Annotated in this window: 22 protein-coding genes and 2 pseudogenes; 20 read left to right on the top strand and 4 right to left on the bottom strand. The window is 46.0% G+C overall.

Annotation, left to right across the window (positions count from 1 at the left end):
* Positions 1 to 692: 692 nt before the first annotated feature.
* The 6 genes and pseudogenes from QUA54_RS26285 (at position 693) to QUA54_RS26260 (ending at position 5,276) form a co-directional block, all read left to right on the top strand.
* Positions 693 to 2,315 carry an IS1634 family transposase gene (locus tag QUA54_RS26285; RefSeq protein WP_333417064.1) on the top strand — a complete coding sequence of 541 codons (1,623 nt, stop codon included), beginning with the start codon at positions 693 to 695 and terminating at the stop codon, positions 2,313 to 2,315.
* 69 nt (positions 2,316 to 2,384) lie between these two features.
* Positions 2,385 to 2,603 (top strand): hypothetical protein, encoded by a 219-nt coding sequence (locus tag QUA54_RS26280; RefSeq protein ID WP_333417063.1) that lies wholly within the window; start codon positions 2,385 to 2,387, stop codon positions 2,601 to 2,603.
* Between the two features lie 72 nt (positions 2,604 to 2,675).
* Positions 2,676 to 2,975, top strand: a complete 300-nt coding sequence (locus tag QUA54_RS26275; protein WP_333417061.1) for a hypothetical protein — start codon at positions 2,676 to 2,678, stop codon at positions 2,973 to 2,975.
* Positions 2,976 to 3,355: 380 nt separating this feature from the next.
* Positions 3,356 to 4,311: pseudogene (locus tag QUA54_RS26270) on the top strand (IS630 family transposase).
* Positions 4,312 to 4,320: 9 nt separating this feature from the next.
* Positions 4,321 to 4,476 (top strand): annotated as a pseudogene (locus tag QUA54_RS26265) (IS1 family transposase); the annotation flags it as partial.
* A 335-nt stretch (positions 4,477 to 4,811) separates the two neighbouring features.
* Positions 4,812 to 5,276 carry a hypothetical protein gene (locus tag QUA54_RS26260; protein WP_333417060.1) on the top strand — a complete coding sequence of 155 codons (465 nt, stop codon included), beginning with the start codon at positions 4,812 to 4,814 and terminating at the stop codon, positions 5,274 to 5,276.
* 129 nt (positions 5,277 to 5,405) lie between these two features.
* Here the strand turns inward: QUA54_RS26260 and sds are convergent, their stop codons facing one another.
* Positions 5,406 to 6,377 carry a solanesyl diphosphate synthase gene (sds, locus tag QUA54_RS26255; RefSeq protein ID WP_333194074.1) on the bottom strand — a complete coding sequence of 324 codons (972 nt, stop codon included), beginning with the start codon at positions 6,375 to 6,377 and terminating at the stop codon, positions 5,406 to 5,408.
* A gap of 1,080 nt (positions 6,378 to 7,457) precedes the next feature.
* On the opposite strand from sds, the gene QUA54_RS26250 reads away from it, so the two are divergent.
* The 10 genes from QUA54_RS26250 (at position 7,458) to QUA54_RS26205 (ending at position 21,649) form a co-directional block, all read left to right on the top strand.
* On the top strand, positions 7,458 to 7,754 hold the full coding sequence (locus tag QUA54_RS26250) for a hypothetical protein (RefSeq protein ID WP_333417058.1): 297 nt from the start codon (positions 7,458 to 7,460) through the stop codon (positions 7,752 to 7,754).
* 454 nt (positions 7,755 to 8,208) lie between these two features.
* Positions 8,209 to 8,472 (top strand): ATP-binding protein, encoded by a 264-nt coding sequence (locus QUA54_RS26245; protein ID WP_333417056.1) that lies wholly within the window; start codon positions 8,209 to 8,211, stop codon positions 8,470 to 8,472.
* 110 nt (positions 8,473 to 8,582) lie between these two features.
* Entirely contained in the window at positions 8,583 to 11,132 is a 2,550-nt protein-coding gene (locus QUA54_RS26240) for a CBS domain-containing protein (RefSeq protein ID WP_333417054.1), read from the top strand.
* 50 nt (positions 11,133 to 11,182) lie between these two features.
* Positions 11,183 to 11,581 (top strand): response regulator, encoded by a 399-nt coding sequence (locus QUA54_RS26235; RefSeq protein WP_333194066.1) that lies wholly within the window; start codon positions 11,183 to 11,185, stop codon positions 11,579 to 11,581.
* Complete coding sequence (locus QUA54_RS26230; RefSeq protein ID WP_333417052.1) at positions 11,578 to 14,736, top strand: PAS domain S-box protein; 3,159 nt, start codon at positions 11,578 to 11,580, stop codon at positions 14,734 to 14,736. Before QUA54_RS26235 ends, QUA54_RS26230 begins: the two co-directional genes overlap by 4 nt.
* A 334-nt stretch (positions 14,737 to 15,070) precedes the next feature.
* On the top strand, positions 15,071 to 17,008 hold the full coding sequence (locus QUA54_RS26225; RefSeq protein ID WP_333417050.1) for a response regulator: 1,938 nt from the start codon (positions 15,071 to 15,073) through the stop codon (positions 17,006 to 17,008).
* Positions 17,009 to 18,916: a PAS domain S-box protein gene (locus QUA54_RS26220; RefSeq protein ID WP_333417048.1), complete on the top strand. Its 1,908-nt coding sequence runs from the start codon at positions 17,009 to 17,011 to the stop codon at positions 18,914 to 18,916.
* A gap of 334 nt (positions 18,917 to 19,250) precedes the next feature.
* Positions 19,251 to 19,406: a hypothetical protein gene (locus QUA54_RS26215; RefSeq protein ID WP_333417046.1), complete on the top strand. Its 156-nt coding sequence runs from the start codon at positions 19,251 to 19,253 to the stop codon at positions 19,404 to 19,406.
* Complete coding sequence (locus QUA54_RS26210) at positions 19,403 to 19,855, top strand: response regulator (RefSeq protein WP_333196570.1); 453 nt, start codon at positions 19,403 to 19,405, stop codon at positions 19,853 to 19,855. The genes QUA54_RS26215 and QUA54_RS26210 overlap by 4 nt, the downstream gene beginning before the upstream one ends.
* 129 nt (positions 19,856 to 19,984) lie before the next feature.
* Complete coding sequence (locus QUA54_RS26205; RefSeq protein ID WP_333417044.1) at positions 19,985 to 21,649, top strand: diguanylate cyclase domain-containing protein; 1,665 nt, start codon at positions 19,985 to 19,987, stop codon at positions 21,647 to 21,649.
* A 249-nt stretch (positions 21,650 to 21,898) separates the two neighbouring features.
* Here the strand turns inward: QUA54_RS26205 and QUA54_RS26200 are convergent, their stop codons facing one another.
* The 3 genes from QUA54_RS26200 to QUA54_RS26190 all read right to left on the bottom strand — a co-directional run bounded on the left by QUA54_RS26200 (position 21,899) and on the right by QUA54_RS26190 (position 35,474).
* Positions 21,899 to 26,926, bottom strand: coding sequence for a PAS domain S-box protein (locus QUA54_RS26200; RefSeq protein WP_333417042.1), 5,028 nt, complete (start codon positions 26,924 to 26,926; stop codon positions 21,899 to 21,901).
* Positions 26,927 to 27,507: 581 nt separating this feature from the next.
* Positions 27,508 to 28,728 carry a hybrid sensor histidine kinase/response regulator gene (locus QUA54_RS26195; protein ID WP_246276997.1) on the bottom strand — a complete coding sequence of 407 codons (1,221 nt, stop codon included), beginning with the start codon at positions 28,726 to 28,728 and terminating at the stop codon, positions 27,508 to 27,510.
* Positions 28,729 to 28,979: 251 nt separating this feature from the next.
* Positions 28,980 to 35,474 carry a PAS domain S-box protein gene (locus QUA54_RS26190; protein WP_333417039.1) on the bottom strand — a complete coding sequence of 2,165 codons (6,495 nt, stop codon included), beginning with the start codon at positions 35,472 to 35,474 and terminating at the stop codon, positions 28,980 to 28,982.
* Positions 35,475 to 36,266: 792 nt separating this feature from the next.
* Between QUA54_RS26190 and ppsA the strand changes: the two genes are divergently transcribed.
* The 4 genes from ppsA to QUA54_RS26170 all read left to right on the top strand — a co-directional run.
* The gene (ppsA, locus tag QUA54_RS26185) at positions 36,267 to 38,744 is read left to right on the top strand and encodes a phosphoenolpyruvate synthase (protein ID WP_333417037.1); all 2,478 of its coding nucleotides are present in this window, start codon (positions 36,267 to 36,269) and stop codon (positions 38,742 to 38,744) included.
* A gap of 458 nt (positions 38,745 to 39,202) precedes the next feature.
* Complete coding sequence (locus QUA54_RS26180) at positions 39,203 to 39,523, top strand: DUF6464 family protein (protein ID WP_172191857.1); 321 nt, start codon at positions 39,203 to 39,205, stop codon at positions 39,521 to 39,523.
* Between the two features lie 1,359 nt (positions 39,524 to 40,882).
* Positions 40,883 to 47,884: a DUF4347 domain-containing protein gene (locus QUA54_RS26175; protein WP_333417035.1), complete on the top strand. Its 7,002-nt coding sequence runs from the start codon at positions 40,883 to 40,885 to the stop codon at positions 47,882 to 47,884.
* A 647-nt stretch (positions 47,885 to 48,531) separates the two neighbouring features.
* The coding region (locus QUA54_RS26170) for a DUF4347 domain-containing protein (RefSeq protein ID WP_333417033.1) at positions 48,532 to 52,267 on the top strand (3,736 nt) is incomplete at its 3' end.

Genomic DNA, 52,267 nt, shown 5'->3' with positions numbered 1-52,267 from the left:
AGTGAAAATAAGTTAGGAGTTGGGATTCAATCAACTCTCAGCAAAACTTTTCATTATATCATAAAATTATTTTGCAATAGGTCTATTGTTAAGAAGCCCCATCTATAAAAAATGCTACCTCCATTTTACCAAATTTGTTTCCAACGGCAGCTCAAAAACGCCGAATACTTGACTCTGACAATTTTAGTTTTTCTGCTCCAAATCCATAAACAAGTGAGTATTGAGTTATGGGCAACATTGATGCCATACCCCATCATGTTTGAGAGCCGACGACCTTCTATTCAACGATTTCTTAAGCTACCTATCCTCAATATTGAAAAGATTTGGTTTCCTCTGATTAAATATATCTTGAGAACTCAATTTAAAAAGACACAAGAGTTGAAGGTCGCCATTGATAGAACCGAGTGGCGATCTAAAAATGTGTTTATGATTAGCCTAATTTTGGACAAGAGAGCTTTACCGTTGTACTGGCAGATATTGCCGAAGCGAGGCTGTAGCAACCTCTGAGAACAACAAAGCTTAATCTCCCCCATTCTTGGTCTGCTAAAAAATTATAAATTTTTGCTTTTAGGAGATGCGTGAATTTGGGAGTGTTAAGCTGGCAAGTTGGCTGTGTGAAAAGAATATCAAGTTTGTTTTAAGAATAACCCACATTCCGCAGGTGCGCTCGCGCGCTCGAGTATTTTTAAAAGATGAGCAATATTGAAGCGTCTGATATTAGAGTACAAGATATTGACCACTGCGGACTAATTGCTGGCATCTGTGATGCGATCGGATTAGTCGAAGGGCTCGATCAACTCTTGGGGACTCACCCACAAGAAATCGTCACGCCCGGTCAAGCAGTCAAAGCCATGATTCTCAATGGATTGGGATTTGTCAGCGCCCCGCTGTACTTGTTGGAAAAATTTTTTGTCGGCAAGGCCACAGAGCATTTGTTAGGAGAAGGCATCAGACCAGAACACTTAAATGACGACAGATTGGGGCGCGTCCTGGACAAAATGTATGCAAAAGGACTCACAGAAATCTTCGTGACGGTGGCACTGTCGGCGGCACGACGCTATGGTGTAGACCTGCAGAGTCTGCACTTAGATTCGAGTTCGCTGCACGTTGATGGCGATTACCTGAGCGATCGAGACGATACGGAAGAATCAGGTACAATTCACATCACCCACGGCTATTCCAGAGACCACCGCCCGGATTTAAAGCAATTTATGGTAGACCTGATGTGCAGTGGGGATGGAGATATCCCTTTGTACCTGAGAGTGGGATCGGGCAATGAAACCGACTCGGCTGTATTTGCCCAACTGATTCTGGAATTCAAACAGCAATGGAATGTCGATGCACTGTTTGTGGCTGATGCAGCCCTCTACACTGCTGCTAACCTCCAACAGATGACCCAATTGAGATGGGTATCCAGAGTACCCGCTACCTTAACCAGTGCCAAAGACTTGTTGCAACAGATCCACCCCGACGCATTAGTACCCAGTTCCCTCAGAGGCTATCAGATAGCAGCTTGCGGGAACAACTACGCTCAAATTCCACAACGATGGCTGGTGGTCAAAAGTCAGGCACGGTTGGTATCTGACCTCAAACAATTGGAGAAACGCCTAGCAAAACAAGAAGCAAAAGCCGTTTGTGCACTCAAACAATTACAGAGTCAACAGTTTGCCTGTGAACCAGATGCCCTAGCTGCCGCGGCTGCATTGTCGCAACAGTTACCCTACCATCAATTACAGGACAAGCAAGCGATCGAAATTATAGAACACAAAAAACGTGGCAGACCCCGCAAGGATGCAGCCGGTCAGAAACATTATCAAATCTGTGCGTTACTTGTTCCTAAAGGTAGCGTCATTGATGCCGAACGGCAACGTGCAGGCTTGTTTTTGTTGGCAACCAATGTGTTAGACGAGAAGGTGTTAAGTGATGAACAAATTCTACAAGAATACAAGGCGCAGCAATCGGCGGAGCGAGGTTTTCGGTTTCTCAAAGATCCGTTATTTTTTACTTCGAGTGTCTTTCTCAAGACCCCTGAGCGAGTGGCTGCGCTGGCAATGTTAATGGGTTTGTGTTTGTTAGTTTATAGTTTGGGTCAACGCTCGCTGCGTCAAGCTCTCGAACGCGCGAAACAAACCATTGACAATCAAGTAAGTAAACCTACTGCCAAACCCACGCTGCGATGGGTGTTTCAATGTTTTATGTCGATTCATTTGTTAACGGTTAATGGCGTCAAACAAATTACCAATCTCAATCGAGAAAGATTGTGGATTATCCAATTCTTTGGTGCGCCTTGTCGCAAATATTACCTGCTTTCTTGAGAGTAACGCTAGTACATCGCTCAAGTCATTTTTTTTTGTTTTCAAGTCCTATATTTTGAAAAATCTTCGATGAGGCGATCGTACCTGCGGAATGTGGGAATAAAACAGGAACGGTATATTCAAGAACAAGGAAAGGAATTTAAGCGGTTGAGCGAATGTGGTTTAGTACCAGGTACGAGGTTTTATTTGCCGGGAGTTAAAGTCACAAAACAGAAAGGATTTGGCTTGTTTGATGTCGCTGGTTATTGGCAACGCAAATATCGAGATAGCGGTGAAGATGAAGGCTGATATTTACTCAAAAATATCGGCACATTGAAACAAGCTGTAACAGCGTTTAAATGTCGGAGTGGTATTGAAGCAATGTTTAAGGACTGTAAAACAGGAGGCTATAATTTTGAAAAAAGCTACGCTTGTGACGACAGCCTAAAAAGTTTAATTGTATTGATAGCTTTGGCTTACAGTTGCGCTATCTTACAGGGACGTAAGTTTAAGCAAATGGGAATTCAGAAATACATCGGTCGCCTGATTGAGTCGAAACGAGCGCAACGCCGTCATAGTAGTTTTTGGATTGGATTGTACGGTCAATTGTGGGCCGAGCGTTGCGGAGGGAGTAGGGATGGATTTTTGCCATCCAACTATTGCAGAATTGATGGAAATTAGACGCAATAAGCTCCTATTTTTTCAGAAGGGTTTGAGGGCTATGTCCTTGATTTTATCAAGCTTTTGACTCTTGTTGTCACCCCGTCAGTTTACAGACTTTTGGAACGCATACAAAAAAAATTTTCCATCCAAACGGCACAAAGCCGTAGGCAAAGATAGCCGCAAGATATCCTATAGCCTTTCTCGGAAAGATGAGGTATAATGTTACTGACACTCACTCAGGAGGATAAAGCAGAGAATATCAGATCAAACGAACTATAATTACATGGTTCAGTAAAGCCACGCGAAAGCGATAGCATAGATAATAGCATTTTTTTGACAGCACGAGCTGCTTGAATCACAAAAAGTAAATTTGTACTCCTCTTAATACATTGTTAAAAATGAAAGCTTATTCGATTGATTTTAGGCAAAAAATCCTTGATACTTATCATACTGAACCGATTTCACAAAAAGCAATAGCTAAGCGCTTTTCTGTAGCCCTGAGTTTTGTACAAAAATTGCTTAAACAATATCGTGAAACAAAAAACATTACTCCGCGAACTGACCGATGTGGAGTCAAAGGCAAACTGAATGCAGAGCAACTACTCATATTGACCCAATTGATTGAAGTAAACAATGATGCAACTCTTGAAGAACTTCGTTATTTACTTTATGAGAAAATTGGATTTTCCCTTAGTAGAGCAACAATAGCAAGAAGGATAAAACTCTTAGATATTACTGTCAAAAAAAAACTCTGTTCCCTTCAGGTAAAGGCACCGACCGAGTTCAGCTCCTACGGTGTGAGTTCTGGGAAAAAATTAAAGAGATTAGTTTTAAAGACTTAATATTCATTGACGAATCGGGAGTTAATTTGGCAATGGTTAGGTTATATGCCAGAGCTTTAAAAGGTCAAAGAGCCAAGGGGCCAAAACCAACTAAACGTGGCAAAAATGTCTCAATAATTGGAGCAATGTCAGTCAATGAAATTTTGACATCGGTTAATCTAATAGGCGGAACTGATGCAATTACATTTGAAGCTTTTATTATCAGGAAGCTGGTGCCAAAACTATGGAAAGGGGCTTGTGTAGTGATGGAGAATTGTCCCATTCACTTGGGAGAAGAAGTGAAAAAAGCGAGCGAAAAAAAAGGGGCAAGATTAATATACTTATCACCTTATTCACCAGATTTTTCACCAATTTAAAATCTGCGGTCAAAACTTAAAATCATTCTCCGTTCTATCAAGACTACTAATTATCAAGAATTAGCAAAAGCCATAGAGTTTGCGTTCGGTCAAGTTACATCGTCAAATATTTTTAACTGGTTTACACACTGCTGTTATTGTACCTCATCTTTCTGAGAAAGGCTATATATAGAAAGATTCAATAATACAATCAGGCAAAGAATAGCTAGATTAGAGAGAAAAGTCCTTTCATTTTCTAAAAAACTTTCTAATCATATTGGCGCTATTTGGTATTTTATCCATCATTATAACGTTTCTTTACAACAAGTCAGTAACGCTTAAAAACCTGACTGTGCAGCTCTACCGGAGAGACTAATGAACATTCTTTGAGATGTAATGTACTTTATTTCCATTTTTGTATATAATACGTAGTTTACTATGATTTAAGCCTTAACTAAACCGTATTGAACTATAGTGGAAATAGCTTGATGTGGCAAGTCTGTTTTTTAGATCGCGGGGAATCAACTCCGTCGTGCCGTTTGCCCGGCGGGCTCGCGATCGAGACGCTCGTTCCCCACATGGCGTACTATTTCTATGGGGCAGTGCTGGGTAATATATACTTGGACGCGCACCTGCTAACCTGAAACTTTTAATTGTAGATATCAAAGAACTGACTGATGGATTTAGACCAACAGATTCAAGCATTGATCGAAAAAGCTCCGCCCGACGGTGCGACGCCACAAATCTTACAGGCGATCGCCCCGGCCCTGGTGTTAATTGCCCAACAGCTACAGCATCTCGAATACTCGATCCTGCAAGCGGTAGACCAAAGTTGGGCGATCGTGGTTTTGAGCAATCTCAAGCAACCGGGACGGGAGAAGAGGGTGATTTATGCTTGGACCAGTCTTAAAGATGCGTCGCAGGCCGCGGCTGCTGCGGGCGATCGTCTCAGACCGGTGCTTTTGCCTGTCACTCACATATTATTTCAGATGATAGCTCTTGAAGGTCTTGACAGTATTGTTTTTTTTGAAAGTCCCGGCAATCAGGAAGTGGGAACCGAAATCCCTCGCGAGCAAGTGCAGAACTTAATTAACGTTTACTTGCAACAGTATCGAGCGGCTCCACCGCCAGATATTGCTTAAATAACTCAATTTCCTATTAATTGGTAATAGGGCATTAGACACTGGGCATCGGGCATTACTCATTACCAATTCCCTATTGCCAATTCCCCATTACCAATTCCTCGTAAAGTTTATGTAACTTTTTCACCTTTAATAAAGTCGGCTCAAAACGTAATCTGCCAAGTCAATCAAAGCTTGGCGGGACTCAGAATGCGGCAGCGGAGCTAAGTATTCGACGGCTTTCTGTGCGTGATGGGTGGCTAGTTCTCGCGATCGCTCTATGCCTTTAGAATCTTTTACCAATGCCAGAGCCTGCTCTATATCTCCTTCTTCGGCGAACTCGCGTTCTATGAGAACTTCCAAGTAAGGCTTTTCTTCTAGGCCAAATAGCGCTGGCGCTGTCAGATTCCCGCTTCTGAGATCCGAGCCTGCGGGTTTCCCCAGAGTTTCCGTTGAAGCAGTGAAATCTAATATATCATCTACTATTTGAAAGGCTAAACCAATATTGCGCCCGTAGTTGTACAAATCGTCTGCTATTTCCGCTGAAACCTCGCTCAGACAACCGGCTGCTTTGGAACTGTTGGCGATTAAAGATGCTGTTTTGTAGTAACTTTTTTCGAGGTACGCTTCGATCGACAAGCTGGTGTCAAATCCATTTAGTCCCTGTTGAATTTCCCCCTCAGCTAAATCCATAATCACTTCGGAAAGCAGTTTGACTACTGGCAGGTTGTCCAGATTTGCCAAATGCCAGGAAGATTGAGCAAACAGAAAATCTCCCGCCAATACTGCCACTCGGTTGTTAAACCGACTGTGTACCGTCGGTACTCCCCGCCGCAGATCTGACTCGTCTACCACGTCGTCGTGAACCAAACTTGCTGTGTGGATCATTTCCGTAATTTCAGCGAGGCGGCGGTGTTTTTCTGTGATTGGACGATCGGGCATAGTTGTCCGGGCTATTAACAGGACGATTGCGGGTCTCACCCGTTTTCCCTTTGTGCCGAATAAGTATTCTGCAGCCGCGTACAATATGGGATGACGGGCACCCACTAACTGTTTTAAGTTTTCTGTCAACAGTCGCAGGTCTTCTTCAACCGAGGAAAATAGGAGAGAGCTAGAGATCATGGATACGCCGACTCAAGCGGTAAAGTAACAAAATTTTACATATCATATCTTTATTTTAAGGTAATTCTCTGCAATAGGAAAGAATAATCTAGGCGATCGGCAGTTATTTGTCATCTGCAGCCCGAGCCGAGTCACGCGACAGCCAGAGGCGAGTAGCCCGCTGCCGCAGGGGTTGCCCCTATTGTATAGAATTGTTAAGGACATTGCCAAAAAATCTCTAAATCCCAGAAACCCTGTGTTATTATAGGAGTTAAGGATTTAAACAATTCTATACATTAAGTACAGCCAGACTGGCAGGTAGCTTCCAGGAGCCTGTAAGAGTTTCTTAGAGCCAGCCTTGTTAGTCGATCGCAGCGAAAATTTCTGGGACAGATTTTTAGTTCCTCGTGGCTAAAATTTTTCAGGATTTAAGACTAGCGCATCTTATGTGCACGGTAGCTCAAAGCAGCTAAAGTGGATGGTTTTAGGCTGTTTAAGCATCTGTAAAGCAGTAAATCATTATTGACCGGGAACGCCTAAATGTTCCCGCAGACTTGATATGGAAAAGCAGCCTTCAGAACCAAGGCATGGTCTTGCGTGCTGACTTAATGTAGTAGGTCTTGAACTTGTCCTCCTCCTCCTAGTCCTTGACTTTTGGTTCTAATTATGATTTATCGCGATATTCCTCTAATTATTCCCATTCTGGCCGCCGGCTATGTAATGACTATTTATGTACTGCTGATGTTGGCCGAACGCAGCGCTAAAATAACTCGATTGGGCGAGTAGTGTACTGCTCGGCAGCCGAATCCGGCAGTAGCGCGCTCGCTTCACCGTTGAGAATTCGGAATACTCAATAATAACCCTGCCTTGAATGCTTGTGCACAAAGGCAGGGTTATTATTTACAATTGCGGACACAGTGATTTTCTGGGGTAGGAGTTAGTGCAACACTTTAAACAGTTTCAGGGCTTAAGCATGGGGGCGCTTATTGCGGGTTTATACGAAAAATTTTGCGTCGAAGAACGATAAATACACGAATAAACCGGGTTGCTTCGGTCTGCGTGCGTAAGCGAACTAAGTTTTGAACTCGTCGTCTGAAACCCTTGATTTACCAGGAAGCCTATAGTGTACCTCGGCAAGCGAAGCCTTCGTACCGATCGCCATTAAACCCTTATTATACGGTTTGCCCTCAAAAACTGTCCGAAGTGTTGCACTATGGAAATTTACCGATTTCTGCTTGGCTCTGTGACAGCAAGTATCATGTCAGGGAAACCCTGCCAAGGTTTAGAGAAAGCTATGAAAGTGCGATCAAAAACGGAGCTTTTGAAGTAGTCGGTTATTGTGACAAACACAAATATAAATATTCCTATTTTGTCGGGCAAGAGCTTACAGACCTCTAAGATGAAATTGCCGAGTTTAGCAACCTGGTAGTTCAACTCAAACAATCAATAAACTTGCAGTGCAATCAAATATTTCATCAAGCGGTGCTTAAATGCCTTAGTCAGGCAGATATTCCCTGCACTTTATCCACGCCTTGCCAAGAAAAGCATCTGCTGCCAGTGCTACAGACAAAGCAGCAAAAGTAATTTTTGCTGTGTTTAAATATTTTCCCTATAGCTGTACGGAATAAAAGATACTTGCCAGTAGTAATGACGGTTTTAAAACTATATTAACTATTATAATAACTAACTTAAATACGGAAAATACATTGCTTTAAATTATCAAAATATACTCACTGAATAGCTGTGATGTTCAGGCGCACTAAATCAAATTTGTCCAAATTTGATTTACAATGTTATTCAGGCAATGAACAATTGCAAAGTTTAAACACTAGGGGTAATAGTAGAAAATTAGATGCTGCTCGTCAGCATCACTGATAGCCTCGATGGAATTTTCCCGGAGATTTTGCCGCGAATCGTGGAGCCGTTATTTACCACAAAAAAGACCAACGAAGGCAGCAGGTTGGGACTGGATATTGTTAAAAAGATTGTGGAAAAACATTCGGTTACAATAGAAGTAGCGTCAGTTATAGCTCAAAAGACCTTTATCGTGTCAATCCCGATCGCCGTTGAGCGCTATCCTACTAACAATCATACCGATGCGCAACTAAAAATATAACTCTAGACCGATGTCAAACCTCGATTCCGGTCAGCGTGCCGCCACTGTTCTGGAATCTAAAATGGTATTAATTATCGGTTCCGCTTACATCTATCCCCCTTGATTTGCCCATGTCAACCACAGCTTCTGATACTCAAAGCTTGCTAGAACAGGCGATCGACCCCAAACCGCCGGTGCTGCCTCCAGACACACCTGTGAAAGTCGCGATCGCTGCCATGACTCAGGCGAGCGCCAGTTGTATTTTAATCGCTCAGGGTCAGCAACTGCTCGGAATTTTTACAGAGCGCGATGTTGTGAAAATAACTGCTAGCGGTATTTCGGTGGCAGACGGGGTAATTTCTGAGGTAATGACTGAAAATCCGATCGCCATTTCCCTCGATAAAGCGGGGAATATCTTCAGGGTATTGAGCATATTGCGATCGAAAAGAATCCGTCACTTGCCCCTCACAGACGAACGCGGAAACTTGCTAGGCGCCATCACCTGCGAAAGCATCCGTCAAACCCTGAAACCGGGCGACTTGCTGAAAATGTGGCGCGCAGAAGAAATTATGACTACAGAAGTAATAGTTACTTCAACGAGCACCTCTGTTTTAGAAGTCGCAAAACAGATGACAACCCAGCGCCAAAGCTGCATAGTCATTTGCACTGACAGCGACAACAAACATCAGAAACCTGTGGGCATAATTACAGAAAGCGACATTGTTAAATTCCAAGTTTCTGGACTCGATTTCGCCGGCACTCCTGCCGCCGCCGCCATGAGTTTTCCCCTGATCCCGCTGCCGGTAAAAGCCACATTGTGGCAGGCTCACCAGTTCATGCAGCAGCACGGCATCCGGCGCTTGGTGGTGGTGGACGAGGGAGGATATTTAGCCGGAATCGTCAGCCAAAGTACCCTGCTGCACGCCTTAGATCCGGTAGAAATCCAAGCGAATGTCGAGCTTTTGCAGGAAACAGTTGCCGAACAGATCCAGGAGTTAAAAAAAGTTAACGAACAATTGCAAAAAGAAGCACTTCGGAGAACCGAAGTAGAGGAACAGTTGAGGCTTTTAAATAAAAGTTTAGAAAAAGAAACTCAACAGCAAACTTTAGAATTAATTAACGCTAACAGCCAGCTAAAAAAGGAAATACAAGACCGCGCCACCGCTGAAGCTGAAGTCCGCCGCCTCAACACCGAACTCGAACAGCGAGTTCAAGACCGCACGGTTCAACTAGCAGCCAGCAACGAAGAATTGCAGCAAGAAATTAGCGAGCGCCAATTGCTAGAAAAAAAATTGCACTTTTCTGAAAGCAAAGTTCGCGCCGTTTTTGAAGCAATGACCGACATAGTTCTCGTGCTAGAAAATCCGGGCAACATAGAAGTTTTACCGACAAACACGGCGGCGTTATTAGAGCCTAATTGCGATATAGTTAGCCTAACAATCGAACATTTTTTTGACGACAACAACCCGGATAATTGGTGGATGTTAGTTCAGCAAGTATTAGAGACCCAACAAACGCTCAATTTCGACTACAGCTTAACAGTTGGCGGCCGCGAAATTTGGTTTTCTGCCTGCATTTCTCTGTTCTCAAAAAATTCAGTGATTTGGGTTGCCCGTAACATCAGCGATCGCAAAATAGCCGAGTCAGCGCTGTGCCAAAAAAATGCAGAATTATCTCATACCTTGGAAGAACTGAAGCGCACTCAAAAAGAACTGATTCAATCAGAAAAAATGGCAGCCCTCGGACAGTTAGTTGCCGGAGTTGCTCACGAAATCAATTCTCCTTTAGGGGCGATTCGCTCCTCGGTGCAGAACATTGCCGACTTCTGGGCGGAACAATTGCAGCAGTTGCCGATATTTTTCCAGCAAATATCTCCGGAAAGGCAGCAGGATTTTTTTGCGCTGCTGCACAAGTCAAGTCAAGAAACCGACGCCTTATCTAGTAAAGAAAAACGTCAGTTAAAAAAACTTTTGCAGCGACAATTAGAAGCAGAAAAAATTGAGAACGCCGACAGCCTTGCTTGTACATTATTAGATATTGGCATATGCAATTTAGAAACTTTTTTACCTTTATTGAAAGACACCCAAAGTCCAAATTTTTTACAAACCGCCTACCAATTCGCTACGGTACAAAAAAGCACTAAAAATATTGCTAATGCGACAGATAGGGCAGCTAAAATTGTTTTTGCTTTGAAAAGCTACTCTCGTTACGAGCAGTCGGGTTCCAAAACAATCGCTAACATTACCGACGGTATTGATACTGTTTTAACGCTTTACCACTACCAAATCAAACACGGCGTGGAAGTAATCAGAAACTATGGTACTGATTTGCCCTCTGTGCTATGCTATCCTGATGAACTAAATCAAGTTTGGACAAATTTGCTTCACAATGCTTTACAAGCGATGGGCAACAAAGGAGTGTTGAAAATTGATGCCAAACACCAAGATAACGTAATATTAGTCAGTATTACCGATAGCGGTAAAGGCATTCCCCCAGAAATTATGCCGAGAATTTTTGAGCCGTTTTTCACGACCAAACTTCCGGGAGAAGGCAGCGGTTTGGGATTGGATATAGTTCAGAAAATTTTGGAAAAACACCAAGGTGAAATGCGAGTAGAAAGCGTGCCAGGTAATACCAAATTTACTATATCCTTGCCCATTGGAATCCCGGATAGCAATTAAATAAATGCGGAAATGCCCCAAGTTTTAAAATTAAAAACAAGTAAAATTTTATGCCAAAACCAGTAATTTTGTGCGTTGACGATGAAGTTGTAGTCTTAAACAGTTTAAAAATTCAGCTTAAAAAAGAATTTGGGGATGCTTACCTCTATGAAGTAGCAGAAAATGCAGATGAAGCTTTGGAAATTCTAGAAGAAATTCAAGAAGAAGATGAAAGTGATATTTTGGTCATAGTATCTGACTGGTTAATGCCAGGTATTAAAGGAGATGAATTTTTGATTATGGTTCACCAAAAATATCCCAAGATTGTGAAAGTCATGCTGACCGGGCAAGCCGACGAAGTAGCAATAGCGCGGGTGCAAGAGCAAGCAAACTTGCACCGCTGTTTGTACAAGCCATGGGATCGCAAAGAATTAGTAGAAACTATAAAATCTGGTTTGGCAAAAATATGAACAATAAACCTGTGATTATTTGCGTGGATGACGAACCGATAATTCTTGAAAGTTTGAAAATGGAGTTAAAAAAAACTCTGGGAGAAGAACACTTATTAGAAACCGCTGAAGGCAGCGAAGATGCTTTAGAGTTAATCGAGGAATTGCTGGCAGAGAACTGCGAAATCGTGGCAGTGATTTCCGACTATCTGATGCCCCATATCAAAGGAGACGAATTGCTGAAGCAAATTCACAGAATTTCGCCAAAAACTATCAAAATTATGCTGACGGGGCAAGCAGACATCGAAGCAGTGGCGAATACTATTAAATATGCTAAATTGTACCGCTACATATCGAAGCCTTGGCAGTCAGAAGATTTGAAATTGACGGTGAAAGAAGCAGTCAACAGCTATTTTATGGAGAAACAATTAGCGGAACAAAACGCTCAACTCCAAAAGCTGAATCAAGAATTAGAAACTGTAATCGAGGAGCGGACTGCACAACTGCGCTTGTCTGAGGAAAAGTTTGCCAAAGCTTTTCGTTCTTCTCCGAACCCGATTACTATTACCAGACTTAAAGATGGTCGTTATTTAGAAATTAATGAGGCTTTTTGCCAGACAATTGGTTATTCTGCTGCAGAAATTATCGATCGCACGGCGCTTGATTTGAATCTTTGGGAAAGTATACAAGCCCGTGCCGAGCTGTTTAAAATGTTAGAAGACCAAAAAATTGTGCGCAACTACGAATTTGATTTGCGCACTAAAAGTGGGGTACTTAAAACTGGCTTGCTGTCAGCAGAAATCATTGAGATTCATGGCGAAACCTGCGTGATTTCTGTAATTCAAGATATTAGCGATCGCAAGTTAGCGGAAGAAAAACTCCGAGCTGTAGCGGCTTCTTTAGCAGCAGCGCAAAGAATCGCCCGTGTCGGCAATTGGGAATGTGATTTCTCTGCCAACACAACTACTTGGTCGGAAGAGTTATCTCGGATTTTCGGGCTCGATTCAACCCAAGCTGCGCCAACACTAACTGAGTTTTCGCAATATGTGCATCCGGACGATCGACAAAAGTGGCAAACAACGATCGACAGTGCTATTGCTAGCAGGCAATCCTACAGCTTGGAATATCGAATTCTGAGACCTGAACCGAAAATTGCTGCGGATAATTGCCCGTCACAAATAAGTGAAGCCGGCTTCATCCGCTACATCGAAGCCAGAGGAGAAGTAGTTGTCAACCAACAAGGGCAAGTGACAAAACTATTCACAACTTTGATGGACATTACCCCACGCAAGCTGGCAGAAATAGCCCTAACAGAGAGCGAAGAAAAATACCGTCATTTAGTTGAAACTTCCCAAGATATTATCTGGTCTTGCAATGCTGAAGGGCACATTACTTTTGTGAACCAAGCAGTTAAACAAATCTACGGTTACGAGCCTGAAGAAATGCTCGGCTGTTCTTTTAGCGATTTCTTAGCGCCAGGAGAAATAGACTGGAAATGGGAACTCCAGCAGCGCTTACTGACGGGAAAAACTGTGTTTCAGTACGAAAATATAGTATTAGGAAAAGATGGCAGACAGATTGATGTAAATACCAAGGCGATCGCGCGCATGGACGCTGAAGGAAACATCATCGGCACAACTGGCACAGCTAGCGATATTACCGAGCGTAAACAAGCAGGAATAGCCCTGCAAAAAGCCAAAGAAGAAGCCGACAGAGCCAACAGGGCGAAAAGTGAATTCCTCTCGAATATGAGCCACGAATTGCGAACTCCCCTCAACGCAATTCTCGGTTTCAGCCAACTGCTGGCGCGCGACGCAGCCCTCGGTGCCGACCAACAGCAATACTTAGGAATTATTAGCCGCAGCGGGGAACACTTGCTCGAGCTGATTAACAATATTCTGCAAATGTCAAAAATTGAAGTCGGGCTCGTGACAGTTAATAATAGCACCTTCGACTTGCATAAAATGCTAAAAAATACTGAAGATATGCTGAAGCTGCAAGCCGAAAAAAAAGGGTTACAGTTAATTTTTGATTCCACGCCAGACTTACCTCAATACGTAGAAACAGACGAAAGCAAGTTGCGCCAAGTATTAATTAATGTAGTGGTAAATGCTATTAAGTTCACTGCGGAAGGTGGTGTTAATCTGAGAATAAAACATGAGCTATTGGAAAATAAAAATTACGAAAAAATGCCTATAATTAACAATTGCTGTTTGCTATTTGAAGTTGAAGATACGGGATGGGGAATTTCTGTGGCAGAAATGGACAATTTGTTTAAACCTTTTGCGCAAACAGAAAGCGGGAAAAAAGCTCAAGAAGGAACTGGTTTAGGCTTGCCGATTAGCAAACAGTTCCTAGAGTTAATGGGAGGAAAAATAACGGTAACAAGCAGCGTCGGTCGCGGCAGCATTTTTAGATTTGATGTTAAAGTTTCCCTCCCCAACCCAGTGGAAATTCAGGTGGCTCAAACAGCTCGTCGCGTTGTGAGTCTCACACCCGGACAGCCGGAATACCGCATTTTAGCTGTTGACGATCGCCTGGAAAGCCGCTTGCTGTTGGTTAGAATGCTGACATCCCTCGGCTTTGCTGTGCAGGACGCTGAAAATGGCGTTCAAGCTGTGGAAATGTGGTCGAGTTGGGAACCTCATTTGATTTGGATGGATATGCGGATGCCGGTGATGGACGGCTATGAAGCTACTAAACAGATTAAAGCGCATTTGAAAGGTCAAGCAACGGTGATTATTGCTCTGACTGCAAGTGCTTTTGATGAGGAGCGATCGCTGATTTTGTCTGCTGGTTGCGATGATTTTGTAGCGAAGCCTTTTCGGGAGCAAGTGATTCTGGAAAAGATGGCTAAGTATCTGGGAGTCAGCTATGTTTACGATCGAGAAGCTTCGCCAAGTTCAGATGCTGTGGAGTCCGGTGAAGTGTCCGCGGTAACTGAAACGGCTAATTTTCCTTTTACGCTCAATGCTTCATTTTTTGAAGCTATGCCTGCTGAATGGGTTGATGAATTGTACGCGGCAGCGGATGCGGTTGATAACGAGGAGATTTTTCGGCTGCTGTTGTTGATTCCTCCGATTCATGGTGATTTCTGCAGGGCGATCGCCGATTTGGTGAAGAACTTCCGGTGCGATCAGATTATCGATTTGATTGAGGAGTTTAGAAATTTTTGAAGGAAGAAGGAAGAAGGAAGAAGGAAGAAGGAAGAAGGAAGAAGGAAGAAGGAAGAAGGAAGAAGGAAGAGGGGCAGGTTCAGGATTATTGATGATTTAGGTGGAGAGACTATTTGTAAACTCGCCCGCGGGCGATCGGCTAATTTACCTGTAGCCAAGCTCCCAAACCTGGTAATCATCAGCCATTGCAATTATAAAATCTAAAATTTAAAATCTATAATATTATAAGTTCTGTAAATATAAAAGTAGTCGATGCACGAGGGAGTGCTATAATGACTATTTAACCAGTTTTCATAATTTCAACAATTTTCAATTTAACCAAAACATAGCATCGATGACCAGCAATCAAACAGAAGAGAATAAAGGCAACATATTAATTGTTGACGACACTCCAGAAAATTTGCAAGTTTTATCAGCAACGCTGTCCGATCGGGGCTACAAAGTCCGGGGCGTAATTAACGGCAAAATGGCAATCAGAGCAGCGCGCTCTGGTTCTCCAGATTTGATTTTGCTCGACATCAAAATGCCCGAAATAGACGGCTATGAAGTCTGCACGCAGCTCAAGGCAGATCCGAAAACATCAGAAATTCCCGTTATTTTTATCAGCGCTTTAGATGAAGTATTGGACAAAGTAACCGCCTTTAAAGTAGGAGGTGTTGACTATATCACAAAACCCTTTCATGTAGCCGAAGTTTTAGCGAGAATCGAAAACCAACTAACTATCCAAAGACTGAAAAAACAATTGCTAGATCGCAATACTGAACTGCAACAAGAAATAATAGAACGCAAAAAAGCCGAAGAAACCGCGGCCGCTGCATCGGTCGCAAAAAGTCAATTCGTTGCCAACATGAGCCACGAATTGCGGACTCCCCTGAACGCCATCCTGGGTTTTACCCAAGTCATGAGCCGCGACTCTTTACTCAGCCACGAAAATCTCGAAAATCTCCGAATTATTAACCGCAGCGGTCAACATCTGCTGGAACTAATTAACGATGTTTTAGACTTGTCGAAAATAGAAGCAGGAATAATTGGCTTAGATGAACGCAGCTTCGATCTTTATCAACTTCTCGAAACTCTCGAAGAGATGTTTCAAATTAAAGCTGAAACTAAGAATTTGCAACTAAGATTTTTCGTGCAGGCGGATGTTCCTCAATATATAAAAACTGACGAAAAAAAGCTGCGCGTATGCTTGATTAACCTGCTGGGAAATGCCATAAAATTTACTCTTGATGGCGGTCTTATTTGGCTGCGCGTGAGCGTGGAAAGCAAGCAACAGCTAACCGAAGCGGAAATTTATTCTAACTCTACCTCGGGCGAAGAAGTTTTAATTTTGTTTGAAGTTGAAGATACCGGAGTAGGCATACCAGCAGCAGAAAATGACACTTTATTTGATGCTTTCGTGCAAACTGAAGCAGGTAGAAATGCGGCTGACGGTACGGGACTGGGTTTGACAATTACTAAAAAATATGTGCAGATAATGGGCGGAGATATTGGCTTCAAAAGTGTTTTAGGTAAGGGAACGAGTTTTAAATTTAATATCCGAGTATTGCCCACTACTTCGTCTGAAATAACAGTCGTGACATTGCAGCGGGCGATCGGATTAGAAGCCGATCAACCGATTTATCGGATTTTAGCAATTGATGACAATCAAGAAAATCGGCTGCTGCTGATTAAAATGCTGCAACCAATTGGTTTTGAAGTCAGAGAAGCGGAAAACGGTCGCCAAGCTGTTGAAATTTGGGAAAGTTGGCAGCCTCATTTAATTTGGCTGGATACACGAATGCCAGTAATGGACGGTTTTGAAGCTGTCAGACAAATTAGAGCTAAAGAGAAACAAACTCAGCGGCGAACTGTAATTATTGCTCTGACTGCTAGCACTTTTGAGGAAAAAAAAGGCGAAATTATTGCCGCAGGTTGCGACGATTTTGTGCGCAAACCTTTTCAAGAACAAATCCTCTTTGATAAGATGGCTTGCTACTTGGGAGTGCGCTATATTTATCAAGAGTTGCCCGGGCTACCAGTCGGGGCTTTAGGGCGTTATTTTGTGAGCGACAAACCCGATTCATTTTTCGGAGGGCTGCTGGCCCAGATGCCTCAAAGTTGGCTGCAGGAACTCTACGATGCAGCTAATGATGTTAATGAAGAGCTGGCGATTCAAATTGTCGATCGCATCTGGGAAAGTCATCCAACTTTAGCTCAGGCTTTAAAAGATTTACTTACCGATTACCGACTCGACAAGATAATGGATTTAACTCAATCGAGTTTAAAATAAATGGATAATAGCCAAATTAAAGTATTGGTGGTTGATGACCAACCCAGCAATCTGCGGTTCTTATCTAAGCTGCTAACAGCCCAGGGGTATCAAGTTTACCGAGCTATTTGCGGTCAACTGGCGTTGAATGTTGCGATCGCCCATTGCCCCGATTTAATTTTGCTTGACATTAGAATGCCAGAAATGAACGGTTATGAAGTTTGTCGGAGACTGAAAGCGACAGCGAAAACCGAACAAATTCCAGTAATTTTTTTAAGCGTATTAGATGACATTAATGATAAATTACAAGCTTTTCGAGTTGGCGGTGCCGACTATATTGCCAAACCATTTCAAGTAGAAGAAGTTTTAGCGCGCATCGACAAGCAAGTCTGCTTGCAAAAACTGCAACAGCAATTAAAAGAGCAAAATTCTCAACTGCAACAGTCGCAGTCGCTGCTTGCTAGCATATTAAATAGTTCCTTAGACGGTATGGTAGCTTATTCTGCCATCCGCAACAGTGAGGGAAATATTGTGGATTTCCAGTGGCTGTTGATCAACCCTGCCGCCGAAAAATTTTCTGGGATGCCATTTAATGAGATAGTTGGCAAGAATTTGTTGGCAGAAATTTCCCAAGTTCGCAAAAACGGGTTATTTGATTTGTATGTTTCTGTAGTAGAAACAGGAGAAAGTGTAGACAAAGAATTTTATTACGAATACGAGGGAGATACAAGTGCTTGGCTGCACATTGTTGCGGTCAAGTTAAACGATGGCTTGGCAGTAACATTTCGCAACATTACCGAGCGCAAACGAGCAGAAATTGCCCTGCGAGACAGCGAAGAACGCTTCCGCGCGATATTCGAGCAAGCTGCGGTCGGCATAGCTAAAACCGCCCTTAGCGGTCAATTTATGCGGGTAAATCCCGGTTTTTGCCAAATTGTTCGCTATGCAGAATCGGAATTGTTGCAGCAAAATTGGCAGGCAATTACTCACCCGGATGACATCGAAGCTGACAGAGAATATGTGCGTTCGCTGTTAGCAGGGAAAATTAAAACTTTTTCTCTGGAAAAGCGTTTGATCTGCAAAGATGAGGCAGTGCGCTGGGCGAATGTTACTGTTTCGGCAATGCGCGATGTCAAGGGGACGCCGCAGTATTTGATTTGTGCGATCGAGGATATTTCCCAGCGCAAGCTGGTACAAGAACTGCTGCAAGCGAGTTTAGACATTCAAACCCGCTACGCTCAAGAATTAACTCGTTCTAATGCCGAACTCGAACAGTTTGCCTACGTGGCTTCTCACGATTTGCAAGCGCCTTTGAGCACGATTGCGGGCTACGCTCAACTATTAGAAAACCGCTGTCACAACCAACTTGATGCCCAAGGAAATAAATTTCTCCGCAATATTGTTAATTCTTGCGGGCGGATGCAGGCGCTGATTGATGACTTGCTGCAATATTCGCGGGTCGGTCGCAGTGAGAAACCTTTTGATGTGATAGATTGCAATCTGGTTTTTGAGGATGCTTGCGCTAATTTGCAGTTAGCCATCCGCCAAAATCAAGCTTCTGTTACTAAGGGCGATTTGCCAAGGGTAAGAGGTGACAGTTTTCAACTCCTGCAACTGTTTCAAAATTTAATTGGCAACGCCATTAAGTACCGCAGCAGCGAGGCGCCGATGGTGCGCGTCAGCGCTTCGCGTCAGGGGGATAGCTGGGTTTTTTCAGTGCAAGATAACGGTATTGGGATTGCCGAACAGTACCATCCGCGAATTTTTCAGATTTTTCAGCGCTTGCACACCCAAAAACAGTATTCAGGAACTGGTATCGGTTTAGCGATTTGTCAAAGAATTGTCGATCGGCATGGCGGCCGCCTTTGGGTAGAATCAGAACTCAATCGAGGTTCAACTTTTTATTTTTCTATTCCTATACCAAAGTGAAGTCACCCGTCCGCCTGCTGCAGTCAGCCGTTCTTTACTTAAGCTTTAAATAGCTTTATGTTTTCTTTACACAAATGGTCATTAAGTGTAGCATATTCACTGATGACATCGAGCCAAAAATCAATCACGATAAATCTATTAGCTCTATCCTTATACAAGTTATAAATCAGCGGTGCGCGCAAGAATTGTCAGTTTTTTTCAATTGTATCCAGAGCATCTTGCTTTGGGATGCAGTAGTTTCTCTAGTAGTTCGCGGACAAGGATTTGTGATTTCTTTGCAGCTAGCCGGTACTCGAACAGACTGTCAAGTGAAACAAGCATAATTCGCAAACCTTTGCAAATCCACGAAAACCGTAAATTCCTGCAACACAAATTTAGTGTTCTCAGCCAGATTTGCCGGATGATGGCAATAGATGCTTTGCAGGCGCTCAGACACGGCTCAAAGTCCCGCAACCTCACAAAAGCCATTCGTAGTGAGGCAAAGCCGTGAATTATCAAAAGAAAAGATTTACTCTTTTAATAGCAAACGATGACGAGGACACGCGCTTTTTGGTGAAGGAAGCACTTCGAGAAGTTCGTTTAGCAATTAGGAGCGAATTTGTGGAAAATGGAGAACAAGTGCTAGACTACTTGTACCGTCGCGGTCAATATGTTGGTAGCAGCAATTGGCACCAGGCAGACCTGATACTTTTGGATCTGAATATGCCGAGGCTTGACGGGCTAGAAACACTAACTTCGATCAGATCTGACCCCCATTTGCAACAAATTCCGGTTGTAATCCTCACAACTTCGCACCGCAGGGGAGATATCTTGCTTTGCTATCGCTTGGGGGCAAATTCTTTCATATCCAAACCAGTCACTTTTGAAGGATTGCTTGAAGTAATGAAGACTTTATGTAAGTATTGGTTTGAAATCGTTTCACTCCCGCCGGATATGTAAGCTTTAATTGAGGGCTAAATCGATAGTTTGAGTGTAGAGTAAATTTGATAAACTGATATATTAGCCCGATCGCAAGTATCGCTATCAAAACTCACAAGTTTCCTTCGACCCGCTCCGAACGCTATAGTTGTGTTAACACGTAACAAATGTCTGAAAATTTTGTTGGTTGAGGATGACCTGGCAGCTCCGACCATGATCGAAGACCTTTTAGGGTCATTCAGCCAGTCTCTATTTCTTCTCCAAACGGTTAAGTCTCTGGAGATAGGAGTCGGGTGTCTGGAAGAAGAAAAGTTTGACGCCGTACTATTAGATTTGTCATTGTCAGACTGCTTGGGAGGATGCGAGGCGATCGCAGTTTTGAAAGCGCGATGGCCCACAGTGCCAATTGTGGTGGTGACAGAGATCAACGATGAAAATACGGCGCTGTCGGTATTGCGGTGGGGCGCTCAAGATTGTTTGGTAAAGGGAAAATTTCACAGAGAAATGCTGGTGCGGGCAATCCATTACGCGATCGAACGCCAGAAAATCGAAGAACAATTGCGGCAGCAGGCCCTCCGAGAGCGGCTGTTGGGCAAAATGATCGAACATATTCGATCCTCAATAGACGCGGCAAGCATTCTCCAAAGTACCGTCGCAGAAGTGCGCCAATTTCTCAAAACAGACCGCGTTTTAATTTATCGTTGCCAAAATTGGTCGTCTCAACTCGACGGGGAAGAGGAAAAAGGTGCGATCGTCGCAGGTGACGGTTTGCCATGCGGTTATATTGAAAACCAAAATATTAGTGCTGCTTTGGCGGTGTCATGCTGTGTTTTGGTCGAATCCCAGTCTGTACAAGCAATAGCAGATGTCAGCGCTGCCGACTTGGCTGGCAGTTGCAAAGAATTGCTGGCAGATTGTGAAATGACAGCAGTTGTCAGCGTTCCAATTTGGCAATCTGGCGACTGGGAAACGGTAAACAAAACACAAGAAAGCACTGTTTTGGAAGCCGAAAAAAATCAAGATGCAGCCGAAAATTATATGTGCCGCCTGCCGGCGAGTCGCAAACCGCAGGCGCATGGTTCAAGTGCGGCGGCTTCGATCGGACAAAATGGCAATAGTTTGTGGGGAATGCTGACAGCATACAATTGCAGCGGTGTCAGGGAATGGCAGCAGTGGGAAATAGATTTTTTACAGCAGTTGGCAAATCAAATGGCGATCGCGATCGAACAATCTCAACTTTACCGCCAGCTAGCAATAGCCAATCAAAAATTGCAGCAACTGGCAACTACTGACGGACTGACTGGCATTGCCAATCGTCGCCAGTTCGATCGCGTTTTGAGATTAGAATGGCGCAGATTGGCAAGAGAAGAACTGCCGCTGTCTTTAATTATGTTTGACCTCGATTTTTTTAAACTTTACAACGAATTTTATGGGCACCTCGGCGGGGACGATTGTTTGCACCAAGTTGCCGGGGCGATCGCCAGGGCCACCAACCGGGCTGGGGATTTGGCCGCCCGCTACGGTGGCGAAGAATTTGCCGTAGTGCTGCCCAACACTAGCGCCGAAGGGGCAAACATTGTCGCCCGGAAAATTTGCGACGGCATCGCCAGCTTGAAACTGCCCCACGCGCGATCGCCGATCGGCCCATACGTTACCCTCAGTTGCGGCAGTGCTACGGCGATTCCTTCTGCCCAGGAATCTCCCGACACCCTAATTCGCAGCGCTGACAGCGCCCTTTATCAAGCCAAAACCGAAGGCAAAAATCGCATTTGTCACGCCAGAAGTAACTGGGAATCTTCCCCGATTTTTATGTAAAAGTTGAAGGTAATTGCTAATTAGTAATTGGTAATTGGTAATTGGTAATATCGTGTTTAATTTTTCCCTCACAACTCACAACTCATATCGTTAACCTGTGCATCGGAATAAGAACTTTCCGAGTGCCGTGAGAGCCGGACGCGATCGAGTGAGCCGGAGCGAGCGGAATGCTCGCTTGCAGGTTATAATTCCAATGTTACCGTATTTGATATTACTCATTACTGCTGCGCAATTTCCAATTACCAATTCCTAATTTATTCCCCCTTTCTTCGATCTCGTACCAGTTAAATTCGGCCGCAGTGGAATTTCGATCAAAAACTCCGCTCCCTTTCCTAGTGTCGAAATACAGCTCAATCGACCGCCGTGCCGATCGACTATAATCGAGTGAGAAATCGACAGTCCCAAACCCGTTCCCTTGCCTACAGGTTTAGTTGTGAAAAACGGGTCAAACAGCCTCGATCGCACCGAGTCCGGTATCCCCAGCCCGTTGTCGGCAATAGATACCGCTACGAAGCCCGCAGCAGCCTGATAACTGCGAATAGCGATCGTGCTGGGATGTCGATCGCACTCCTCGATCGGACGCTGCTTGTCCCGTTCTTCCAAAGCATCGATCGCATTAATCAAAATATTCATAAATACCTGATTCAACTCGCCCGGAAAACATTCAATTTGCGGTAATAGTTGGTAATCTTTAACTATCTGAATCCCCGGATGGCTGCTGTGAGATTTTAACCGGTTTTGCAAAATCATCAAAGTGCTATCAATTCCCTCGTGAATGTTGACCGACTTTCCAGCAGACTCGTCCAAGCGGGAAAAGTTGCGCAAGGATTTCACGATCTCGACAATTCGCTCTGTTCCTACTTGCATCGAATTAAACAATTTCGGGGAATCCTCAGCAATATAATCCAAGTCTATTTCATCAATTTTCTCCAAGACTTGGGCTGGAGGATTAGGACAGTAATTCTGGTAAAGTTTAATCAATTCCAGCAAATCTAAAGTGTAATTGCGAGCCGGACTGAGATTACCGTGAATAAAGCTAACGGGGTTATTAATTTCGTGAGCAACACCAGCAACTAACTGACCCAAACTCACCATTTTTTCATTTTGAACGAGCTGAGCTTGAGTGGTTCTGAGTTTGTTAATAGCTGCTTCTAACTCTAGCGCTTTTGAACGTTCTCGCGCTTCCGATTCCTGCAAAGCTGACTCGGCTTGTTTGCGATCGGCAATTTCAGTTTGTGCTTGCTCAAACAGCATCGATTGCTGGATCGCGATCGCCAACTGCACGCTAATCTGTTTGAGACACTCGACCTCAATTTCCAGCCAGCGGCGGCTGCCCGCGCACTCGTGGGCAATTAATAACCCCCACAACTTCTCGCCTTGCAAAATCGGCACTACCAAATTAGCTCGCACCTGAAATTGACTTAATAAATTAATGTAGCACTGGGAAATATCGGCTTTATAAATATCATCCACAGCTACAGCGCGTCCGTGTTCGTAAGCAGAAGCATAGCTGTCTTCAAACCAAGAATCATTAATAGTTATTCCTTGAATCGACTGCCAATTTTTGTCCACCGACTCGACAGTTACAAAACCGCTCCAATCGGGATTAAAGCGATAAATAACTGTCCGGTCTGTTTGCAAAAACTGCCGTACTTCAGCAACAGTTTTTGTCAAAATCTCTTCTAAATTTAGAGAAGAGCGAATGCGTTCCAGCATCCCTACCACCAAGCGTTCTCGCTTTAATTGCTGGCGCAAGATAGCCTCGGCAAGTTTGCGAGGGCTAATATCTTCAATCATACCAATTAAGTAGCTCGGTTTCCCCAACCCATCTCGCACTAAAGATACACTCACATTAGTCCAAACAAATGAACTGTCTTTGCGAACAAAGCGTTTCTCAATTGAATAATTCAAGATTTCTCCAGCTAACAGTCTGTCGCGGGACTCGACATCGGCTGCTACATCTTCCGGGTGAGAAATATCCCCAACATTTCGCGCTTTCACTTCCAAATCTGAGTATCCGACAATATTGCAAAAGCCTTGATTGGCCTTCAAAAATTGACCGTCTGGCCACACTTTAACAATGCCGATCGCCGCTTGTTCAAATACAGCTCGAAATCGCTGTTCGCTTTCTTGCAAAGCAATTTCTGATTTTTTGCGATGGGTAATGTCCATTGCCGTGCCAAACAGCCGCACCACCTCACCCAACTCATTTTTAACAGCTTGTCCTTTAGCGTTAACGTGCCTGATTTCTCCTGATGGAAAATAGATGCGGTGGTCGATATCGTAAGCTGTCCCTTCAGTCACTGCCTTGTGCACAACTTGTGTAAACCTTTCTTTGTCATCGGGATGAATTTGCTCTAAAAGTTCTTCCATTGTCGGCGGGCGATTCAATTCTCGACCGTAAACTCGAAACAGTTCTTCCGACCAAGTAATAATTCCTGCCTCAATATCGAATTCCCAATTGCCGATGCGGGCTATTTTTTGCGCTGCTTGCAACTGTTCGGCAAGTTGTTGCAGAGATGCGATCAACTGCGTTTTTTCCGCTTCTGCAGCAACGCGGGCGCTGATATCTTTGTGAGTGCCTGTTATCCGCAACGGCGCACCCCATTCGTCGTACTCGACTACCTTGCCCATCGCCATAATCCACTGCCAATTGCCCGCTTTGTTGAGCATCCGAAATTCAAATTCATAGATCTCAGTCTCACTTTCCAAATAGGAATTTAAAGATTCCTTTACCTTCGGTCGGTCTTCGGGATGCAGCAAACTTTCCCAACCCTGGAGGTTATTTTCAATTTCTGTTTCTGCGTAACCGAGCATTGATTTCCAATGAAAGTCGAAATAAGTTTCGCCAGTAGCTATATTCCAATCCCACAGCCCCAAAGAGCTGCCTGAAACCGCCAACTGCAATCGCTCTTGACTGAGCTTTAATGCCGATTCGGTGCGTTTTAGTTCTGTGAGTTCGGCAATTATGGCTATCATTCCTATTGGTTGAAGCGCGGTATCTTTAATGCAGTCAGCTCGCAATAAACTTTCAACAATTTCGCCACTTTTAGTCTTGATTTCAATTTCAGTGTTCCAGGAAAAACCTTTCCGCAGCACCTTAAATAACTTTCTCAAATCTTGAGATTTGGCGTACATTACTGCTGGGCCGCCGGCATTATTTAGTTCCTCAACTGTATAGCCGTAGCGCTGAATAAATGCTTGATTGTGATAAACGGAATAACCGTCCAAATCAGCGATCGCGATCGCATCACTAGCGCTGTCTACAGCTTGAGTTACCAGGCACAGACTCAGGTCGGCTTGTTTGCGATCGGTAATGTCAAAAATCGCTCTGTCTATCCACAAAACCAGCCCTTCTAGATTGTAAGTTGGCCTACCTCTTTCCGACATCCACCGCACCGCACCGTCAGCGCGAACAATCCGGTATTCTATATGGTACGGCTGTTTCGACTCTACTGCTGCACTGACTTGTCGCTCGACTATTTCCTTGTCTGCCTTATGGATGAGGCTAGCAAAACTCCAGCGGTTGTTGTGAATAAAATCCTCAGCAGGATAGCCGCTAATTGCCTCAATTTCATCGCTGATAAATACCATCGTTTCATCAGCATCATATAAGCTGCGGCCGATAGCGCCGGGGATATTCTCAACGAGCGATCGAAATCTTGCTTCGCTCTCCCGCAAAGCTGCTTCTGCCTGTTTTAAATCAGTAATATCCAGCACCATGCCTTCCCAAACTATATCCCCTTCCTGCCCTATTTCACTAGGACAATCAACTCGTTCCGGTTTCACAACCCCTTGTATCCACTTAAATTTTCCCGACGGCACAATCGCGCGCCATTCCTGAAGCCCGGGCTGCATATTTGCCGCAGAAACAGCAATAGATTCTTCAAATCTTTGGCGGTCGTCTGGATGAATAAAACTAAAAAGGAGTTGAGGATTCTGCTGAATTTTTTCTGGTGCTAATTCATATAAATTGCGGCTGGCAGAAGAAATATAAGGAAAACTTTTTTTTTCGTCTGTTGAGAAGCGAAATTGATAAATTATTCCCTGCAAATTGGCAGCAATTTGCCGCAGTCTAGCTTCGCTTTCTTGCTGCGCTAATTGTTTGCGCCTATCCTGAGTGATATCTCGAATTATCCCGACGAGAATTTTACTGCCGTCGGTATTTTCAAAGACAGTTTTTTTAGTAGACAGAATGTGCTTTGCACCGCTGGCGTCCGTAAATATTTCCTCGGTCTCGTTTTCTTTCCCCGTCCTAAATACTTGCTGGTCAGTCTGCCAAAAAAATTCAGCTTCTTGTTTTGGGAAAAAGTCGTAATCAGAGTTGCCCAGAAGTTCCTCGCGTTGCTTGCCGATTAGCTTGCAAAAAGCATTATTTAACAGTATCCAGCGGTGCTGTTCGTCCTTGACAAAAATTGGGTCTGCAACTGCATCGATCGTATAATTCAAAAACTTTTTACTAGCTTCGAGTTCTGAGAGTGCTAAAATTTTATCCGTAATATCGTTGATAGTTCCTGTCGTCCCCTGCGCCGCGCCGTTCCAGCCAAACATCAAAAATTCTTGAACTTCCCCCCAGCGAATATCGCCATCTTTGGTAAGATATCGAATTTGATAGCAACAAGATATTTCTTGATTTTCCTTCAAGCCCCTAAACGAATTTAAATATTGGTATTGATCGTCAGAATGAATGTAACTCAAACAAGAGCTTCCTAAGCTTTCATCAAGAGTAAATCCGGTAATTTCCGTCCAAGCCGGATTGAGAAAAGTCCAATTGCCAGCAGCATTTGTTTCAAAAACGACTTCTTTGATATTGTGAACAACCTGCTGGTATTTTTCTTGACTTTTATGCCATTCTGCTTGCCGTTTTTGGCGGGCGATCGCGCACCTGAGCGTCCGCACCAGCACCTGGCGGTCTACTTGTCTTTTCACCAGATAATCTTGGGCGCCGGCGGCAATTAACTCGACAGCTAGTTCTTCGTCATCGGCGGCTGTCAGAATGACGATCGGAATATTTATACCGCAATCTTGCAGCCGGAAAAGAGTATTAAATTTTTGGCTATCAGGAAGTGAAAGGTCTAATAAAATTACATCAAAAATCTCGCTGCTTAAAATTTCTATAGCTTCCTGGAGACTAACTACATAGGCCAAATCAATTGATAGTGCCTGTGGGCGCTCTGACAGCAGTTCTTGAATGAGTTCTGCATCTTCTGCACAGTCTTCTACTAAAAGAACTTTCAAGCAAGCAGGCGTTAAAGTTGACTCAAAAACAGATGTCATTGGCTATTTTTTAGTAATAAAAAAATCTCAGCAGGGGATGCAGTTACCTAGATCATTAATTGGGGAACTTAAAGCGCAGGCTTGAGGGTGTGCGGGGTGCTAGCAAACCTCCTGATTTATTTGTAGAATTGAGTTATCCGCTGCCAGTTGTCCGCCTCGCCCCAAACCTAGTACCCAACACAATCATACTTTTACCAATGTTGCAATTCCACTCTGTTTTAATTTACAACCTTTGGCAGGCGAATAGCAAGGGGCAAGGCAAAAGAGCGCGGACAAATCAGGACTTGCATTCCTTATTTATACCATTTTATTTTTTATTTCAAATTGCGGTTTGAAGCTTGCCTAAAGTTACATTCTTTTTGCAAACAGGTATTACTACGAACCTACGAGAATTAGCGTTAATTTACGGACACGCTGTGAGATAGTGTTCAGTTAATTGCCCGCAATTAGCACCTGTTTGTATTGAGCAATGCAAGTCCTCTATTTCTGGATTAACCAAGACTTGCAGTCCTTAATATGAACCTAATTACGAACTTAATGACGGTTGTCTAACCGAACAGAATTTTACTCATTTGAGTCAATTAAGTTTTCGGCGGTTTGGGCAGCACAACTGTAAACACGCTGCCTTGGCCGACATTGCTGCTAATAGCAATTTCACCGTTAAAAGGTTTTAAAAGTTCAATACAAGTATAAAGTCCGAGGCCAGTTCCTGTCGGTTCGCCTTCGGTCTTTTCCTCGCCTTTAGGTGGCTTGGATGTGTAAAAAGGGTCAAAAACTTTTGACAAATCTTCTGATGATATGCCACATCCCGTATCTGCAATATCCATGTATATGTTCGAGTCGTCTTGCCGAGTCACGATAGTTAGTTCCCTGCTTTTCTTTTCCCACATAGCATCCATTGCATTATTAATTAAATTATAAAATACTTGAGATATATAGGAATAAATTAAGGGAATGCTGGCAATTTCTTCGTCATAAAAATATTTTTTTCTAATCTTATTTTTAAAATACAGGTTGCCTTCCAATAGCTGAACTTCTCGCTGCACTAAATCGTTGATATTCACAGAGTGCAAATCTTGCTTTTGCTCTTTTCTGCTTTTCATCATTAGAGTATCCATGATCTGATTGATTTTTGCGACAGCTTGGAAAATATACTTAGTATAATTAAACAGAGACTCATCTTGAATTTTTGTGGCTTTTGTTTCAATCAAATCGACGCTAGTCTGGATCACTTGCAGCGGACTTTTGAGGTTGTGCACCATTCCCTGGGTCAAACGTCCGATGATCGCTGTTTTTTCCTGGTCGATTAATTGCTTGGTTTTTTGTTCGACAAGTCTTTCTAGGTTTTGATTGAGGTGGGCAAGTTCGAGGTTTTTTTCTTCGAGTTTTTTTTGCAAGCTGCGGATTGTCAAGTGAGTTTGAATGCGGCTCAACACTTCTTCGTGCTGGAAAGGCTTAGTGATGTAGTCAACGGCTCCTGTTTGAAAGCCTTTTACTTTATCAAGCGTATCGGAAAGGGCGCTCATAAATATAATGGGAATGTCTCGCGTTGACGTGTCTGCTTTCAAACGCAGGCAAGTTTCAAAACCATCAATTCCTGGCATCATGATATCCAAAAGAATTAAGTCTGGATGGATGTATTCAATTTGTTCGATCGCACTTTCGCCGTCGAGAGCCACTAATACTTTAAACCCGTAATTCCTTAACAGCTCGAAAAGTACGTCAAGATTTGTTTGGTTGTCATCTACAATTAGTATGATGCTTCTTTCGGAATTCTTATCGTTCATATTAAAGGGAAACATTTAAATTTTTGAGTTTAGAGTTTTGGGTTGTGAATTTAAATCAGATTCAAGGGATTTTATGCTGCTCTAGAAACCCGGTTGCTTCTTAGATGCTTCTATTTAGGATAACCCTTTTAGGAGCGGGCTGCGAGTGCGGATTCCACAAGCAAATTAAGTTGTCACTTCGCGGGAACCCAGAGTCCCTGATTGAGAATGGTACTCTGGGCGCGAGATTTAACTGATTTTGAGTTGTCTGTTAGCTACAGTCAATTTTAGGACAAATGTTCCTTCAAAAAATCTCGAATTTGCTTGAGCTGAAATCCTTTAGTAAGTTGGCGCAGGTGATGAACGAAAGGCACTAATGTCGGGTCAGAATGTTGGAGTTTAGCAGTTTCTTCCAGAATAGCTTCAATATCGCCCATTGCAGCCAATCTTAACAATGCCAAGACTGATTCTGAGGGAGGAGACACTATCGTTGAGTCAGCAGCAGCAATCTCAGATGATGCTGTGGGGGTTTGAGCTTTCCGCTTTTTGGTTTCTCCTCCTTCTTCGTAAACCCATTCTAGTCTCAAATGCAGGCGCAATAATTCTAAAAGCTCTTTAGTTTGAATCGGTTTGGTGAGAAAACTATCGCAACCTGCAAGTAGACTCTGTTGCCTGGTAGTCTCGTAAACGTTAGCGGACAAAGCAAGGATAACCACATCTTTTAATTCCGGCAACTGTCGCAGCCGCCTGGTAGCTTCCCAACCGTCCATTACGGGCATCAGCAAATCCATTAAAATTATATCCGGTAGAAATTCCTGTGCTTTGTGTATGCAGTCTTTGCCGTCTGTAGCTTCTGCAATTTCAAAGCCCAAACGAGTAAGCAGCCTCTGTAGCAGGGCGCGATTTACTTCGTGATCGTCCACGACGAGCACTTTCCGCTGGCGGCCGCTAAAACCGACAAGCCGGCGTTTTTCTTGGGTGGAGGGGAGTTCAGAAGACTGGGCGAGTGCCGGCAAGTCTAGATCCAACCAAAATATGCTGCCTTTGCCGGAGGTACTTTGGACGCGAATTTGGCTACCCATCATTTTGACTAATTTTTGGCTGATGGAAAGTCCCAGTCCGGTACCTTCGACGAAATTGCTACGATCGCCCACTTGATGAAAAGGCAAAAATATTTCTTCTAATTTATTCTGCCTGATGCCAATTCCGGTATCTTCGATTTGAAAGCGGATTTTAGCGGTAGAGCCACGATCGCCATTATTTGCTACTGTTATCACCTCGGACGCTTGTTTTGTTGCCAGCGGCGAGAGCGACATTGGCTGCGCGTCTAACTTTGCGGTCAAATTGATTGTTTGAGTGGCAACTTCCGCTGTTAAACTCGAATTTTCGCCGTTAATTTGACGATAATTTTCGGCTGAATTTTCTGCATAGCCGACTTTGAATGTAACGCCGCCGCTGTCCGTAAACTTAACGGCATTGCTGAGCAAATTAATCAAAACTTGACGCAACCTTTTTTCGTCAACCAAAATGGCGTCTGGCAGAGCCGAAACCTGCTCGTAATTAAAGGCAATTCCTTTTTGATCCGATCGCATCTGGAACAAATCAACAATACTTTTAACAAAGCTGGGAAAATGCACGTTCGCCGGTGACAGTTCCATTTTACGAGCTTCGATTTTCGAGAGGTCTAAAACATCATTAATCAGCATCAGCAGGTGGTTGCCGCACTGGTTAATGTTGTTGAGACTGTCTTGCTGGTCGGCGGTAAAATTTTTATCCAGTTTGAGCAGTTGAATGTATCCCAAAATCCCGTTCAAAGGCGTCCGCAACTCGTGGCTCATGTTGGCGAGAAAGTCGCTTTTAGCGCGGTTAGCCGATTCCGCGGCTTCTTTAGCTAATTGCAGGGCTGCTTCTGCAAGCTTGCGCTCGGCAATTTCGGTTTGTGCTTGTTCAAAAAGCGTCGATTGCTGAATGGCGATCGCCAACTGCACCCCCAATTGTTTCAGGCACTCTGCCTCCAATTGCTGCCAGGGACGCGGGCCTGTGCAGTGGTGGGCAATTAACAGCCCCCACAAGTTTTTGCCTTGCACAATTGGCACTACCAGATTCGCTCTCACGTCTAGCCCAGTCAACAAACTCAAGTGGCACTCGGCCATGCCGGCATTGTAAACATCTTCTGCGGCTGTAATTCTGCCGTCTTGGTAAAGAGTAACGTAGGCTTTCCCAAAACAGGGGTCATGAATTTTCATTCCTACAATTGGTCGGACATTTTCCGCAACAGACTCGACAGCAATAAACCCACTCCCATCCGGATTGAATTGGTAAATAACAGTGCGGTCTACTTGCAAAAATTGCCGCACCTCTTCGACACTTTTGGTGAGAATTTCTTCTAAATTGAGAGAATATCTAATGCGTTCCAGCATAGCTACTGCCAACTGTTCGCGCTTTAATCTCTGGTGCAAAATCATTTCAGATTCTTTGCGTTTTGTGATGTCTGTAATAACTCCCACTAAGCCGATTGAATGACCATTTATATCTTGAATGCTGTCGGCTCGCACCAAAGCAGTAACAGATTCGCCGCTCTTAGTTTGCAGCGCAACTTCGCCAGACCAAGAGCGACCTTTGCGAAGATTTTTATAAATTAGTTTATAACTTTTAGGTCGGACGTAAAGCACGGCGATATCGGCAAGATCGTTGAGTTCTTCCACTGTGTAGCCGTAACGCTGAATAAAGGCTTGATTGTGGTAAATAGACAGCCCTTTTAAGTCGGCGATCACGATCGCGTCGCTGGTACTTTCGACGGCTTGAGTGACCCGCAGCAATGCTAATTCTGCTGCTTTGCGATCGCTGATATCCGTCATCGAACCCACCATCCGCAGGGGATTGCCGGCTTTGTCCCACACTGCTTGAGCGCGGGCGAGCACCCATTTATAGCTGCCGTCTTTGCACTGCAAGCGGTATTCGGCGGCGTAATTGGGGGTTTGGCGATCGAGATAATTTTGGATCGCTGCTTGCACTCGCGAGCGATCGTCTTGATGGATGCGATCGATCCATGCGTAGTTGCTGCTGTCGATTTCGCCGTCTGTGTAACCGATAATTTCTTGCCAGCGAGCAGATCGAAAAGCTTCATTTGTTTGAAGATCCATATCCCAAATTCCGTCTTGATTGCCTTTGAGAACTAACTGCCAGCGTTCTTCACTTTTCCGCAACTCTTCTTCGGCTTGTTTGCGCTGAATATGAGCGCCCAACTGAGTAGCTACTGCCTTGACCAACTCTACTATACGCGGTTCCATAACCGATCGATCGCGCTTGCAGAATACTAAAACTGCCAGCACATTTGAGCTAGCGCAAATTGGCACTCCGAAACAACTTTTCAATCCCAATGCTGTCGCCATTTGCGATCGGGCAAAAAGATAACTTTTGGCTACAGAAATATCTTCAATCCATTCTACTTTTCGGGTTGACCAAATCCGTCCGGGTACCCCCACTCCGGTGGCGAATCTAATTTTTTTACTTTCGCGGCCGAACCTATCTAAATCGCGATCGCTAGCGTACCAAGTTTCGCTGTGTTCCAAAAAAGTAGCGTTAGCATCCGGTATCCAGGCTTCCGCAAAATTCCAGCCGATCGCATTGCACAGCAACCGCAGGATATCTGCGAGGGCGCTGTGAAAATCGACAGACTGACTAATTGCTTGAGTTGCTGCCAGCAACAGCTTTATTTCATCTTCTGCTTGCTTGCTTTCTGTAATATCAGTTCCCGTCCCGAGAATTTGTTTTAACTTGCCGTCTGCTGTTTTCGCAAATACAGTATCTCGGCTGACAATCCAGCGCCAAGAACCATCCTTGTGCCTGATTCGGTATTCAATTTCAAAGATATCCCCTTCCGTACCCGTTTCGACTTGCTGTAAATAATCAGGTATTTTGATTGAATCTTCCGGGTGCATTAAAGTTGACATCATCCACGGCCCGATTGCCTGAATCTCCTCTACTGTATACCCGAGAATCTGGTAGATAGAATCGTTCGCATAGATAGTTTTTTGTTCTATTAAGTCGTAAACATACAACATATTAGGACTTGCCCCAGCAATTTGTTGAGTGAACCGCTGGCTTTCTCGCAGTGCTGCTTCTGTTTGTTTTCTTTGGGAAATATCACGAACAATGCAAATGGTTTCCCCGCCGGGCAGCATTGTCAGGGAGACATCTATAGGGACTTTCGATCGGTCGCGGCGGCATCCTACTGCTTCGGTGCTGTAACAACCTTTCTGCACTAAAGCCGGCATGACTTCTTGCTCGAACCTTTGCAGTTCTGCACCTTCGTAGAATATTTTCCAACTTTCACCTAAGATTTCTTCAAGAGAGTCGTAACCGTAGATTTTGAGTTGGGCTGCGTTGCAATAAATCACCTCTTCCCTCGCACTGATTATGGCGATACCTTCGGAAGCTTGGGCCATTGCTGCTGCTTGCCTGTGGAGTAATGACTCGGATCGTTTGCGTTGAGTGATGTCGCGGACGATCGCAATAATTTCGTCATCGGGGCAGAAAACAATTCTCGCTTCAAAATCGTAAAGTTCACCATTAACTGGCATTTGATATTCTACGACTTGAATCTCCCCGGTATCGATCGCTTGTTGATTGCCGGACAAGATTTTTTCAGCAAAAGCAGCAGGCAATATGTCTTGTGCTTTTTGACCGATTACTCTTATTTTCGGTAGGATATTCTCGAAATCTTTGGCAGGTTTGAAGTCTACAAAAGTGCCGTCTGCCCGACAGCGAAATATCATGTCCGGTATCGCATTTAAAAGAGCGCGGTTGGTGGCTTCGCTCTTGCGCAGTTCAGCTTCAGCTTGCTTGCTAAATGTAACGTCGCGAGCAACTGCATACATCAAACCTTCTTCTGCAAACGGCGAAGCCGTCCACGACAGCCATTTATAAGTGCCATCTTGGCAAAGATAGCGGTTTTCTAAGTTAATAATCGGATTGCCATTTTTAATTTTTTCTAATTCAGCTATAGTTATTTCTCGGTCTTCTAGATGCACGAACTCTATAAAAGGTTGGGCTAGCATTTCATCGCTGCTGTAACCTACTACATTTGACCAAGCCGGGTTTAAGCGTTTGAAATAGCCGTCCAAACCTGCAATGCAAAGTAAATCAAGCGAGAGATTAAAAAATCGATCGCGGTCTTGCTGGGTTTGTTTTAATTCCGTAACATCCATCACCAAACCGTCCCAAACGATATCACCGTTTGCTTGCATTTCTGGCTTCGAGGCACCTTGCAGCCACTTCACTTTGCCCTGGATAATTTGTCGCCACTGGTGCTGCCAAGGTTGCAGAGTCATTGCTGAAATTTTTATCGATTTTTCAAAGCCTGTGAGGTCATCTGGATGAATTGTTTCATAAGCAAAATTTTTCTTTTTTTCTATCTCTTTCGCTTCTAATTGGTAAAGTTTCTTGCTGCCAGAAGAAACGTAAGTAAAATACTTTCTCCCCCCCGGCTCTAACCGGAATTGATAAATCATTCCCGGCACGTTGGATGCCATTTTTTGCAATCTAGCTTCGCTCTCTTTCAAAGCTAATTGTTGCTGCTTGTACTCTGTGACATCTCGAATAGTGCCGACTAACATTTTACTGCTGTCAGTTGCTTTAAATACACTTTTTTTAATCGAAATAATGCGTTTTTTTCCGTCTCTGTCTGTAAATTTGTCTTCCGTTTCTTCAGCGATGCCAGTTCTGAATACTTCTTCGTCTTTTTGCCAAAATTTTTGGGCTTTTGCTGGTGACAAAAATTCGTATCCCGATTTACCGATCAGTTCTTGTCGCCTTTTTCCCATCAAGTCACAAAAAGCGTCGTTTAATACGACCCACCTGTGCTGCTCGTCTTTGACAAAAATCGGGTCGGGAGTAGCATTAATCGTGTGATTTAAAAAATCTTCTGATGCTTTTAATTTAGCTTCGTAATGGTAGCGATCGCTCACATCCAAGATTACTTTAATCATCCGGTCGATGGAGCCGTCCCGGCCGCGAATACAGCGCAGGGAAACTCTAGTATAAACTGTTGTTCCGTCTTTTCTGCGCCACCTTTTGTCTAAAACATAGCCTTCGCTGTCCCCTGCAAAAATTTTATTTAACTGCTCTACACTAGCTTGCCTGTCTTCAGGAAAACCCCACCGCTGCCAATTTTCGTGGAAAAAATCTTGGCGATCGTATCCCAGCAAGTCGCACAAAGCATCGTTCACTTCCAAACACCGACATTTTTCGGGTTCTGAGGGGGAAAGTGGAGGAGCAAGAATGGCAATCCCAACGAGAGAATTCTCGACTACCGAGCGATATTTTTCTTCGCTTTTGCGCAAAGCTTCTTGGTTGTGCTGCCGCTCGACTGCGTAGCGGAGCGATCGAATTAACACTTCGCTGTCGATGTTTCGCTTGACTAGATAATCCTGAGCTCCGGCTTGGATTGACTGTATGGCAAGTTCTTCATCGTTGCGTGCTGTCAGTACGACAATCGGAGTATTTAGGCTGTATTCTTGTATTTTGACAATTGTACTTAAGTCTTGGCTGTCGGGCAGCGAAAGGTCTAGTAAAATCACATCAAAATGTTCGCCGATCAAAAGTTGCTGCGCTTTGCTGAGACGATCGGTACAGCTTACTGACAGCCTTTGGCGCTCGGACCTGCTAACTTTTGTTTCTAATAATAATTCTTCGATCAGATCGGCTTCGGCTTGATTGTCTTCGACTAGAAGAACTTTAAAGCCGTTTCGCTGTGCGGCTGAGCTCAAAACTGATATCATACACCTTGTTTTTTGTCATAAGGCAGTCGAGATAACTATTATAGCATATAAATAATTGCATCGCCAAAAATACCGCCGCTCCAAGTTAAAAACTCCCTGGTTCAAGAATTACAATCGACTCTATGCGACTGTGTTTTTTCTCTAACTAGGTCAACGCAATTAGAGGGAAAATTTTAACGGTTTTTAGATGCTCGGTTTCAGGAGGAAACTAAGCTGCTTCGTGTTGTGTTTTTTGGGCGATCGCCCCGGTCAGCCGATTTTAGATTTTAAATTTTAGATTTACTCCACAGATGAATCGGGGAGCTTGAACAAGGGTCTAAAATTTTGGCCGGCTCACGACTCGTGTCGTTCACAAGTATCCGTTTTTGGGCGGGTCAGCCGATCGCGCGATCGAAACCCACCCTTTGTTGCCATTCGATTCCGCTACCAATACAATTCGAGCGCTATCCCCGCACAAATGTGCGCTCAGCGCCAAAAAAGCGGTGGGAACTATCTTTGATATTCACATTTTTACCAGTTATTTTATGATAGCTTACTTAAACTCATCACAGCCATTTCTTTACTTTTTGCAATCAAATAAATTTTCTCCACAGCTCTTGCTATTTACCGAAAAAGTGATACTCTTGAAATAGAGGGGATCAAAAAGCCTGCTAGAGACAGCCTCAGAAAAAATTAGATATTTTTCGCAACAAAACTACGTTTTAAAAATTGACAGTGAATTGAAACTGCTTTGACAGTAAATTGTTTGCTGTCTAGGTATCTAATTGAGCGGAAGTTGAGAGGAAAAAAGCAATGCTGGACAAATTAGCAATTCAACAAAAACCCGTTTTTATTCCGAAAGAAAAAGCCTTAGTATTGTGGTTTGATGAAGTCGGCATCGCCGACATCTCATTAGTAGGCGGGAAAAATGCTTCTTTGGGCGAAATGATTCAACAATTAACCCCCAAAGGAGTCAGAGTTCCCAACGGATTTGCAACAACAGCACACGCTTACCGCTACTTCATCGAGTCGGCGGGTTTAGAAGCTAAATTGCGCGAAATTTTTGCCGATTTAGACGTAGAAGATCTGCAAAACCTGCGACAAAAAGGCAAGCAAGCGCGGGCACTGATTCTCGACACGCCGTTTCCGCGAGAATTGCAAGCTGCGATTGCGGATGCTTACGAGAAATTGTGCGATCGCTACGGCGACAGTACCGACGTAGCAGTACGTTCCTCCGCCACCGCCGAAGACTTACCAGACGCTAGTTTCGCGGGACAGCAAGAAACCTACCTCAACGTCCAAGCTTGCGCTGGCGTCCTCGAATGCTGTCACAAATGCTTCGCCTCCATATTCACCGACAGAGCGATTTCCTACCGCCAACAGCGGGGTTTCGACCACTTTGAAGTCGCCTTATCTGTCGGCGTACAAAAAATGGTGCGATCGGACTTAGCATCCTCCGGCGTCATGTTCAGCATCGACACCGAAACCGGATTCAAAAACGCCGTATTAGTCACCGCCGCCTACGGATTAGGCGAAAACGTCGTCCAAGGCGCCGTCAACCCCGACGAATACTTCGTCTTTAAACCAACATTAAAACAAGGTTTTCGGCCGATTTTAGACAAACGCCTCGGCAGCAAAACACTCAAAATGGTGTACGATATCGGCGGTTCTAAATACACAAAAAACGTATCTGTGATAGCAGCAGAAAAAAATAAATTTGCCATACAAGATGATGAAATTCTGCAACTAGCAGAGTGGGCTGTAGTCATAGAAGAACACTACTCCCAAGTGCGCGGGACTTATACCCCGATGGACATTGAGTGGGCAAAAGACGGCAATACGGGCGAATTGTTTATCGTCCAAGCGCGACCCGAAACAGTACAATCTCAAAAGTCGGCTAAAGTTTTGCGCAACTACAAATTGCAAGGTTCCAGTGCAATTTTGGCAAAAGGACGCGCCGTTGGCGAATCAATCGGACAAGGCAAAGCCCGCGTGATTTTAGATGTTCACAGAATCGCTGAATTTCAATCAGGAGAAGTTCTTGTCACCAACAAAACAGACCCGGATTGGGAACCGATCATGAAAAAAGCAAGTGCGATCGTCACCAATTCCGGCGGCCGCACTTGTCACGCCGCGATCATCGCCCGAGAAATGGGGATTCCCGCCATTGTCGGCACCGGCGACGCCACCCAAATCTTAAAAAACCATCAAGAAATCACTGTTTCTTGTTCGGAAGGAGACGAAGGCAAAGTTTATGCCGGTTTGCTTCCTTTTGAAATTCAAGAAACTGCGATCGAGAATTTGCCCCGCACCCGCACTCAAATTTTAATGAATGTCGGAAATCCAGAAGAAGCCTTTGGTTTATCAGCAATTCCTTGCGACGGCGTAGGCTTGGCGCGGCTGGAATTTATCATTGCCAATCACATTAAAGCACACCCGCTGGCACTGATTCACTTTGACGAATTGGCAGATGAATCAGTCAAGGAAGAAATTGCCGAACTGACAGCACTTTACCAACACAAACCCGATTTCTTCACCGACAAACTCGCCCACGGAATTGCCACAATTGCTGCCGCATTTTATCCCAACCCAGTCATCGTGCGGATGAGCGATTTCAAGAGCAACGAATACGCTAATCTTTTGGGAGGGCGGCAGTTTGAACCCAAGGAAGAAAACCCGATGATCGGGTGGCGCGGCGCCTCTCGCTATTACGACCCGAATTACCGCGAAGCTTACGCTTTGGAATGCAAAGCATTGAAGCGAGTTCGCGACGAAATGGGCTTGACAAATGTGATTCCGATGATTCCATTTTGTCGCACCCCGGAGGAAGGTCGAAAAGTGTTGGCAGAGATGGCAAAACACGGTTTAGTCAAGGGCGAAAACGGCTTGCAAGTCTATGTGATGTGCGAATTGCCGAGCAATGTCATATTTGCTGACGAATTCGCGCAAGTTTTTGACGGATTCTCGATCGGCTCTAACGATTTAACTCAGCTAACATTAGGATTAGACCGGGATTCTGCTTTAGTCGCGCACATCTTTGACGAACGGAATGAAGCTGTCAAGCGAATGGTAGAAATTGCCATTAAAGCGGCGAAGAAGTACGGCCGCAAGATTGGGATTTGCGGTCAGGCGCCCAGCGATTATCCTGAGTTTGCTCGATTCTTGGTTGAGTTGGGAATTGATTCGATTAGTTTGAATCCAGATTCGGTTTTAAAGACTTTGTTGGATGTTGCTAAGGTGGAAGGTGCGGGTTCGTTGATGGATTTAGCGGGGGATGTTGCTAAAGTTTAACAGTTTTGGTTTTTGAGAGAAACCGAGTTTCTCAAACAATAGCTGCGCCCTTTTCTGGTTTGGTTGTTTTTGAACTCGACCCGGTTTCTCATCTCTAGTCCTGTCCAATAACCGATCTCGCGTTTGTAGTGATGAATCCCAGTCCTCTGATTTTTATGAGGACTTGCATTCGTCACTACAAACCTATTTTATTGCGGTAATTGACCGGACATAATATCACACCATACCTGGGCTTCTGGCTTTGTTGAGTGCTGGCGATGCGCTTTACGAAAAAAGTGGCGCCAACAGCGATCGCCCTCCTCACCCGCCAGCAAACGGTTAACGCTTAACGGTTAACGGCATAATAGTTGGAAATTTGGTCGGGAACTTTTCTAATTTAAAACCGTCGTTTCGGAGATAATTTTCTGTTGCCGATCGCCTAAATTAAAACAAATATTCTCCACATAAGCTCTGAAAAAGTGCTAACTGCTCTCCTGATAATTTTCATAGGTTTAGTTCCGTCGCTGGTGTCTTTGTGGGTGATGCGCTCTGCCGAAACCCAAGCCCGCGATAGAATTGCAGCGGCTAGGCTGGCGGTAGCGAATAGACCCCTGCGATCTCAACTAGCAATTGCCGATCGCACTTACATAGAAGGTCTCGGTTATCCGATCGGCGATATCACTTGCGAGTATAACGCCCGCTCTAATTACATTCGCTGCGCTGTCAATCCTTCTGGGCCATGTCAAGACTGTCGGTACTACCAATCCAGAGCTCTTGACGTTCGCGGTGAAAAGATATAGCTTGTATGGGGGGTTGTATGTAGGCACATTTGCTGATATAATAATCAGTGAGTTAATATGTACTTACGTGTCAGGATTATTTTTGGAGCTTGTTTTGGACGACCCGCGCCCAAAGTCAGCAATTAAAACCTAATCGAGCAGTATTGCTGGGTTACAGTTGCCATAACTGGCGGATTGCAATCGGTGTTTTTCTAGTTGAGGACTTACGATCGGAAACCAGGCTTAGACCATAAACTTTGGTTGGGCGACGAGAAATTTAGAAATAAATTGGGTTTCAAGTCTCTTAGGCGTAACTCCTGCAGTTAAGAAAATTAGCGAACAAAAATCCCAAGTAGCTGACGGGCAAATTTCCAAGCCAGTTTCTCCAAAACATCATGAAAAATTCTGCACGAACGATTGTCCCGAGCATTTACTTTAAACAGAAATCCGCTCGAAAACTCGCTTGTTGACAGTTTGAGAAGTTAGTTGTGGGCGGCACTAATCTGTTTTTGCGATCGCAGCGAAACAGTCTCAAACCAGGATTGCTATTTCCAGACTGCAAGTCATGAATTTTTAAGACGCCTCGTCGATACAGGGTATGCCAATTTCAATTGAATCTCATATGTTCCACCATTCTCGCTTAACAGGATTTCCGACCTGTTCCACAAAAAGTGTATTTTCTTGTGGAGTGGGCAGGAGAAGCCGCCCATAGAAAGGTTATTGAGAATGGTACAAGATCTCAGTTGAATGACACTTCGGGCACGGCCGGCATAATTATGTCACGGCTATAACACCCTAATTAATGTCTAGTTGCTATTGTCCACAGGGTCTGCGCACCAAAACCAAAGAAAGCGACTTTTTTACCGGGAGCAAGGGCTGCACGAAGTCTTTTCGTCCCTCAAACCCCTTTATGCGTCCAGAAATAGTGAAAATTCTCTGCAAATAAAGTGCATTAGACGATCTACAGAAAACCTCATCAAGTAAATTTTTGAGAACTCCTGTTATTATCTACTGCGCGATGTAAGAGATCTGCGTGTAACAGATACACTCGCTAACAGAAAAGAAAGTCGAAGGCAAAATCTCACCCCATAGATAGATTATTGGGATTTAAACTCTAAATCCTCAATGTTTCTATCGGCGATATTTGCCATGCTATCAACTATCAAGGTAGCACTGCTTTGTGTTGAGTTAAATTCGCTTGTTGCTCTTTCTCTAAGTCAAGCAACAGAGCCTCTTAGTCTGCAATTCAACCTTTTCAATACGTGATAATTATCATCTTGAACTGGGTAATTTATCTACAATCATTGAGACAACTTGACAATGCAAAGCATCTGCAAAAAATCACTTTTCCTAAGCCCAAACATATGTGATTCCACCGCAATGATTGCGGACAAAAACTCCCGAAAAACAGCAGTTTACACTCACAAAAAAACAATAAAAAAAGTAAAAACAGAAGATTGTTTCCTGTCCCATAAACTAGATAGCGGCGCGGGAATTCGGCATCCCCACAGAGAATTTTTACGAGCAACCGAGTCGGTGAGCGCCCTGAGTGTAAAAAATGTATTGTTCATCGATGCCAGAGTAGAGAACAGCGGCAGCTTGGCAAGAGGAGCAACAGCCGATACAGAGGTATTTGTACTGGACTCGACGCTGGATGGAGTCGAGCAAATTACTAGAATTCTGGCTAATTGCAGCGATTTAGACAGCCTTCAGATAGTTTCTCACGGTCGAGAAGCCCGAGTGCAACTTGGATCGATCGAACTGTGCAGCGACAACTTAGAAACCTACAGCCATTTGTTACAGCAGTGGGGACAAGCCCTCAGCGAGAGAGGAGATATCTTGTTACTCGGGTGCAGCGTCGCAGCGGGGGAAAGCGGCGAGGCCTTCGTGCGGCGGCTGAGCTTGATGGTCGGTGCAGATATTGCAGCTTCCGACAACTTGACGGGGAGTGCGGCACTCGGCGGCGACTGGCAATTAAAGTTTGCGACAGGGGAAATAAAGGCGAGTATCGCCATTGAAAAAGAAGTGCTCGAAGCCTACCCTTACACCCTCGGCACATTAGTTAACGAAACTTTCAAAAACTCCACAGTTAGGGGGCCTTGGATTTACGGGGGAAACGACGGGGCGCTGTTCGATCCCAGCAGCGGGGTTCCAGCAGCCGATCAACTTATCCCCGGTATTACCGGAGGCACTGTATCCGGCGTACTTCCGGCTTTGGGCGGTTCGAGTCCCGGCGATGGGGCTCTGCTATTAACTCCAGCAGTAAACCTTCGGGAAGCCTTTGTCATCTACAACAACCCCATTCCTTCAACCGACGGTCTCAGAGTCCAGTTTGATTTTTATTCTTACGGTTCAAGCGAGCAAGCTAATGCTCCGCAACCATTTATTAGCCCTCAGCCAGGGGACGGGCTGGGTTTCTTCTTGATTGATGGGACTGTTAGCCCAACAAGGACTGGGGGTTATGGCGGTTCTGTCGCTTACGCTCCCCGAACGGGTATACCCGGTATTGAGGGAGGTTATTTAGGCATTGGGCTTGACGAGTTTGGCAATTTTTCAACATCCACCGAAGGGCGCTCTGGCCCTGAGCCACCTCCGATTCCCGGCTCCTCTATTGGTTCTTTCAGACCTGATTCAGTAACTGTTAGAGGAAATCAAGCAAACGGTTATCAGTTTTTAACAAATGCGATCGTTCCCTTCGGCATCGATAACATTCCTACGAGCATTGACTTTAGCGGCCCTGAGCCGGGCAAGAATTTTAATTTCAGCAATACGTTCACGAGCGATCGCGATTTAGCCAAAAGATCCGTTCAAATTACGCTCAATCCATCTAACGATCCGGTGCATCCCTCTCGCCTCACCGTTGCCTTCGATGAAAATTTCGACGACATTTACGAAACTACATTGATCGACATCCCCAACTTGGCAGCCGAAAACGGCGCAGTACCGCCAATTTTCAAATTTGGTTTTGGCAGTTCCACAGGAAGCGCCAACAACATTCACCAACTTCAAAACCTGGTAGTTGAAACTATCAATCCTCCCAGTATCGCGGCTGAGGTTGCCACTATCAAGACCGGCCCGCAGTTCGTCAAGTCCGAAGGCAGCATTACCTACACGATTACTACTGTAAACAAGGGGCCAGCGCCCGCTACAAATGTCCTGATTCAAGACGAAATACCTTTAGAACTGCTGCTTCCGGGCGGATTGCCGCCCGTTCTCAGTGCCTCCAACAACGGCACTTACGTGAACCAAACCAAGGCTGTCACCTGGCCGTTAATTCCCGTTCTCAATGCCGGCGAGACTCTGACTTACACCCTGACAATTAATCTGCCGCCCGGTTTAACCAGCGGTAGCAGTTTTGCCAACGTTGCATTCAGCACTAGCTCGACTTTCGACCCCGACCTCAGCAACAACAGCGGTGTAGTCGCGCCAGGGCAAATCGAGGGGCCTGGTGTAGTCTCTACCACAGTTGTCGATACAGTCGCGGATTTAGTTACTACCAAAAGTGGCCCTGTGACTACCTCGGCCGGGTCAAGCGTCGCCTACACATTGACTACGACTAACAAAGGGCCAGACCCCGCTGCCGATGTGACCATCACTGACAGCATTATTCCGGGTTTAACAGGAGTCAGCCTATCGGACGGCGGCACTTACGACCCAGTGACAGGGGTTGTCACATTCCCAGCACTGACGGTGCTGGCAAATGCGGCTACTGCGACTCACACCGTCAGTTTCATCGCCCCAGCCACCCGTACCGCCATCAGCAACACGGCCCGGAGCAGCTCGGCGACTTTCGATCCGATCGCCACTAACAACAACGGCTCCCTAACCAACAAAGACGGCACTCTTACTAACTCTACGGTTACGACAAGTATTGCGCCCAACGCCGACCTCGCAACCACGAAAACGGGATCTACGAGTGCTACGGCCGGTAGCTCGGTCAGCTATACGATCGCCACAGTCAACTTAGGCCCGAGCCCTGCAGAAGCTGTAACCATCACTGACAGCATAGTTCCCGGCTTAACCGGAGTCACGGCATCTAACGGCGGCGTGTACGACCCAGTGACCGGCATTGTCACCTTCGGGCCCGTCGCGATCGCCAACGCGGAGACAGTCGCCCGGACGATCGGCTTCACAGTACCGCCCACCCTAACTTCCATCAGCAACACGGCAAGAAGTACCTCCATCACGCCGGACTCCTCTGCGGCCAACAACAACGGTACCAACCCCAACGCCACCGTCACTACCTCGATCGATCCTGTGGCCGATGTTGTCACCCAAAAAACCGCTCCGGCCAGCATCAAGGCGGGCGACACGCTCCTTTATACAATCACTACTACCAACAACGGGCCGAGTCCCGCCGCCAACGTAGTGATCACCGACAGCCTGATTCCCGGCTTAACGGGAGTCACCGTGTCCGACGGCGGAACCTACAATCCAGACACAGGGGCGATCGATTTCCCAGCGATCGGGACTTTAGCTAGTGGCACCAACCAGATCCGCACCATCAGCTTTGTACCCCCGCCTACCCTGACGAGCATCACCAATATTGTATTGAGTCGATCGTCCACTTTTGACCCGGATTTGACGAATAACAACGGCTCGACAGTCGCAGCGCCCGGTCAGGCGGGGGGTCAAGTTATTACCTCGATCGATCCTGTGGCCGACCTGGTTACCTCCAAGACTGGTCTCACATCTGCTCCTGCCGGCAGTTCTGTGACTTATACTATAACTACCACCAACAATGGGCCGAGTGCTGCTGAAAACGTAGTGATTACAGACAGCATCATTCCCGGTTTAACGGGAGTCAGGGCATCCGATAACGGCACTTACGACCCAGTGACAGGGGTTGTCACCTTCCCAACATTTCCCAGCTTGACTAGCGGCAGCAACATCAACCGCGAAGTAACAGTAGTCGTTCCAGCGACGGGTACCATTAGCAATACTTCCCAGAGCAGATCGACCACTTTTGACCCCGAACTCAGCAATAACAACGGTTCCGAGTCCAGAGCCACTGTCACCACCGCCATTTTACTCGCGCAGCCAACACCCAACAAACTTCCATCAGCCGACAGCAGCAATGTGGCGATCGCGCCCAACAGCGTTGTCCAAATTAGCGGGCTCGGAGGCAGAGACTCAGACGGCACAGTGGTTACATTCACCATCAGCACCCTGCCACCGGCAAATCAAGGCATCCTGTTCTTGGGCGACCCCGCAACGGGGGGAGTCGCCGTCACGGCAGGTCAAACCCTGAGGGCCGAGCAAATGACGCAGTTATTCTTCCAGTCGGCCGGCAATTTCACAGGAGCTGATTTTACCTACAGCAGCAATGACAATCTCGGTGGCAGCAGTCCTGCCGCCACAGTTTCTCTGGTGTCGCTGGCGTTCAACTACCCGCCGGTATCCACAAACTTCAGCAAGACACTGGCGCCAAACAGCACCGTCAACCTCACAGGGCTGACGGCCAAAGACCCCGACGACTCGATCGAATTCTTCACCATCAACACCCTGCCGCCCGCAAATCAAGGCGTCCTGTTCTTGGGCGACCCCAGCCAGGGAATCCGGATCGCGGCAGGCCAAAGACTGAGCACGACTCAAATCAGCCAGTTATTCTTCCAAGCAACCAGCGAATTCGCAGCCGCCAACTTTACCTACAGCGCCACAGACAGCCGCGGCGCTACCAGTCCAGCCCCCGCAACAGCCTCCCTGCTAGCACTATTACCTCCCACCGACCAGCCACCCGTCGCCAACAACTCCAGCCTCGCTGTGTTGCTGGGAAGAACCGTGAACATCCCCGGACTCGGAGGCACCGACCCAGACGGGACGGTGGTTTCCTTTACCGTAAACACCTTGCCGCCAGCCAATGAAGGCACGCTGTTCTTGGGCGACCCCAACCAGGGAGTGCGGGTAACGACAGGTCAAACCCTTACAGCGGAGCAAATTACCCAGTTGTTCTTCCAGGCGTCCGGCAATTTCACAGGGGCCAACTTCACCTACAGCGCTACAGATAACCTCGGCGCCACCAGTGCGGCAGTCGCCACTGTCTCTCTCATTCCCCTTAAGGAACCGACGCCGATACCAGCCCCGATACCAACACCAGCCCCGATACCAACACCAACCCCGACGCCGATACCCGCGCCGATACCAACACCAGCCCCGATACCAACACCAACCCCAACGCCGATACCCGCGCCGATACCGACACCAGCCCCGACGCCGATACCAGCGCCGACGCCGATACCAGCGCCGACGCCCATACCAGCGCCGACGCCCATACCAGCGCCGACGCCGATACCCGCACCGACGCCGACACCAGCGCCGACGCCCATACCCGCACCGACGCCGACACCAGCCCCGATACCAACACCCGCGCCGACGCCGATACCCGCGCCGACGGCGACACCAGCCCCGACGCCCATACCAGCGCCGACGCCCATACCAGCCCCGGAACCGGAAGCAACTGCAACTCCAACACCAACTCCAACACCCGCGCCGGAACCAACACCCGCGCCGGAACCAACACCAACACCAACACCAACACCACCAACACCACCAACACCAACACCAACACCAGCGCCAGAAGCGACCCCGATATTCGGTCCAGTACCCGAACCAGATACCGGTTGCGCTTGCCAACCACTGCCCCAGCAGCCCAACTTCACATTTATCCCCCCCCAGCCTTCACAAACACTCAACTTCGATTCCAGCGCCGCACAACTCATCGACATCCAAAACACAATTCTCGGAACCGAGGGAAACGATTCCTTAACAGGAAACGAAACTAACCAACAGTTTCTCTCCCTCCGCGGTGACGACACAGTGTTAGGTGAAGCAGGCAGCGATATCGTTTACGGCGAACAACAGCGAGATTTCATAGCTGCAGGTCAGGGCAACGACATCGTTTACGGCGGCAAACAAACCGATGCCGTCTTTGGCGGCAAACAAGACGATCGCATTTTTGGCGATCGCAACGGAGACACATTGTACGGCGATCGCGGTGCCGACACCATCGTCGGTGACAACGGCAACAACATCGACTTGACCGACAACGACGGCGACCTGATTTTCGGCGGTTCTTCAGGCGATGCCATTGCTAGCAACCAAGGTTCCGACACTATTTACTCCGGCAAAGCTGGCGACATCGCCTACGGTGGTATCGACAACGACCTGATTTGGGGCGACAAAGGCGCGGACACCCTTTGGGGCGACCAAGGAGATGACTCTGTGTTTGGCGGCGTCCTCAACTCCCTAGACAGCGACCCAGACGGCTTCGATTTACTGTTTGGAGGCGATGGCAACGACTTACTCAACGGCCAAGACAATGACGACACCTTGATTGGCGGCAACGGCCGGGATTTGCTGTTTGGAGGCAAAGCCGGCGATCGCATTTTTGGCGAAACTGACTCGGATACTCTCTACGGCAATCAAGGTTCCGACACCATAATCGGCGACTACGGCACTCCAGGGGGCAGCACAGTTGCAACTGATGAAGCGGACTTAATTTTCGGCAACGACACGGGCGATATCATCGGCGGAAGTAGCGGTAACGACAGCATTTTTGCCGGCAAAGGTAACGACTTAGTTTACGGCGGCAAAGACAGCGACCGAATTTGGGGCGAACTCGGTTCCGACACCATTGTCGGGGATGAGGGAGACGATTGGCTTTACGGCGGTTTGCAAAACCAGTTAGTGTCCGATGTTGATGGCCGCGACTTGCTGTTTGGAGGAGATGGGAATGATTTTCTTAACGCAGGTGAGAGTTCCGACTCTTTGAGTGGGGGTGAGGGTAACGATATTGTTCGCGGTGGCAAGGATGACGACTTGGTGCACGGAGATGCTGGCAATGACTTGATGTACGGCGACTCCGGCAGCGATATTTTGTGCGGCGATCAGGGTAACGATACCATTAATGGCGATCGCGGGGAAAATCTGCGAGGCGCTGTGGGTGAAGACGGCCAGCAAGATTGCATCAACGGGGGCAGCGGCGATGACCTGTTATACGCCAATGAAGGTCAAGATACTCTCAACGGTGATGATGGTAATGACACCCTCAACGGAGGGAAAGATAGGGATATTCTCAATGGGGGTGCAGGGGATGACTGGCTGTTTGGCGATGGGGGAGATGATACTTTGATAGGAGGTATTGGCAGCGATCGTTTTGTGTTGAGTGCTAATAACGGTATCGATACTGTGCTCAATTTTGATGTAGGAACTGACAAGTTTGTCCTCGCCGAGGGCTTGAGTTTTGACTCGTTGCAAATTAACTCGACTGCCAATGGCTTTTTAGTGAAATTTGCTGGCACTGGGGAGGTTTTGGCTCAGGTTTTTGGGGCTAATAATTCTCTCACTTCTCTCGATTTTGTGGCTGGAGCGCGCTCAGGATAAAAGCGCATTTAATGCGCTGGCTTTTGCCACTATTCTACACGCTTGCTTTGCTAAATAAACCGCGTTAGGAGAATATTTTTTAATTAAATAACATCAAGCTCGTGACTTATTTTATGTTCGCTTATTCCACTCCTCTGAAACAGGTTTTAGTGAGTGATTTGTTTCTGAAAAAGCTCAACAAACGGAGTTGATAACTACAAAAGTTATAACGGTTATTTTACCTGGATAAATATTATGCGAGCTTGGGCTGATTGACTACCATAAAATTGGTTTGTTATCTGGACTCAAGTCCTAATAAAATTCTGAGTGTTCAAGCCGTTATTACTACAAATAACAACACTTGTCAACTGGTTTTTGCAAATAAATATTGCACTCCACGGCGTATTTTCGTACATCGCGCCACTTTTTTTGCATCAAACAATAATTTTTAGCCCAGTCTGACTTGGCTAAAAAAATGCCTAATTTCCGAGGTAAATGCCGCTAACTGCTACTTTGGGAAGATGCCGATCAAATAAAAATCGCAGTAAATGGAACTTGTTAACTATGCGAAGCCGAGAAATTAGCAATTAACAATTGCCGATTAGCAATTAACAATAATATCTGCCGCTGAAGGTTGACAATTAACAGGTCAAGGAGCTATCTAACTCATGAAGAAATTATGGTGCAACTACTCTTCCCAAATTCAAAAATTAAGTTGGGATCGCCGCGACAAAGACTGCATAAAAACTCCTGTGATTGGAGAGCCATTAGCGGGCGCTCCGGCGCTCGATATTTACTGTTTAACAAAAGCGAGTCTTCGCGTCAAAACCGAGCATAAAAAACATTTAGTTTGCATCGATCCGAGGGTAGAAAATTATCAGCATCTTGCCAGCGGAGTCAAACCGGGAACAGAGATAATTGTCCTCGATAAAACTCGGGACGGAGTAGAACAAATTACCGAGATTCTAGCTAAACGCAGCTTCATTGCCAGCCTTCAGATAGTGGCTCACGGCAATGAAGCTTCCGTGCAACTGGGGTCAACTTTACTAAAGGATGAAAACTTACTAAAGTACGATCGTGATTTGCAGCAGTGGCGAAAGGCTTTCAGCGAAAAAGCCGATATTTTATTATTAGCGTGCAGGGTTGGGGCTGGAAAATCAGGGATTGCTTTCGTGCGGAAGCTGAGAAAATTAACAGGCGCAAATATAGCCGCTTCCAACAATCTAATTGGTAGTGCAAAATTAGGTGGAAACTGGCAATTAAATGTTAAAGCAGGACGAGTAAAAACTGCAATAGCCTTTGAAACAAAAACGCAGGAAACTTACAGCGCTGTCCTCGTGACTTTAGTTGATGAAACTTTTCAAGACGCAAGTCTAATAGGGCCTTGGATATCTGGGGTCAGCGGCCCGTCAGACGCTCCAGCTTTAACAGCAGGAACCGGAACGGAGAGTTTTCCGGGTTTGAACATCGACCCGCTCGGCAGCGGGGCTTTGAGATTAACTTCAAGAAGATTTGACCAATCTACTTTTGCCATCTATAACAGTCAGGTACCAGTCAGCAGTGGCCTTAAAATTGTCTTCGATATATTTGCCTACAACGGCACTTCACGTCCTCCGATTCCAGCCAATTTGACAGGGGACGGCATAAGTTTCTTTTTAATTGACGGTACTGTGACGCCAACAAAAGCTGGAGGCTTTGGAGGTTCTCTCGGCTACGCCCAAAATACAGACGAAAATCAGTCCGGTTTACTCGGAGGTTATTTAGGAATTGGATTTGATGAATTTGGAAGTTTTTCAACTCAAAATGAAGGGCGTGCAGGCGGAATTCCGGGGGGGATTAGACCAGATTCGGTAACGCTTCGAGGTAGCGAAGCTACGCAATATCAGTTTTTAACTTCTAACTTTGTGCCGGGGGGAATAGATAATATTCCCAATCCCGTAATTCCGCCGATTAACACTATTACTAGCACTCGCGAACCAGCCAGAAGAAGAGTTCAAGTTATTTTGCAACCTCCCACTTCTGCAACGCCAAACCGTCTCACTGTTAACTTTGATCTCAACAATAATGGTTCGTTTACAGATGTGGGCGAGACTATTATCGACATTCCCAATTTAGAAAGCATAAACGGGCCAATCCCGCCAACATTCAAATTTGGTTTTGCTGGTTCAACGGGAGACGCAACCAATATTCACGACGTTCGCACTTTGTCTATCCAAACTATAGACGTGCCGCCTACTACAGTAGATGTTGCGACAACGAAAAAAGGCCCGCCCGCTGCGGCACCGGGCAGCACCATTACTTACACAATTACGACAGTAAATAATGGCCCGAACCCGGCCGAAAACGTGCTGGTTGAAGACCAACTGCCCCGAGGGGCAGTATTTGAAAGTGCCGACAGCGGCGGCACTTTCAATCCGACAACGAGACTGGTCACCTGGCCAACTATTCCGAATTTAGCTGTTGGGGCCAGCGAGACCCGCACCGTCACCGTTATCGCTCCAACGACTATCGGCCCTATTACAAACAGTGTATTCAGCAGCAGCAACACGATCGATCCCCTACCCGCCAACAACAGCGGCAGCAGCCCCCAAGCGCGAGTCACCACAACTATTACGAACGATATTGCCGATGTAGTGACGCTCAAAACCGGGCCCGTTACTGCGGCCGCGGGTTCGACAGTCACCTACACAATTACGGCGGCTAACAGTGGGCCGAGTGCCGCAACCAATGTGGCGATCGCCGACACCATTGTTCCTGGTTTAATAGGAGTCAGCCCATCGGACAACGGAACTTACAACGCAACTACAGGTATTGTGACTTGGCCGGCGATCGTATCCCTAGCCAGCGCAGCCACCGCCAACAGAACCGTCAGTTTCGCAGTTCCCGTCACCGGCGGCCCGATCGCCAACACTGCTAGCAGCACCTCAACTAGCGCAGACCCCAATCCTGACAACAACAACGGCAGCAGCCCTCAAGCGCGAGTTACCACTGCTATCACCCAGAGTGCCGATGTAGAGACGGTCAAAACCGGGCCCGCTACTGCGGCGGCAGGCTCGACAGTGACCTACACAATTACGGCCACTAACAGTGGGCCGAGTGCGGCAACCAATGTGGCGATCGCCGACACCATTGTTCGTGGTTTAATAGGAGTCAGCCCATCGGACGGCGGAACTTACAACCAAACTACAGGTATTGTGACTTGGCCGGCGATCGTATCCCTAGCCAGCGCAGCCACCGCCAACAGAACCGTCAGTTTCGCAGTTCCCGTCACCGGCGGTCCGATCGCCAACACAGCTAGCAGCACCTCAACTAGCGCAGACCCCAATCCTGCCAACAACAACGGCAGCAGCCCCCAAGCGCGAGTCACCACCACTATCACCGATAGCGCCGATGTAGTGACGCTCAAAACCGGGCCCGTTACTGCGGCCGCGGGATCGACAGTCACCTACACAATTACGGCGACGAACAGTGGGCCGAGTGCGGCTACCAACATCACCCTTACAGACAGCATCGTTCCCGGTTTAACAGGCGTTACAGCATCCAACGGCGGTATTTACGACCCAGCCACAGGCATTGTCAGCTTTCCGCCCATTGCCAGCTTAGCTGACGGCGTTACCGTCAGCCGGAGAGTCACTTTCCCAGTCCCGGCGACCGGCCCTGTCAGCAACACGGCAAGAGGTGCCTCAACCACGAATGACCCGAATCCCGGCAACAATAACGGCAGCGAGCCCGGCGCAACTGTTACTACCAGCATCGCCTCTGCCCCGACTCCGACTCCAACTCCCGCACCGACTCCGACTCCGACTCCCGCCAACCAACCGCCGATAGCTAGCAACGTCAACCTCGAAATCGCCCCCAGCAGCGCTGTGGCGATCGCAGGACTTGGAGGAAGCGACCCCGACGGCTCGATCGCCTCCTTCACCATCAACACCGTCCCACCAGCAAATGAAGGGCTGATATTTTTAGGCAATCCCGCTACTGGTGGCACGATTGTCACCGCCGGTCAAATTCTGACACCTGCTGACATTAACCAATTATTTTTCCAATCGACAGCCAACTTTACAACAGCAAATTTCACCTACAGCGCTACAGACAACCAGGGTGCCACCAGCCCCGCCAGCGCTACTGTATCGGCGCTGCTGCCGGTGCCAAACCAACCGCCCGTAGCTAACAACGTCAACCTTGAGATTGGTCCCAGCAGCGCTGTGGCGATCGCAGGACTCGGAGGAAGCGACCCCGACGGCTCGATCGCATCCTTCACCATCAACACCGTCCCACCAGCAAATGAAGGGCTGATATTTTTAGGCAATCCCGATACTGGCGGCCGGATTGTCACCGCCGGTCAAATTCTGACACCTGCTGACATTAACCAATTATTTTTCCAATCGACAGCCAACTTTACAA

The sequence above is a fragment of the Microcoleus sp. MOSTC5 genome, assembly GCF_036701825.1.
Taxonomy (GTDB): domain Bacteria; phylum Cyanobacteriota; class Cyanobacteriia; order Cyanobacteriales; family Microcoleaceae; genus Microcoleus; species Microcoleus asticus.
The sequence above is the reverse complement of the archived record's forward strand: the minus strand, read 5'-3'. Positions and strand labels throughout refer to the sequence as shown.

Excerpts from the sequence above, each read along its gene's own strand:
- QUA54_RS26285 (WP_333417064.1), top strand. The coding sequence starts at position 693 with ATGAGCAATATTGAAGCGTCTGATATTAGAGTACAAGATATTGACCAC.
- QUA54_RS26280 (WP_333417063.1), top strand. The coding sequence starts at position 2,385 with ATGAGGCGATCGTACCTGCGGAATGTGGGAATAAAACAGGAACGGTAT.
- QUA54_RS26275 (WP_333417061.1), top strand. The coding sequence starts at position 2,676 with ATGTTTAAGGACTGTAAAACAGGAGGCTATAATTTTGAAAAAAGCTAC.
- QUA54_RS26260 (WP_333417060.1), top strand. The coding sequence starts at position 4,812 with ATGGATTTAGACCAACAGATTCAAGCATTGATCGAAAAAGCTCCGCCC.
- sds (WP_333194074.1), bottom strand. The coding sequence starts at position 6,377 with ATGATCTCTAGCTCTCTCCTATTTTCCTCGGTTGAAGAAGACCTGCGA.
- QUA54_RS26245 (WP_333417056.1), top strand. The coding sequence starts at position 8,209 with ATGCTGCTCGTCAGCATCACTGATAGCCTCGATGGAATTTTCCCGGAG.
- QUA54_RS26240 (WP_333417054.1), top strand. The coding sequence starts at position 8,583 with ATGTCAACCACAGCTTCTGATACTCAAAGCTTGCTAGAACAGGCGATC.
- QUA54_RS26235 (WP_333194066.1), top strand. The coding sequence starts at position 11,183 with ATGCCAAAACCAGTAATTTTGTGCGTTGACGATGAAGTTGTAGTCTTA.
- QUA54_RS26230 (WP_333417052.1), top strand. The coding sequence starts at position 11,578 with ATGAACAATAAACCTGTGATTATTTGCGTGGATGACGAACCGATAATT.
- QUA54_RS26225 (WP_333417050.1), top strand. The coding sequence starts at position 15,071 with ATGACCAGCAATCAAACAGAAGAGAATAAAGGCAACATATTAATTGTT.
- QUA54_RS26220 (WP_333417048.1), top strand. The coding sequence starts at position 17,009 with ATGGATAATAGCCAAATTAAAGTATTGGTGGTTGATGACCAACCCAGC.
- QUA54_RS26200 (WP_333417042.1), bottom strand. The coding sequence starts at position 26,926 with ATGACATCTGTTTTTGAGTCAACTTTAACGCCTGCTTGCTTGAAAGTT.
- QUA54_RS26195 (WP_246276997.1), bottom strand. The coding sequence starts at position 28,728 with ATGTTTCCCTTTAATATGAACGATAAGAATTCCGAAAGAAGCATCATA.
- QUA54_RS26190 (WP_333417039.1), bottom strand. The coding sequence starts at position 35,474 with ATGATATCAGTTTTGAGCTCAGCCGCACAGCGAAACGGCTTTAAAGTT.
- ppsA (WP_333417037.1), top strand. The coding sequence starts at position 36,267 with ATGCTGGACAAATTAGCAATTCAACAAAAACCCGTTTTTATTCCGAAA.
- QUA54_RS26175 (WP_333417035.1), top strand. The coding sequence starts at position 40,883 with ATGATTGCGGACAAAAACTCCCGAAAAACAGCAGTTTACACTCACAAA.